The organism is Arthrobacter sp. Dra40 (genome assembly GCF_059091905.1).
Window position 1 is genome coordinate 1 of sequence record NZ_JBNHHB010000006.1, and the last position, 57,671, is coordinate 57,671.

The window sequence follows — 57,671 nt, forward strand, 5'->3', positions numbered from 1 at the left end:
ACCAACGTCCGGCACAGCAGCCAAAGCCATACCCGCCACTCCTGGGTAGCCAAGACACTACAACTGCCCTGCGAACTACCTGCGCAACAACATAAGGACAGCAGCCAAAAACCAAAAAACGCTTCTACAGCCCGAGTTCAGCGCGGCCCATCTCCCGTTTTGCGGGCAAACGAACATCTGGCACCATCGTCCGGGCCGGCTCCGCCAGGATTGGACAGTCACGAGAGGTTCAGGCCGGAGTGCGGCCCCACTGCCATCCTCAGTCTTGTTTATGATGATGAGCGCTACATCGCTGAGCACATTTCGCACTCGCAAATCTGGCGTTATGCGGGGTCTAGCGTGCTCGTGAGAGCTTCCTTTTTGTGCAAGCCACGCTGCGGACACAGATACGGGAAGCGACCAGCAGAGGCCGCTTCCCGTAGGTGGAATTGATTTGCTTGCTTCCTAACTGTCCCCAGGCTTGCGTGGGTTCAGTCCGAGGCTTATGGCCAACTCTTCTTCTATCGTCCCTTTGAGATCATCGGTCCACCGTGGACGTGGCCGAGGGTGACCGGGGCATCCTGGTCTGCGACACCGCCGAGAACCGGATCCGGCAGTACGGAGCAGGCGAGGCCATCCTCGACTGGCCAGGAAGCCTGTCATGCCGTCGATCAGGCTGACCACCGGGGCGGGCAGCACGGAGCGGACGCAGCAGGACGGGCACACGTTCCCCGTGGTGGCGTCCCAGCCCTTCCGGGCGGCCAGTCGCAAAGCGACCGACGGCGGGAAGCGGAAGGTCATCTGGGCCGCGGACGGGCATACGACGTCGGCCCCTCCGTCGCAGTAGACTGTGCGGAGGCGCTGATGGCCGTGGTTTTCCTTCCCGACTGAATGGTTTTGCCGGGCATTTTCGGGCTGAGCGTCCGCATCGTTCCCCTGCAGAATCAAATGTAGATCCGGCAGGGGCGCTCAAAATCGGCGGCGGCGGTTTTTAACCCACCCATCAACACGCTCTATGAAAAAGGCCACACGCACCGCGCGTAATCCATAAGCCTCGAATTCGATGCGCCCCGGTCAGCCGCCTACGGGACGTCCGCGCGGCACGTCATCCGGGTCGGAATCGTAGGGCTCGCCGTTGTTGTACTGGGCCTCCAGCCGGGCGCATTCCTTCTCCACCGCGGCACAAATGAACTCCGACAGGGTCCGGTACCGGGTCATCGGCCGGGTCGAGTTGTAGGTGGAGCGCATCCGGTCCCCCGCCTCCTTCGACTGAAAGAAACTGGCCTTCTTCGGCGCATCCTTCTTCGACTCAGCCTCCGACTGCTGCGGGGCGGCTTCGACCGGCGCAGCGACGGGTGCCGGTGCGTCCTGCAGGATTTGGGCAGGAATCTCCTGGACGGCAGGGATCGGTACCTGGTGGACGAACGGAGCCGGCTGCACCGGTTGTTGCATTGCCTGTTCAACAGGCTCTTGGACAGGCTGCTGCACGGGCTGTGGCGCCGACTGCTGGACCTGCTGCTGGACTGGCTGGGGTGCCGGCTGAGCCGGGGCCGGGGGCTGGCTCTCGGCCCGCTGCGCCAGTTCCGGTTCCTGCATAGGCGAGGACGCGCTCATGTCTTCGATGACGCTGCGGCTCGAGGCTTTGCCCAGGCGTCCGCGGCGCTTGATCTTGTCCAGGGCCGGGGTGCCGCCCCGCCCGGACACGGGATCTACACTCACGCTTCGCTTCCCTTCCAGATCGCACGCGCCAGCTGTTCCAGGTCGGCGCGAAGCACCTTGGCTTCAGAGCCGAAGGACTTCAACGGCTTGGCCGCCGCCTGCGCCTTGGCGAACAGCTCACGGTCCGGGAGCAGCGGATCCAGGACCAGTTCGCCGAAGTCGGCGCGGATCTTCTCGATCCAGACGTCCTGGTCCTTGCGTCCCTTGCGGACCTTGTTCACGACGACGCCGACGATGTCGATGTCCTCGTTGAGGTTTTCCTGCACCTCAGCGATGGTGGTGACGATTTCGGCCAGGCCTTCCACCGAGGCGACCCGCGGTTCGCTGACCAGCAGCGCGTGGGTGGCAGCGGTCAGTGCGTTGACAGTAAGCAGCCCCAGGGAAGGAGGGCAGTCGATGAGGACGATATCGTATTCCTCGGCCACACCCTTCAGGGCGACCCGCAGGCGGTGCTCGCGGGCCATCATTGAGTCGCGTTCGCGCGAGGCTAGGTTGCGTTCGGAGGCAATCAGTCCCAGCTCGGAGTGGTTGGGCGACTGCCAGTCCTCCCCCACTTCCAGAACGGCGTCTGCGGCCACCCCGGGGAAGATCTTCTGATTGTTCGATTCGTCGCCGTAGAGCACGTCGTTGAGCGTGAACTCCGGGCCCGACAGGCCGAGGGCCGATGTGGTGTTGTACTGCGGATCGGCGTCGATCACGAGGACCTTTTTGCCCATCATCTGGGTGTAGACCTCGGCCAACCCGGTGACAAGGGTGGTCTTGCCGACCCCGCCCTTCTGATTACAGACCGCTATGATTCTCGCCGGCATGGGAATCATTACCTCTCTCCTGGTGCAGCGTGCCGGGAGGAGACCCACGTGTGACAAAGAGTCAACCGGCCGGCACCGATCGATTCCCACACTATCGGCGCTCCCCCGCCGTCCACGGTAGCCACGCCCGTGCCTGTTACAGATTCTTAAATGGAACCTTTAGTACCGTTACCACCGTTGGCGGCGCTGGAGCTAATGGAACCTTTTGCGCAGTTGGAACCCTTACCGCCGATAGTGCCATTGGCTCCATTCGGACCGTTGGCACTTTTGCCACAGCTGGCGCAAAAGGATCCGTTTCCAGTCGCCAGGGGAACTAACGGCGGTAAGGGTTCCGATACCACCCTTTGCGTAGAGCCCTCCTCGGCGTCTCCCGGGCGCGACTGTTGAACCAATACCACTAATGGAACCATTTGCGCACTTCACCTCCATTTCCACCGATAGTGGCCTTACTGCTTTCGGAGGCGCAAGAACCGTCGGCAGCGTGCGCGGTCACCCTTGCCCTGATAATCCCGGGAACACAAGGGGATCCCATTGCTGCAGCGCCCTCTAATGGAACCTTTAGAGCCTTTGCCAGCATTGGATCCGAGGGAACCTATGCCTCCTATTGATCCCTTGGAACTCTGCCTCACCAAGTGGCTGGTCGCCGTTCCTGCCCATAATGGAACTTTTGGAACTATTCGAGCTATGAGAGGAAAAGGTTCCATTTCCTCTCTTTGAGGCTGTCTGCGAGGCAACCCTACGATGAGGCCACAACTTGTTCCCGACCAGGTTCCAACAGTTCCGTAGGTACTTACGGTTCCTTTACTGCCATTCATACCGATTGAACCGAAAGAGCAATAGGTTCCTTAAGTTCTATTCCTGCCCTCGGATCTAAAGGTGGCATTGGAGGCAATGGTTCCGATGCAACCACCGCGCCCTGGTTCCGCAACGACGCGGTGGTTGCCTGCCAGCGGTTCGGCCTGAGTGCAGCCGGGGCGGGGGAGAGGGTGCAAACGGAGCAAAAGGTACCGTTCCTCCCCACCGCAACTAAAGGAGGGCATTCCGCTCCATTTTGAGGGGAGCTCTCCGCGCGCCGGCCAGTCGCCGGGGGGACGTGCGGCGGCCGGTGGGGGAGTGGTGCAAAGAGAGGCAACGGCGCAAACGGCGCAAAAGGTACTGTTCCCCCTGATCGGAAGTAATGGAGACATTGGTACTGCAGGCGCCTCCCTGCTGGCCGGCGCAACCGTCAGGTGCCGACGGGGTGGGGGAGGAGTAGGAAAAGGAGCAAACGGAAGGAATGGTTCCATTACTGGTGTTACTTCCAACTGTGCCATCTCAGGCCGTCATTTTGAAGGCCATGTCGGCCAGCGTCCAGTCATCCGGCGGGCCCTCAAAGGTTTCCCAAGGGTAGTCGTCACCGGGGGAGGGAAGGACTGCTCCGGTGCTGAGCCGCTCGGAGAGCCACTGGCGCCACTGCGCCCGCTGCTGGTGGTACCGATCCAGCTGCCTGGCCACTTCATCGAGGACGCCGAACAGCTCAGCCAGTTGGCGCAGGGACGTGGCCGGAACCAGGCGCCAGGACAGGTCCCGGCCGGAGCGTTCGGCCAGGTTCCAGGCGGCGAGGATCTCCAGGGCCTCGGTGACGGCGGTGCGACTCAGTCCGGTGTGCCGGACCAGGTCGGAGGTGGATACCGGGCCGAGGGAGTGCTCCAGTGCTTCGTAGACGAAGGCGGCCGGCATCCCCAGCTCGCGGAATACCGGCCGCAGCGAGTGCAGCTTGCCCCTGTCCCAGGCCCGGTTTTCCGCGGCTTCCTGCAGGGATTCCGGGAGGTTCAGGCAGTAGAGGTCTCCGTGCGTACCCCGGCCTTGGCTGACAAGGACGACCAACGGATCGTTTTCTTCGCGCAGGGCACGCAGGTGGGCAGCCACGGTAGTGTGTTCAACTCCAGAGGCCACCGCCAGGGACCGGACGCCGAATTCGATGAACCGGCTGCCGGTCATGTGTGCCGCGGCCCCGAGAGCCCTGAGGATCATGCGCTGGGCCATCCCTGCGCGGGAACCGCGGTAGCGCTCTTCAGCCAGGAACAGGGCATTTCTCCAGGTGCGGATAAAACGGTGTTCGCTGTGCGGCGATTCAGGCAGACCCCCTAGAAGCTGCCCCCCCTGTGTATTTGGCAGGCTTGTGTTGGTTTTACGGGCATCTTCTCTCCCCTGGCTTTCGGAGATGAATTTGACCGCTTTCTCCCAGTCCCGGCGCAGCGCGGTGAAGCGCTGGTGAGCCCGGTAACGGGCGTAGAACTGGGCCAGTCCCGGCCAGATGCCTTGCTTCATCCGGCGTTCGACGTCGGTCAGGCTCATCCCGCAGCCGGCAGCTGCAGTCAGGACGGCCTGCCGGGCTTCCGAGGGGGTCGCATAGCGGGAGGTGTCGTAGAGTCCGTCCACGGCCGCGGCCAGCATCGTCCGGGACATCCCGCCGGTCCCGGCGGCGGCACCCGCCAGCTGGGCGGCGGGACCGGTCAGGGACATCTCCGGCTCCTCGAGGCGCAGCGCCCTGGCGGCGGCCATCTCGGGGGCCAGGTCGGCTGCCATCCGTTCCCACACGGCAGGGGAGTTGGGCCGGCGCACGATGTCGTAGGCCATGGTGAGGCTCATGGCCAGTTCCTGGTGGCCGCCGCTCTTGTGCGGGCTGCCGGGCGTGCGGATACAGCCGTGGCTGATGTTCTGGTGCGGGGACCGGTCCAGGCTGCGGTAGCGGCTGCCCAGGGCTTCGACGAACTCGCGGGCTTCGGTGAAGGTGACGCGGCGCTCCAGTGGGATGTAGACGTGGCGGCCGCCGTTGGGGGAGTGGTCCTCGATCCAGCGGGCACCGTGCTCGTGCAGCCAGGAGGTCACCCGGTAGACGTCGGCAGCCACTCGGTCGACCCCGTCGACGGAAGAGTCGAAGTCCAGGCAGATGGTCCGGCAGGTTCCGTCCTTGCCAAAGATGCGCACGGCCGCCGGTTGCGATGGCAACGCCGAGCTGAGGTCGCGTTCGTGACGCTGGGGGTAGCTGCGTCCGCCGTCCCGCGAGATCCGCACGCGGGGTTGGCCAGCCAGCTCGGGAGCCAGCGCCGCCCAGACGGTATCCGGGTTGTCCGCGGCAGGATGGTCTCGCGGCACGCCGAAGGCACGGTCTGGCAGCGCGCGAAGGCGCTGATGTACGATGGGGTTATTCCTCTCGTTGGGAGGGGGAAGAAAGCCCCTTGGGACTTTCGTGCGATTCCCGTGAGGGAACCGTTGGGCTCATCACCTGGTCGCCGGCAAGCTCTTAGGTGTTGAGTGTTGAGTTGTCATAGAAGGCCCGCCTCGTGCGGGCCTTCTTATGCTTTAAGAGACCATGCGGCCGATAGGCAGCTCCTCCTGGCCTGGATGCGCGAAGTCGGAAGGATCCATTGAAGCGAGTTCCTTCTTGATCGTGGCTTCGACGAATTCACTGACGGTGACGCCCCTGCCCTTGGCAGCCCTGACAAGCTGATCGGCAGATTTCACGTCTACGCGGGTGCCAACGAACCGACGCTCGCCCTTACTGCGACGCCCGCCTCCGCGGTTTCCTGTAGTAGCCATGGCTCTCAACTGTCCTTTGAATCTCGGGTCGATCTGTCCGCCTGTAGGTGGACGTCCCGGCCGCCTGGAAGGTTTGGGAACATTCCCGCCGGAACGGTAACCGGATCTGCCGGGGCTGATCCTTTAACTGTTTCCAACTACTACGAAATTACCATCGTGTAAGACGACATCCGGGCAACCTGTAAAAGTTTCCGTTTTGGTGATGCAGCTCCTGCACAGGGCCGGGCCGGCGGATGCCGGAATGATCATGGCACAGGCCGAAGGCAGGCTTGGAACAGGGGTTCCGTAGGTGCAAATGGTTCCAATTCCCGAAGCGCGAAAAAGGCCTCTGAAGGGGTGTTTTGGGCCACTTTTGGCCCGGTTTCCAATGGAAGAAAAGGAACCATTTCCCAAACTTTTTCTCTGCAGGTGCCTCCGGCGGTGTCCGGAGCCCGACGGCCGGCCGGAAACTGCGCATGGAAGGAGGTCAGGACCGGGCCAAAAATCCGCAAAAAAGAATTTTCTTCCGGCGTGTCGCAACCGCGGATACAGCACCCGGCGGGGGAGTGGGAGACCTCCGAAGGTGGCAAAGTCTCTAGCCCTTGCTTCCATGCGCCGAACCCTGGTTCGTGGTACGGCGAGAAGGGGTTGAACATACCCGAACACTATCAACGACGAATGGCCGCTCCGGGACCATATTGCGCGGCTGGGGTGTGAGACCATTCCGTAAAACTCGCCCCCCCCCCCCCCCCGCAAGGCTGCCGATACAGGGACCTTATCCGCGGCAGGCAAAAACGACCGTTTTAGACCCACCAAGTTTTGACACCCACCGCCGGGTTTAGGCCAAGGGTCACAGGCCAAGTGCGTAACTGGACCGCAAATTCTGTGAAGGCGAACGGGTTTTGACCCAATCGCCTTCCATCTGTGCCCTTAGCCCCGTGGCGCAGCGGTCGGATCAACTCCAGCAAGGCGAACCAAGCCAAGCCCGTCTACCGGGACGCGCGCGTAAAGGGTGTACGAGCGGCCTCCCCGGTTCGACTCTGCCCAGTCGATGACCTCCGGAATGTCTGCACCGGAGACCTCCCACTCATCCGAGTTTGTTCCGGCCCAGAAGTACACCCGGTACCGAGGGCGGTCTACCTCCCAGGTTTGGTCGCGGGGATCGACAGTCGTGGTGTCCATGTCCCGAGTATGCAGGAGGGACCAACCCGGCACTGTGGCTGCTGCTGCTCGCCGGTGGAGGTCCCTGCGATGAATGGGAACCACTAGTTGAATTCAAGGAGCGTCCAGGAGTCGTTGCCGGGTTCTCGCTGCCATGCCTGCCGCGGGCCCTCCCAATCGCGTGCGACGTCCGTGAGCCAAAGGTGCTGTCGGGGTCCCAGCCGGCGATGACTGATGCCGTGTCGGGGTCGAGGTGGAGTGCGCGTGTGGCGCTGCTGAGATAGCCCTGGACCGTGAGGTGCACTGCGTCCCACTGTTCCGCGACACGTTCCCAGTCCGGGATCACCCACCGGCCATCGCGTCCGGTGACGCGGAACCAGTCGTGTCGGCGGGACGCGGTGACTTCCAAGGGAAAGGCGCGGCACAACGAGAGCCAATCGTCCGGGATGCGGATCTCGAAAGTCCGGCCAGTGCCGCGAACCGGAATCACCGTCGCCTGCTCCCATCCGAGGGAATCCTCCACAAGGCTTAGCCCGGCCGGGATTTGTCCGACTGTGTGGACGAGTCCGTGCGGGAGCGACCACCACGTTCCGCCCCAGCTGGCGCGGGGATCGCGCGGGCGTTCGCGGGCAGCTTGGGCTTCCTCCGCTCGTTGCTTCCGCCCCCACTCCGCAAGCGTCCTCTGTGGATCCTTCGATAGAGGTGCTGGGTCGTCCGGTGACCGCCAGTCGATGGCCCATTGCTCGGTCTGGCGGGGCTGCCACCACCATTGGGTGGCCGGCGAGGCCGTCGCCTGCTCGGCCAGCGGAAGGAGGGCTGCCCGGATGGTGGGCATACTCGCCAGCACGTCTTCGCCGTCGGGTTCTTGCCAATACCTCGCGCTGTCGACCGACTGCTCAAGGGCCTCCTGTAGCAGCCAGCTATCGAGACGGGCCGTATCGAGGGAAGCGAGAGAGTCCGCCACCTGCTCCAACGAAGGGACAGGGATTTCGCGGCCATCACCATCGGAGCCGCCGAAGAGGGTCAGCGACTTCCCCTTCCCCGGATCCAGGTCGTACCCGAGCCAGAAAACCGCCGTCCTGATGTCAGGATCCAGTTCCATCGCGAGTTCAAGACACAGCCGACGACCCCGGGGCCCTTCCAGAAGCGATTCCGCAGCGTCCTCCATCCGCCCATCCTCGCAGATCAGCGCGGGCCTCGCCCTTCAACAGACTCGAGGCCCGCCGAGCCGGCCCCAAAGGCCGTCCCATCAAAGGACCCTTTGCCGCGACGGCGGTCGCTCTACCTTCCTTCCGGCGCCGCCCTGAATTTCCGGGGATGGATTGTCTCAGCAGTGCGTCGCACTAGGAGAATTCTCAACAGCGCGGAAAAGGACCTTTGATGAGAGTTTCGGCTCGTGAAGTCAGACCTCAGTTTCCTCGGGCCAGGGCCGGGACCAGATCAGCAAGGGAGGACACGCTGTAATCCGGTGCCTGGAAATAATCCGGGTACGGCCCACCTGTCCTGTTGATCCAGGCCGTAGCCAGACCCGCCCGGGACGCGCCATGAATGTCCCAAGCGTGAACGGCGACCAGGAGCATCTCCTCCGGCTTTGAGCCACAGGCGGAGGCCGCGTACTCATAGGACGCCCTGCCGGGCTTCCAGGCCGAGGCATCCTCCACCGAGAGAAGCAGCTCAAAACTGTTCCGAATACCAGCATCGGCGAAGAGTTGCTCTGCCACCTGTGTAGAACCGTTCGTCAGAGTTGCAAGGCGGTATCCGGCACCATGCAGAGCCTTGATGCCATCAGCAACATACGGGTGCAGCGCGAGACCGGAGAGCCCGGCCATGACGTGCTGCACCGCAGTCTCAATATCCCGGTTCAGTTCCATGCCAGTGAACAGGCCCCGCAGAACTTCGGCGCCGATCCCCGCAAAGCTTCCGTTGTCGCCGGCAGTGGTGAGGGCAAAGCCATCCCGCAACAAGGTAGCGAACCATAGCTTCGCCAGATGTGCCGGCGCGCCCACCTCGACAAACCGTTGACCCATAGGGGACATATTCGACAGGGTTTCGTTGACATCAAAAACAATGACTGAGGGTTTCATACAGGTTCTCCTTCATTAGTACTTGCCCAGTCGCGGCAGCCCGCGTCGCAGGATGGAGACTTGACCGGCAGTGATTGAGTCGTTGCTCGCTTACCTACTTCAGGCTCCTCGTTGGCGGCCCCCGTGCTCTTCCCGTTTTCCCCAAAGTGCGACGTAGCTAGCTAACTGTTTGTCCGATAGCTGCAGATCACCCTCGACGACAAGCAAAGTGGTGTCCCACGGCCGAACGTTATCTAGGCGTGGGGTGAGTAGGACTGCGATCGATCGAGCTCTAGTGATGTTTTCGGTCTGGGCGCGCTCACTATGGCGAAACGTCAGCCATGCCTTAAATGCATTCGCTGTCGACTCGTTGTAAACGGAGCAAACAACGAAGGAGACCTGATAACCGCTCGGCGTGGACGGCAGGAATGTCCGAGATCTCCATCGAACGCCGTCTGATTCGTGCTTTGTGTCGAGCTCGCCGTAGAGGAGGGTTCCGAGCTCTACTCGTGAAGCTACCGGAAGTGCATCGATAGCGGCGAGGACTTCGACCTCCATTTCGGGCGTGCCTTCGCCGCCGTCGATGCTGGCGATGTCCTCGCAAATGAGCCGGGTGAGCCCAAATTCGCTCGGGTACTGCGCTCCCGCTGGCTCCATCGGCAACAAGGGGTAGCTGAACCGTGTGCCTAGTGCTGCGTCCGCTGGATCAGAATCGGCTGAAACGGCGGCATCAAGTGACGCTAGATCGAAGTATCGATGAGGTTCCTCGCCTAGGTACTCAGTCGAGGTCTCAACTCGGATCAGGTAGCGAATGACAGCGCTCGTAGACTTGAGCTGCTCGAAAAGAAACTCCCAGTCACGCCGAACGAGCACGATGGTGGGGAGTGGGCTCTCGATCGTGGCGAGGGGATGTTGCATTGGAATTTGAGGGTGGTCAATGACGACGACGCCGACCCATTTCACTGCCCGGCCGTCGAGGCTTAGCAGGCGCCCGCGACCATTTTCAAGATCCACGGGTGACTGCTGGAGACGCCGATAAGTGCCTTGAACCTGCTTTAGCGCCTTCTCGACGTTCTTGTTGATCCACCGGCCTTCTTTCTCTGGCGCTGAAATTTCTGCGCTGCGACCCTTTACTTGAACGATTGCGCCAACGTCGCCAGCGATGAGGAGCCCGTCGCCGATTTCTCGCACGCCGGATCCTTTACGTTCCACCTGGGGCTTCATCACAAAATCTGGGAGTCCCCAGGTTGCAACGGCTTCATGCACTGCGCGTTCTGCTGCAATGCCGAGAGTGTGTGAGGCCCGGAGCTTTGTGGCATTGGGGATTCGCCGTTCAAATACTCCGTTTGCGGTGGGAATAAGCAGTACGAGCTCGCTAGGGTCTGGATCAATAGCGACAGCGACCCGAGCACCAGTTTCCGTTAGCTCCGCAAGCTCTGATTGCTGCCAACGGCGGGGAGAGGCCGCCGCATTGCTCCAAAGATTCTGCCGGTCGACAGCTTCGATGGGGAGCGCACGAGTACCGCTCACTTCGCCCGTAACTGCTGCGAAATGAGCATGGAGCAGGGCGATGACCTCAGTGACCTCTCTTAGCCGCGACTCGAACGTGTCATCTGTCCCGACTGGAACGAATCCTGCCGCAAACCCCAGGTCCAGCAATGTGCCTGGGCGGGCGTTCACCTGCATGCTTCGTTGGTAGGCAGGCACACGAAATGTCGCAACTACTCCGTCCGGGCTGCCGCCCAGATCGAATGAAGGGCTGGGTAGGCATTCAATTCCCTCACGGTGGGGTTCCGTGAAGATCATTGGGTCAGTGGGAGTGGCCCAAACGGTTATGTTTGAGCCGGCTTCCAATGCTTCAGACCAACTTAGAAGTTGTCTTAGACCAGCTCGTAATCGTCCTATCTGCTCGATATTTGAATCAGGAAGGAATGGCTGCGTACTGCGGACGATGTCCGCATGAGCACTCAGCACCCCATTTATGCAGGCTGTCTCCAGCAGCAGCCTGAGGTTCTTCTCGGAGTCCGCAACTGGCCAGTATCTTTCAACGTCCGGGTCCCGCGGGGTGCGCGAAGACGAGAAGAGCTGCACCGTCTCGATAATGAGAGCGTCCAGTGCCGACCATAACTCACTGACGCAACTCGAAAACTGTCGCGTTAGATCGCTCTGTAAGGTGCCGGGCCACTCCACAGAAGCGGTAATAGTCCCCGACCCATCGTCATTTACGATCACAGTCGCACCCATGAACTGCTCGTCAAAAGCCGCGCTCCAAGCCGCAGCCATCTCGGATACGTATCGTTGTGCGGAACGAAGGTGGGAGACAGCCTGCGGGTAGCTTTCCTCAATCACACTCGCACTGTAAGCGCTGGTACCGACTAATCAAGGGCAGGCGCGGTCGGAGCGTCCGTGAGCCGGTCGATGGAAGACGCGCCCCTCGTAGTCTCACCGACGTGACGGCGCTGATGCTGGGGAGTCCATATGCCCAGCCCGAACTATCGTCCAGTGAGAGTCCTCAATTGGCGCACGCACGTCCGTCTGTGCGCGATCGATGTTTGCCCATTGGTTAGGGAGTTCGTTGGACGATTCGGTAGACCGTGCTGCGGGCGACCTTGAACAGTTCGGCGATCTCGGCGGTGGTGTGTTGTCCTCCCTTATATAGGGAGACGAGGTGGGCTTCCTGGCTTTTGGAGAGTTTGGGCTGTTTGCCGCGGAGCCGGCCTTTGGCCTTGGCTACCTGCATGCCTTCGCGGGTGCGGGCGCGGATGAGGTCGGATTCGAATTCGGCGACCAAGGCCAGGACGTTAAAGAGGAGCCGGCCGACCGGGTCCGTTGGGTCGTGCACGGATCCCCCGATGCTGAGCTTTACTTTCTTCTTCGTCAGCTCTTCGACGATGTCCCGCGCATCAGGGACGGAGCGGGCGAGCCGGTCCAGTTTGGTGACGACCAGGGTGTCGCCGGCGCGGACCGCGGCGAGGGCTTCGCGCAGTCCCGGGCGGGCGCGGTTCGTTCCCGTCAGCCCGTGGTCGGTATAGATCCGATCTTCGGGTACACCGAGGGCAGCGAGTCCATTGCGCTGCGCCGTGAGGTCCTGCTGATTAGTTGAAACGCGGGCGTACCCGACGAGATGTGCAGTCACACGCCTGAGTGTAGCGGTTGAGGCACCCTCATCGGGCTTTTTTGCGGGCGGGGTATACGCGAATCAGTGAGGCCAGTGTTCATAAGGGATTTTCCTCGGCGGGAGAGTGGCGATCAGGTGTCGCGGTGAAGGACCGTTCTACGGGACGCCTCACCAATGCTGCTTGCTTCACGGAAGCAGGCTGCCGAGGAGCAGAACAAAATAGAGGGCTGCCAGGTACGCCAGGTCATGACCCAAAGGCGCAGGCAACCTTAGCTATCCTTGACGTGTGGCGAATCCAGCAAATAAACGGCCGATTGAGCCAAAAGTAGGGACACAGACGCTCTCGCGGGGCTTGAACGCGCTCTTGGCTGTGGTGGAATCGCCGAACGGATTGAGCATTCAAGAGGTGGCTGACATACTCGGTATCCATCGATCCATCGCATCCCGAACATTGCACACCCTTTTCGAGTACGGATTCCTGAGCAAGACTTCCGGAGGGATCTACCAATCCGGCGCTCGTCTTGCTTCCCTAGCGTCTACCTATCTTCCCGCCCTCCGCGACGTCGCGGTGCCATTGATGAGGTCCTTAGCCGACGAGCTGGGGACAACGGTCTCGCTGTTTGTCGCCGAAGGTGATGACGCCGTAGCAATTGAGATGATCGAACCGACAACCGTCATACATCACATCGCCTTTAAGCGGGGGATGCGCACCCCCATCGACCGAGGCGCAGCTGGACTTGCTTTGCTTTCTTGCAGGTCGGCAAGTCCGACCGACCCCGCCGCGGTAGTCAGCGCGCGGGAGCATGGGTACGCAAAGAGTAGCGGCGAAATCGTACCGGGTGCTTACGGGGTTGCGGCGCCAATCCCCGGTGTGGAACCGCACGCTTGCCTGAACATCATGACCTATAGCCGCGAACAAGCGGAGCTTTCGATTGAGAGAACTCGTCAGGAGGCTGTCGCGATCGCATCAAAATTAGGGAGTGCCCTTGATCGGGAGCTACTCCTGTAAGCGCATCAGTTGCAGCTGGGATCCTTGATCTCGCGTTGTTTGTTTCGAATCCAGTTCCGGGAAAGGCCCTTCAGCGTTCTCCGTTTTAGAGTCACATGGACCAGTCAAGCTCGCGGGTGGGGCCAGAGCGGCGCGCAACCGTGGCCGCGGCGGGCCATATCAGAATCCGGTCGGGGCAGATCAAGGCGTTGGTCCCATAGCATCCGCAGCCCGATCAGGCCGTTGAGAAATCGGGCAACTAGCACCGGCCTTCTCATCATTACTGCATTCTTCAGATCTAGCGCCGGCTTGACCAGCCGAACCGGGACGATTTGAACGAGATACCTCAGTGGAACATTCGATTGGCGGACAGTCCGACCAACCACTCCCTCAAGTCCTCTCACCCGGCTACGCCCACCAACATCTCGCTGAGCTGCCTATCGGGCGATCGGTGATTTGGATTTGACTCCGCACGTCGGTAGCGCCCGATCCTATCGAAAGGACGGACGCTACCGACGTGTCAGAGTTTCCTCGCCTTAGTGTTGGTGGGTCGTTAGGTCGTAGTCCTTGGACTCTCTGGTGAGCAGGATAAAGATAATGCTGACCAGTGCCATTCCCGCTAGGTACCAGACCACGGGGGCGATCGATTGCCCGGAGGATGCGTAGATTGTGGCGAGGATCGTTGGCGTGAAGCCCGCGCCGATGAGTGTCGCTAATTGGTATCCCAGGGAGGCCCCAGTGTAGCGAGAGGTCGTGCCGAACTGCTCGGAGACGAACGCCGCCAGGGGCCCGTAGATTACGGAGTGGCAGACAAGGCCGATGGTGAATGTCGCAAAGATGAGCAGCACGTTGCCGGTGGCCAGCCAGGAGAACATCGGGAAGATCAGGGCCACGAATAGCAGTGAACCGACCACCATGACCGGACGCCGACCGACTCGATCAGAGAGCCGGCCCATGCCCACCAGGGAGAAGATGCTGATGAGAGATGCCCCGGCGAAGGCATAGAGTACCGTCTGCCGGTCAGCGCCGTTCTCGACTGCGTAGGCGATCGCGAAGGTGGCTAGGAACACTTGGAGCCCGAACACTGAGGCCCCTGCAAGCATCGTATAGATAAGGGCACGCGGGCGACGTAGCACCTCGAGGATCGGGACCTTGCGCTTGGCCGGGGAGCCGCTGGCTGACTCCTTAGCCAAGGCGGCCTGGAAGATCGGGCTCTCCGAAATCCGGGAGCGGATGAAGATACCAACACCCAGCAGTACGAACGAGAAGAGGAACGGGACGCGCCAGCCCCAGGAGAGAAATTGCTCCTCCGGCATAGCTGCGAAGAAGCCCATTATGAGGGTTCCCAGGGCGGCGCCCGTCGGAGCGCCGGCGTTGGCGAATGATGCGGCAAAGCCGCGACTTCGCTGAGGGGAGTGCTCCAGGGCCATCAGGGCGGCCCCGCCCCACTCGCCGCCTACGGCAATGCCTTGGCAGACTCGTAGCAGAATCAGAATGACCGCACCCCAGGACCCGATCACGGCGGCGCTTGGAATCAGACCGATAAGGGTAGAGACGGTGCCCATAATAAGCATGGACATGATGAGCATCTTCTTCCGGCCCAGACGGTCGCCGAAGTGTCCGAAGACGGCCCCGCCGAGGGGGCGCGCGAGGTAGCCGGCGGCGAAGGTGCCGTAGGCGGCAACGGTCCCGGCAAGCGGGTCGAGGTTGGTGAAGAAAACGTGAGGGAAGACCAGGGCAGCGGCCGATGCGTAGAGCAGGAAGTCATAGAACTCGATCGTGGATCCGATGTAGCTCGAGAGGATGACCTTGCGCGATTCCTTAGCGCGAGAGCGGGCGTCCATCGACGCCAAGACGCTGTTGGGTGCTGATGACATGGTGGCTCCTTACTTGAAGAGGTGAAATGGGAGAGCGGGCTTGGGGCTAAACGCAAGCAAGGATCGTGCCGCATTCCCCCGAGGCAGCGCATTAGAAGTGGAATTCATTGACAGACCAGCGCGCATTCCCCAATTTGCGGAGAACTAACTTTTAGAATTGCCCCGGGATCGAGGTCGATTGGAGCGGTGACTCCACCGGTGAGTACAATCATCCCTTTTTCAAGCCGTCCTCCTTGGCGATGAAGTTCGCGAACCAAGTATGCGACCGCTTCCGCGGGAGAGCCCATTGCAGCGGAGCCACGGCCGAATTGCACATGCTCGGCCTTGGTGAAGCGGAGGGTCAGATCCTCTGGCGCGGACGAGATCGTCGTGAATGAACCCGTCACATATCCTGCAGCCGAGGAGCCGTCGGCTGTATTGTCGGCCCAAGTAAACTCGTAGCTTTCCCATCGAGGGTCTACAACCTCGATGGCCACGGCCCACAATCCGGAGCTGACGACGTCATGTGCTGTGATATCTGGTCCGGATAATTCTGCTTCGGCGCGGAAGGCAAACTCCGGCTCGGCCTTGGGATGGATGAATCGGTCCAGCTGGGCAGGTTGATCAAGAAGCATCCCATCCCACAAATAGCCAAAGTTTGGCTTCTCGATGCCGAGTGCATCGCGCATCGCTTTTGAAGTCCATCCGAGCTTGTATCCGGTTTGTTTTTCCCCGTTCCGATGACGCTCGGCATTCCGTTCAGCGGCTATGGCCCAGGCCTCGTCATCAGTCAAGCCAGGAGCCTGGCGTGAGAATGGTTCGATTCCCGTGACTCGTCGCTCAGCCTCTTCGAGCTTCATTGCTGCTTTAGTGGGGTCCACTTCTTGCTCCCTATCCCGGAGATAGCGCTAATCCTGATGGTGACTCAAGGTCTGGCACTGTGTTGCGTTATCCACAGCACGGCCTCTCGATTCTTGTTGATACGGGGCGACCTGAGCTCCCCGCCGTGATCTATAGTTGCACGCTGGTATTCAATAAGTGCTCAGGAAAATGTAACAGCGGTCACATTTCATGTCAAGTTTTTCCGTTGCAATTCCAGAGCTCGGGAAACGCTGCTTCAGTTGCGAAATGAAAGTGAGTATCTATGACGCAGACTGCAATGCAGGTTCACTCCGATCTGGGATTACTCGCCCCCTACGGATGCGTCCGACTGAAGCGCGAACATGATCGAAGCATCGCGCAGGCGATCTCAAAGTTTGTTGGTACTCGACCGATCGTAAAGGCAGCGGAAGACGAGTACCTCAGCGTGCTCAAGCCGGATCAGGCTGAACAACTGCGGCAGACTCATTGCCATCATGTGGCCGACGTTAAACGACTAGCAATACCATCAGCACTCGTGCCGTGTAGCCCGGATTCGGTGTTTGCGGAATCCGGGCTACACACCGTCCTTACGTGGCTTTTGCGAGTTGGATGGCGACGTCGACGATCATGTCTTCCTGGCCGCCGACGTAGCCGGCTTTGCCGATTTCCTCGAGGATCTTGTAAGCGGGAACGCCGTAGCGGGCTTCGGCGCGTTCGGCGTGAATGAGGAAGGAAGAGTAGACCCCGGCATAGCCCTGCACGATGGAGGCACGGTCCATGACCGGCATACGCGTGATGTAGGGCTTAACCACGTCTTCGGCGGCGGCCATCAAGGCCTGAACGTCGACACGGGTTTCGATGCCCAGCCGGTCGAAAGCGGCGGCGAGGACTTCCGTGGGAGAGTTTCCGGCCCCGGCTCCGAGGGCGACGAGCGTGCCGTCGATTTGCTTGGCTCCGGCACGGACTGCGTAGACGGAGTTCGCGACGCCGAAGCTGAGGTTCTGGTGTCCGTGGAAGCCCACCTCCGCCTCGTCGCCAAGTTCAGCCACGAGCGCGCTGACGCGATCGGAGACGTCCTCGAGAATTAGCGCGCCGGCGGAGTCCACGACATAGACACACTGGCAGCCCGCATCGGCCATAATGCGGGCCTGCTTCGCCAGCTCTTCCGGGCTGACACGGTGGGCGAGCATGAGGAAGCCGACGGTTTCCATGCCGAGCTTGCGGGCGTGCTGGAAGTGCTGGATCGAGACGTCCGCTTCGGTACAGTGGGTGGCGATGCGGGCCACAGACGCGCCGGCATCATGGGCTTGGTTCAGGTCGTCGATAGTACCCAGGCCCGGTAGCATGAGCACGGCGATCTTCGCTTGCCTGGCTTCGTCGACTGCTGCCCTGACGAGGTCCAGTTCCGGGGTAAGCGAAAAACCGTAGTTAAAAGACGAGCCGCCAAGACCGTCGCCGTGGGTTACCTCGATGACCTGCACGTTGGCGTCGTCCAGGGCGCGCACGGTGGAGCGGACGTGTTCTTCGGTGAACTTGTGGCTCATCGCGTGCGAGCCGTCGCGCAGGGTGGTGTCGGTCAGCCGGACGCTGTATCCGGGGGTGTTAAGGGTCGTCATGCCTGTGCTCCTACGGTGGCGGTGGTAGCGGCAGCGCCAGCGTCGATACGCTCGGCGAGCAGGTCCGCGGTGCGGGTGGCCGCGGCGGTTATGATGTCGAGATTACCGGCGTATTCGGGCAGGTAGTCGGCTGCGCCCTTGACCTGAACCCAGACCCCGACGCGGCCGAAGCCGTTCCAGTCCTCGCGGGCGCTGTCGAACTGCGGCTCGACGCGCAGCTCGTAGCCGGGCACGTAATCATGGATCGCAGTGACAGCCTCGCCAATGGCCGCGCGGATCTTCTCCTGCAGCTCACCGGGCTCGGCGGCTTCGGCAGGGACGGCGCAATAGATGGTGTTGCGCATAATCATCGGGGGTTCGACCGGGTTGATGATGATGATGGCCTTACCGCGCTTGGCGCCGCCGACCACTTCAAGGGCACGTGACGTGGTCTCGGTGAATTCATCCACGTTGGCGCGGGTGCCCGGGCCGGCAGACTTCGAGGCGATGGAGGCAACGATCTCCGCGTAGTCGACCGGGACCACGGAGGACACCGCGGCGACGATGGGCGTGGTGGCCTGACCGGCGCAGGTGATCATGTTGACGTTCATGACATCCGTGAGCGAGTCGAGGTTCACCACCGGGGCAAGGTAGGGGCCAACGGCGGCCGGAGTCAGATCGATCGCGTGGATACCGGCGGCCTTGTATTTCGGTGCGTTGGCCTCGTGTGCCTTGGCCGAGGTGCATTCGAACACAAAGTCCGGCAGCTCGTCCTGGGCCAACAGCCAGTCCACGCCCTCGGCCGAGACAGTCAGGCCCAGGCGCTCGGCACGGGCCAGGCCGTCGGAGGCGGGGTCCACGCCGATCATGTATTTGACCTCGATGTTGGTGGAGCGGCGCAAAAGTTTGAACATCAAATCCGTGCCGATGTTCCCGGAGCCGACAATCGCGGCGGTCTTTTTTGTGGAAGTCATGGAAGGGTCCCCTATATATAGGTGTGAAAGAGGTCAGGAATGCTCGGTGAAGTGGATGGTTAGGGACCCCAGGTCCCCGAAGTCGGCGGTCGCCGATTCACCTGCGACCACCGGCAGCGCCTTCGTGAATGAGCCCGGGAGCACCAGCTGCCCGGCTTCCAGCGCCACGCCCTGTTCGCCGAGTACATTGGCTAGCCAGGCCACCGGCGCGATCGGATCGCCCATGACGTCGGCGCCAGTGCCTTCCGCAACGGTCTCGCCGTCGACTATTAGGCTGCAGACAACGCCGGTCAGCTCCTCGACCGTGACGTCCAGTGGTGTGCTGCCGACGGCGATGGCGCCGCAGGATGCGTTGTCCGCCACTGTGTCGACCAGCTTGATGTTCCAGTCCGCAATCCGCGAGTCTACGATCTCGATCGCGGCATAAACCTCGCCGATGGCCGCACGTGCCTGCTCGACGGTGACGCCGGGGCCCTGCAGGGTTTCTTTGAGTACGAAGCCGAATTCAGGTTCCACTTTTGGGGAGATGAATTTCGATGCCGGGATACACGCGTCGTCGTGGTGGACCATGTCTTCAAAGAAAAACCCGAAGTCCGGTGAATTCACGCCCATCTGGGCCTGCATGGCCAGTGAGGTCAGTCCGACCTTGCGCCCGGCCAGCACCCGTCCGCCGGCGAGATAGTGCTGCAGCTGGGCGTTCTGGACCTCGTACGCGTCCTGGACGCTCATGTTCTCCAGCCGATCCCGTAACGGATCCACTGGTTGCTTGGTTTCGTAGGCAGCCAGCAGCTCTTCCGCGAAACCGGCCAGTACGCCCGACCGGTCCGTGGTGGTTGATTCGCTCTTCGTCATTACTTGATCACCGCCGTGGTCACGCCGAATCCGGCGATGTATTCCTTGATCGGTTTGTAGAACTCGAAGCTGACCTCGTACTCGCCGCAGGCACGCAGCGCGGAATAGGCCGCCACCCAGGTCCGCACCTCGTGAGAGGAGTGACCGGCGATGGCGTCCATCTCGTCGGCGTAGTAGGCGTCGAAGCCCTCAACGTTTCCGGACTTGCAGACTTCGAGGAAGGCCCGGTCCCACTCGGGATTCAGCTCCATAATGTCCGCTTCGCCCCGGGCGAATGCTTCGGCTGTGGCGATGGTGCGCGCCTGCCGGACGGCGCGGGCCTCCGGGGTGGGGTGGCGGCCGTTGGTGAGCATCCTGCGCTGCTCCTCGGTGGCGGTGGCGATCTGCGGCACCGGCGGATCATGCGAGAGGCCTCCGGAACCGATGAACAGCACCTTCTTTTCCGTATTCTTGAAGTACTCCCCGACGGCCTGACCGAACTTGCGCACCCTGGAAACCTTCGTGAACGGTCGGGCCACAGAGTTGACGAAGATCGGGATGACGGGGATTTTGTCCAAGCTGCCGAAGATGATCTCCATTGGCTGCACTGCACCGTGGTCGACCTCCATCTTCCGCGAGATTGAGGTATCGATGTCCCGGTCGATGACGAACTGAGCCAGTTCCTCGGCAATACCCGTCGGGACGTTCAGGGGCCCGGCCCAGGTGTCGTAGTCCCCGGTGCCATTTGCTTCGTAACCGATGCAGAACGGCGGCATCAGGTCGTAGAAGAAGCCGTTGTAGTGGTCGGGGCCGAAGTTCACCACCAGGTCTGGGTTGAAGTCCCGGGCGAATTGCCGGACCTGGTCGAAGGAGGCTTCGACAGCAGCTTTCACTTCTGCAGGTGGGTTCGTGTGCTCCAGCAAAGGGCTGTGGGACATGCATATAAGCGCCTGATTCATGACTTTGCTCCTTTATCTGCCGTTGGTCTATCGGGTTACGCCGCGGGCGGCCAGATACTGCCGGATGACGGCGTTGAATTCCTCGGCGCGCTCCACTTGGGACCAGTGACCGCACTGGTTGAAGATGTGCGCGTCGGCTGTCGGGATGACGTTTAGAAGTTCCCAGGTCCGCGATACGGGAATGACAATGTCCTGTACGCCGTGAATGAGCAGGACGGGGATGTCTAGCTTGCCTAGGACGTCGAAGTCCAGCGGGAGTGCGTCGCGGTCGCGGTCGCGGGCAGTGACGACCTCGATCAGGCGGTCGGAGGCGGTGTCATTCAGGGCTGACTGGTAGCGCAGGGTGACGAGTTCGTCGGTGACGAGGGACTTGTCGACGACGAACTGCTCCAAGGTGCGACGGATGCCGGCTTCGGAGAGTTCGGGCGTGGCGTGGCCGGACAGCGCGGCGGTCTTTTTGGCGCCGCCGGTGCCCATAGAGACAACGCCCAGCAGTCGCTCCGGGTAGTCGATGGCGAACTGGAAGGCGAGCCAGCCGCCGAGGGAGTTGCCCACGATCCAGGTCTTCTCGATGCCCAGCGCGTCCAGCACGCGCACGGCGTGGCGGACCCATTCCTTGATGCCGTACTCGGTGCCCTCCGCGACGACCGTTTGGCCGTAGCCGATGGAGTCGATGGCGATGCACCGGCCGAGTTCGGAAAGCTCGGGCAAGTTCAGCCACCAGTTGGCCGCAGCGGTGACGCCGGTACCGGAGCCATGCAGGAACAGGATCGGAGTGCCCTCGCCGAGTTCGTGGTAGTGGGTGATCTCGCCTTCGGCGGTCTCCAGCCACTTGTCCTCAAGGCCGAAGAACGTATCGGTGGTGTAGTCGGGGATCTGGAGGGTGGTCATGATGGTTCCTTCCGGAGAGTTCTGGGCGGGCGGCGCTAGCCGGCCAGCAGCCTAAGGTCGTTGGCGATGGCTTGGGTTGGTTTGGCGGGCTGTCCTGTGAAGGCCATGGAACGCAGGATCGCGTCTAAAGTGGCCGGGGCGTGTTGGGTCAGACAAGCACCGGCGACGAAGCGGTCCGGGCGCAGGAACACGATCGGCGTGGGGCGGTCATCGAACCACTTTTTCATCCGGCCTGTATGGTCACCGAGGACCAGCACCTCGTCGTCCATGTACTCTTCGGCCCATTCGCGTTGGGTCTCGGGCAGGATACAGACCAGGCGCGCGCCGAGGGCACGCAAGGTGTACAGCGAGTCCTCCGGCAGCACGTCTTTGGGGTTGTTGCCCCACACAATGACGGACCACCAGTTGCCGATCGCGTCATCCAACAGCACGTTGTCCCCGTCCTTGAAGTTCACACGTGGCTGTGGGAACTGCCGGCCGACGGGGGAGACTTTGCTGTTCGCCGTCCGGACCGGTATCAGCCGGCTGCTCAGGGTGGCCGCCGCGCTGCCGGCCTCCTGGGTGGTCGGATCGGCCAGCACGCCCTGAATGTAGCGGGGCATCGGCTTGAACCTCATGTCGGAGAAGTAGCTTTTGACCCCCGGGAACAGGTTCAGCACCGAGGATGCAGCGTCGCGGGCCGCGGCGCCGACGGGATTGGTGATCTTGATGAACTTCCCGAAGGTCAGGGACAGGTCCACCATGGCCTTGGCATGCTCCTTGCGCTCAGCGGTATAGGTGTCCAGCAGCTCGTCGCCGGCCTGCCCTGAAACCACGGCCGCGAGCTTCCAGCCGAGGTTGGTGGCATCGCGCATGCCGGAGTTCCAGCCCTGACCCATCCAGACGGGCATCAGGTGCGCGGCGTCGCCGGCGATCAGCTGCCGACCCTTTCGGAAGGAACCGGCGACCCGGGCATGGTGGGTAAAGACGCGACGGCGGATGAAGTCCAGTTTCGAGGGGTCTGGGACATGGTTCTTGAGCAGCTTGTCGACGTAGGCCGGGTCGGTAACCTGCTCCTCGGCCTCGTCATCGTGGAGCATGAATTCCCAGCGGCGGATAGCGTGCGGCAGGCCGATTGAGACGTAGGGCCGTTTGGGGTCAGCACCGACAAAGACGTTCGGGGTCCCCAACGGGTCGTTGTTCACGTCCACCACCAGCCAGCGTGTCGAGGGCGATTCGCCTTCGAAACTCACGCCCATCCTCTTGCGGGTCGGGGACTTGCCGCCCTCGCAGCCGACCAGGTACCGCGCACGGAAGCGGCGTTCCTCTACCTGCCCCTCCGGGCCGGTAACCAGAGCGATTGCGGTGACGCCGTCGGCGTCCTCCTGAACGTCCTCCACTCGGTGGTTGAAGAGCACCTGCACATTCTCGAAGCGGGTTAGCCCGTCGTAGAGCGCCTTGTCGACTTCGGGTTGGATGAAGCCGTGCTTACGGTCCCAGCCGAACTCGTCGGTCTGCGGGTTGTTGACCAAGATGAGCTTGCCGGCTGCATTGACCAGCCGCATGATGTGCTGCGGGTTGGTATGCGGGCGTACCGTCTCCACCAGCCCCACGGTCTGGATGGTGCGGAAGGACTCGTCGTCCAGGCCCACGCCGCGCGGGTAGTCGATGAGCCGGTCCATGGCCTCCAGCACGGTCACCTTCCGGCCGTACATGCCCAGGATGTTGGCGAGCATCAGGCCAGCCGGGCCGGCGCCGACCACCAAGACCTCGGTCTCCGCCTCGGTTTGGGTGCTCTGATGAGCGGCTGTGTTGTTCATGGCTGCTTTCTTCACGTTTGGCGCAGCGACCCCGAGCACTGGTGGCACGGGGTATAGCTAGCGGAATCGTCCGTGTATATAGTGCACGGATATATGCGGTATGTGCACTCATGATGGAAATCACACCACAAGGCAAAAGGTGTGTCAACCAACACACCAGCACCGGGGTGTAGTGGTCGTCGTCTGTCGTCGCCCTCGGTGCACGGAAATCCACGAGACCGGGTGGGGGGGGTGCCTCGGTTCCTTTTGCCGACGGGATGAGAGCTATCGGGCCATTGACAGTTCACCCGAATCGGGCGTCCGCTGACGCGGCCGGCTGTTGGGTCCAGTGCCTGCATCGCACGCTCCGACGGCCGTGGCCCTGCCCCACGTCTGCGACGATTTTTGGTTTCTGTCCTGCGGATTTTAGGCGTCCGCACCACCCGTCTAGCCCCTCCTTCGTCGGGGCCTGCGGCGGCGGGAAATGTCCCTCCGGCGCTCCTGCGTCTCTGATTTCCTCCAGGGATTTCCTTCCTCTTGCCCTGCGGGTAGACGGGCCAGCGTCGGCTGCCGAGCAAGCGAGCTCGCCAGCAACCAAAAAACAACGGGGGGAGAGAGGATGCTGGCCGGTCACCAAAGGCTGCCCCACCCACCCGGCTTCTCGGACAAGAAGGAGCAACACCATGAACGCAATCGCAACTGCGACCGTGACCACCCAGGACACCGGAGAAACCATCGACGGCGTGACAGTGCTGGGCGATTACCACATGAACGGCGGCTACGACTGGATGGAACTCATCGAAGCCGAAGGCTGGGCTGTCCTTTCCGGCTGGGGCTGTGACGGCTGGGACCTGGGCCAGGGCCCTATGTCATGGTCGCGGCCACGCGGACCGCTGACAGCATCGGGAACCTGTTCGGCGTCGCCACGTATTGCGAGGGAGATGTGAGCTGCAAGGCCCGGCAGTGGGAAGCGATCACGGAACAGGCGTTCTTCCACTGGAAGAACGGGCAGGCACATGGCCCGGAGGACCTGCCCGAGACGGTAGCGAAACTGCGATCCCGCTACTGCCAGCCCTACACGGTCAACGCCGCCTAACAGGCCTCACGGCCGGTGCTCCGCCGACAGTGGAAGGGGCAGCGGCCCCACCGAACCACCTAAAGGGGACAGCACTTAATGAGCACCTGCACCGCCCTGATCATCCCCGCCGATGGACACGAACCGGCGCGGGTCGAACCCATCGACGCATCGCTGGAGAACCTGCAAGCCCTGGTGGCCGGAAATATCAAAGCCGTGAGCGTCGGCGACCGGCACTTCTACCTGAACGAGGAAGGCAAAATCCTGAACCTCACCCCTAACCGCCACGCTGCTGGTGCTGGAAGAAACCGGAGCCCTGGCCGATGTCTATTGCGGCAACGCTGTGTTCCTGGGCGAGACGGACGACGGCGGCGAGGCCGGACCATCGCCACAACAAAGTGCCGCCGCTCCCGGTGGGCTAAGAGGCACACGCGGTGGACCCCGGGTGCCATGTTCTGTCGCTTTGGGGCTTCCGAGTTCGAGACAACATTCCGCTGCGTGCGGATCACGAATTTCCTTTGTCCGAGGAGCGGAAACGGGCCGGCCCTTTTCTGTTTGTCCGCGCGCCCTCAGCTGGGATGGAGGCCCCCGTCCCGCAGCAGGGCGTTTGATCCCGGCCGGTACCTGGAAAGGGTGCCGGCCTTCTTGGGTCCGCCGGCTTTAGTCGGTGTTGTCCACGGCTGAAAGGACCCGGCCCCGCATTGCCGGCGGCCGGGCGCGGGACGGATTGGACCGTGGGAAAGTCTGCCGCTGGCAACCGCCCCGAAGTGGAGGCTGTGCATGACCGCCGGGGTGCGGTGGTGAGTGTCGGCGTCAGGTGGCGGGACGGATCGACCGCGCTGTCGAGGGGCTGATGTAGGGAGATGATTCCGAACATTACCCGCGGCTCGAGAATGGCCGGGCTCCTGGTGTATCTGGCTTCGACCGATGCGGATAAGACGAAGAACGCGCACACGGATCCGCACCTGGTCGCGGGTGATGCCGCGATCATGGCGTGGTACGACGACGGGGTCCTGGACCACGCCGACGCGCTGGCGATCGCGAAGCATTTGGACCAGCCGCGCAGGGCCTACGGGGTCGAGGTCCGGCAGAAGGACTTCCGCTGGGACCAGGCGGTGAAGCGGCGGGTGGAGAACGGGTATAAGCAGGCCGACGTGTGGCACTGCTCGCTGAGCCTGCGCGCCGAAGAAGGCCCGCTGACCGACCAGCAGTGGGGCGACATCGCCAACGACTTCGTGGACGCGATGGGCTTCACCGGGGCCAGCGGCAAGGCGCAGTGCCGATGGGCTGCGATCAACCACGGAACCAGCGAAAACGGGAACCACCACATCCACATCGCGGTGTCCCTGGTCCGCGAGGACGGCACCAAAGCCTCCACCCACGGTGACTACAAGCGGGCACAGAAAACCTGCCGGGAGCTGGAGGCCAAGTACGGGCTGGAACAGCTCTCCACTGTGCACGCCGCCCGTGGTTACGATCGTGCCGAGAAGGCCACTGCAGTCAGGGATGAGCGCGAAATGCACCGGTGGTCGCTGGCACGGAAGGTGCGCGCCAGCGCAGGCGCGTCAGTATCCGAAGCGGAGTTCGTCCGCCGCGCCCGCGACACCGGAATACTGCTCCGGCCGCGCTACGCGAAGAACACCACGGACGTCATCGTTGGGTACTCCGTAGCCGAACGCCCCAGGCAAGGAGAGCGCCCTATTTGGTTCGGTGGCGGCACCCTCGCCTCCGACCTCAAGCTCACCGCCCTGCGGGAAGGATGGATGGACTCGCCACAGTTGGCGATGGAAGCTGCAGCCGAATGGAACGCAGCTGCACGCAATAAGCGCAAGGTGGCCAGGACCGGACCCGAGAAGACAATTCCGCCGGCAGAAATGTGGGTGGAGTACACCCGTAACGCAACGGCACTGGTCGAGCAGCTGCGGGTATTGCCGCGTGATGATCACGCCACGTGGGCGAAAGCTGCACGGGAAGTATCCGGTGCCTTTGCGGCATGGTCGCACCGCCTGGAACCGGTCCCCGGGCCGCTGGCGGCCACCGCTGCTGAACTGTCCCGCACAGCCCAACTCCGCGCACCCAAGGCACACGGAAAACCCGTCGCACTGCCGTCCATTGCCGGGACGGCGATGTTGTTCATGGCGGCCTCGGGCAAGAACAAAACGGCTGCCCAGTCAGCGCTCATGCTGCAGCTGGTCAACACTGCCTTCGCCATCCACGAAATGCACCAACAATCCGGGCGAACGCGGGAAGCGCAGCGCATCCGTGCCATCGTCACCGAGCAGCTAAAACCGTTCGCAGCGTCCATGCCCCGACCTGTCACGGCCGGCGCACCCGAGCAGGCAGCACCCGGGCAGAGGCCTGTACCGAAGTCGGTGGAGATCGGCCTTCGCGGCATGGCTCCCACCCGCCCAGGGTCGGCCGTGCCGACCACTCCAACCCCAGCAAGAACCCACCAACACACCGGCCGCGAGTCCGGACCTGTGCTCGACCGCTAAAGAACCACGCCAAGGGATAAGGGGAACACCATGAGCGACTCAGACGGAATGGACGATGTCCTGGACAACGGAATGCGGCAGGCCCTGCTGATGGCCTCACGCATTGCCGAAACACTTGCCCGGCACCGGCAGGAATCCCTGCGGCAGCAGGAACACCTGGACGCCCAGGCAGCACACGAAGCCGGGACACGCCTGGCGGCCGAGCGCAGTACCGCGCGCGCGGCACTGGCACCGGTGGAGAAAGACCAGTGGTGGGACAAAGCGCAGCCCCATGACATCGCCGCTGTTCATGCCGTCGCGGAGGGCTGGAAAGACCATGACCCCGCCGCCTTGGCAGCCTCGGAAAGAATCCGTCAGGAAGTCCTGACGCGCTACGCCATCGACACCCACGACGTCGGTGCGGACGGCGCCTATCTGGAGTCATATATCCAAACCATGACCACGGAAAAGGCCCGGCAGGACGCGCTGGCAGCCAGCCAGGACGAGACGCGCAAAGCGGCCGCCCAACAGCATGAGAAGGCCATGGCGCTGCTCGCAGCGGCCCGTGCCGAAGAACTCCGCGCCCAAGCCCAGAAACTGGCCCCGGAAATGGAACGCCACCAGGTACCCGTCGAGTACCTGGCCAACCCCGAGCTCGCCCAGGCCCTGCAACGGGCCCACAACGCGAAAACCCCCCAAGCCGTCGCCGCCGCCGAGACCGAGATCAAGGAACGCCTGTTCCTCATCGGCAAGGACGGGATCAACGGACCCGCCATTGACCAGCTGCGCCAAGAAACCACCGCCACCGTCAACGGTGCCGACGACTCACACTTCAAGGATCCCGCGTTCGTCAATGCCGCCAAAAAGATGCACGAAGCCAAGCTCCTGGCTGAAGGCGGCTTCACCGGCTCGCAGGACCAGCCGCTGGAGCAGCGCTACGAACGCGCCGAAACGGAACTGTTCGCCCGCATCGAAAGCCTGGGACGCGAACTGGAAAACCGCGTGAGAGGCGAGGACAGCCAAGGGCTTAAAGACCAGGGCGAGTCAGTTGAAACCATCTCAGCCATGGAGTACGGGTCCGCCGCCCACCACCAGGCCTTCGCGGCTTCCCTTGCCGGAACCGCCACAGAGAAACAGGTACAGGGACGCCTCGCCGCGGCCCGCAGCGAGGGCACACACCCGGCCACCGCCCTGACCCAAGGCAAAGGGGCGGTGACGGCACGTAAAACCCCCGCCGGAACCGGTATCGGCGCGGAACGGACCAAGAGCGGGCCCAGCCGCTGAACTACGTTCTGTTAGCTACTTCCTGTTGTTGCTTGTAGGTCGGATTCCATCTCGGGCCACGTCGGTTCCCGCCTACCTGCAGCAGATGGGCGACGGCAGCTGGAAGATCAAGTTCAGCGCGAACGGCGCGCTGGCGACGGTTTCATCGAGCGTCGCCGGCTGCCTCTCCGCGAACATAAGGTAGCCACATGAAGACATTCGCTTTCGGCCTCACCTACGCGATCGCGTGGGGCGTCCTCATCTGGGCCGTGCTCGCGATCTTCGACCTGCCCGGCGCAGTCGCCGTTGCCTTCGTCGTTCCGGCAGTCATGCTGCTCCGCCCGATCGGCCGCTGGACGGGAATCCACGTCCTAGGCGAAAGAGCACCCTAAACAGCAGCAGGGGCGAGGCCCATCGGACCTCGCCCCTGCTGCCCCGCCCTTCTTTATAGGCCCTAATGAGTAAGAATCAGGGTCAGTAGAGATGCATTCCCCCCTGCAACACGCCGGAGAGGGGTACAGAATCAAGGGCCATAGACGGCACAGGTCAGCCTGGGGTCCATGAGGATTCTGCTGCCGCAGGACGAGTCAGCCGGTGCAAGAATGATCTTCATGCCCAGGACGAGAAGCTCTAGCGGGAAGGCTGCCGGTCGATGAGAGAGCATCCCTATGCCGGTCCCAGCGACACGAACGACTTTGATGATCTGGACCCGGACGAGGCGTCCCGGATGCTGCGGGCCTACAAGCTCCTCGGGGATGCCTTCGAGGATGCAACGGATGACGAGATGCTCGGCCGCGGTTGGCTGCTGGAAGACCCACTGGAGTTGGTGCGGGACCGGGCGGCAAGGCTTCGCCAGGCCGTAAGGGAGCTGAATGCCGCCGTTGAGCTGGCCAAACACATGGGAGCCTCAGACCGCGACGTCGGGGACGCCGAGGGCCGGTCACCGGCCTGATACCGCCCCTACGAGCTCAGTTGTATTCGGCTGGGCCGCCCGCAGATTAAACGATGTCGGCCGGGTCATGTTCCAAAGCGGCGGTGATTGCAGCTGGCGAAGGCAGTGTTGCTTGTTCGTTAGCGGGGAGGGCTTCGTAGGTGTATGAGGTGACTGTGAGCGGCTGGGCGGAGCCATCGAGTGCGTAGCGAACGGTGCGCTCGTTCCGGGAACCGCAGACAAGTATGCCGACGGTGGGGGCCTGCCGCGGGAGGCGGAGCATGTCGTTTACCGCTGCGACATAGAAGTTCAGCTGTCCCAGGTGCTCGGGCTTGAATTTTCCAGCCTTAAGTTCGACCACAACGTAACGGTCTGACGGTACGTGGTACAGCAGAAGGTCGATAAAGAAGTCGTCACCGTCAACGTCGAGGTGATATTGCCGGCCGACAAAGGCGAATCCGGGGCCGAACTCGGCCAAGGTCTGGGCCATCCGCAAGGTCATGGCTTCTTCCATGGCGTGTTCTTGGGCTTCTTCGGTCAGGCCAAGGAAGTCGAGCACCAGGGGGTCTTTCGCCACGGCACGGGCCAGGTCTGTTCCTTCACCCGGGAGGCGTGCTTCGAGGTTGTTCGGAGCTGCGCCGGTCCGGGTGTGGAGGCCGGTGAGGATCTGGTGTTCAAGGGCGGCGACAGACCAGCCGTTCTGGACGGCTTTGGATGCGTACCAGCGCCGAAGTTTGTGGTCGTTGATCTTGTTGAGGAGCGTGACGTTGTGGCTCCAGCTCAATTGTCCAGAAGGTGTCTGGACTATTGGTTCAGGTCCGGTCCATGCGGCCGCGAAGGCGCGCATGTTGTAGACGTTCGTGCGGGAGAATCCCTTCATGTGCGGGAACTCCGCCCGCAGGTCACGTGCCAGCCTGTCCAGGACTTTGCTGCCCCAGGGCTCGTTCGCTTGCCGATCCAGGATCGTCTGTCCGATGTTCCAGTACAGCTCGATCATGGCACTGTTAACTACGCGCTGGGCCTTGAACTGTGCCTGCCGCACCAAGTCCTTGAGGGATGTGAGGGCGGCCGCGTAGTCATTCGGCAGGTCCGGCTCGATCTGGGTCACCATTCCACCCTAATGTGCACCGATGACACGCTGGCCCCAATTGTCCAGACACTGTCTGGACAATTGGCATCGGCCGTGGCTCGCAGAGGGCCGCGCCGTGCGGCGATCCTCGTCGGTGCGGCAGGAGGATCCGAGGCCGGTAGGACCAGCAAATTCGCCACAATGAACGACGTTCACGCATCTTATGGAAGCTCCGCTAGGAGACAGTCTGAACGTAGAACATTTCGTCCTGAAGGCACCCTTCGCGCCGGTCACCAATCTTTTTTCCAAATGCTCTAGCGCGAGGAACCCGCCGCCAAAGTCTTGCCTTCAACCTCAACAGTCAGCGGTTCACCGTCGCCGAACCGAGTCCCGGCGGGAAAGTTCAACCCCGCGCCGAGGCGGTGTGGACCGGCATGCCGCGAGCTTCACTGGCGATAGGGGAGACACGCCCTAGGCGGCTCACTCGCTACACGTTGCGGACCGGCATCGAGGCCGTGGCGAGTTTCCGCGCCATCACAGCGGTCAGGCCGGCGCCGCGACAACCAGGGCAGTGTTAGTCAGGGCGGTGCTCGTGACAAGGGCATCGGCCAGAACGCCCTGGCGTGCGACGACAGCTGTACTCATGTTTACTCCTTCTCGTTGCCGGAGAACATCGCCGGCACAACTTCCTTACTGGGCTAATTTCTCGTTTTCCCCGACATCCTGTACAAGAAGGGAACAGATCGTTCATCGGTCCATGCTTCATATGAACTTCTCTTTTCGAAAAGTCTTCTTTCGGACCCCGCGGGGTTCACCCAAAGAATGGACCCGTCCTCGGTCACCGCGTCCACAATGCCTGAACATACTGTTGTGCCATTCCGACGAACGTCTATTGAAACGCCCGGGAGTGCGGCCCAATCCTCTACTCGTATAGGTCTCATCGCAGTCAGTTGTGAAGTTTTTTCCATGAGGAACTGCTTCCTAATAGGTGCTCTCGGGGATTTGTATAAATTTTTGAAGATCCTTAGGTTGCATTTGCACCCGTTATCACTTTTCATTTCGCAGCGGGATGGTGGTAAGTGGCGGTGAGGCACCGTTATCGTGGCGGTAGGAATGACGATCCGGGTGATCGTCCGGTGCCCCACCGCAGTTGATGGCAGCTGTAACCGTCGTTAGGGCAGTTACAGCTGGGTGCCCTCTTTCACAGAGCGCTCCGCTCGGCCGTTGTATTCACTGAGAGGGCGGATCAGCGAGTTCGCTTCCAGCTGTTCCATGATGTGCGCGGTCCAGCCGGTGATCCGGCTGGCCACGAACAGCGGGGTGAACATTTCCGTGTCGAAGCCCATCAGGTGGTAGGTGGGGCCGGCGGGGTAGTCCAGGTTCGGTTTGATATCCTTCGCCTCGGCCATCGCGAGCTCCAGCCCGTCGTACAGTCCGAGGATTTCGGGGCGGCCGTAGTGGTCGATCATCTTGTCGAGGGCGGCCTTCATGGTCGGCACCCGGGAATCGCCGTGTTTGTAGACCCGGTGGCCGAAGCCCATCACTTTCTTCTTGTCGGCCAGGGCCTGCTCCATCCAGGTCCAGGCCCGGGCGGCGGCTTCCTCGCGGGATTCGTCGGTGCGTATGCCGATTTGCTCGAAGGTGTGCATGACCGCTTCGTTGGCGCCGCCGTGCAGCGGGCCCTTCAGCGTGCCGATGGCACCGGTGACGGCCGAGTGCAGGTCGGACAGCGTGGAGGTGATGACCCGGGCCGTGAAGGTGGAGGCGTTGAACGAGTGCTCGGCGTACAGGATCATGGAGACGTTGAACGCCTCCACCACCTCCGGGGCTGCCTCCTCGCCGAAGGACATCCAGAGAAAGTTCGCCGCGTAGCCCAGGTCGTCGCGCGGTTCCACCAGGTCCTGCCCGCGGCGCCGGCGCTGGTCGTAGGCCACGACGGCCGGGAACGCCGCAAACAAGTCCAGCGCCTTGGCCATGTTCGCCTCGGGTGAGGAATCCTCGGCCAGCCGGTGGCGGGCGCCGATCACGCTGGCCGCCGTCCGGCACACGTCCATGGGGTGGGCCTCCATCGGCAGTGAATCGATGACCGACTTCACCACCGGATCCAGTGCGCGGCCGCCGCGTTCGGCCGCGGTGAAGTCATGAAACTGGACCACGTCCGGCAGTTCTCCATTCCACAGCAGATACGCCACCTCTTCGAAGCTGCAGTGCGCGGCCAGGTCCTGGACGGGGTAACCGCGGTACAGCAGCGAGTTGGTACCCACGTTGACCTTGGAGATCTTCGTGGTGTCGACGACGACGCCGGCCAGTCCTTTGCGGATCTGCGGCGCTTCGGTCATTGCAACGGTGCTCATGGCGACTCCTATGTCTTGCGGTCATTCCGGCCGGTGTGTCGTGGTCAGTGATGGTCTGGCACTTGGAAATTGAATACAGAGGCGTTGAATTCGTTATACGCCTCGTAATCCACCAATTCGTCCAAGCGCGCATGCGCCAGCTGTTCGGGACCTGTGATTGCTGGAACTGGGTTATGCGAGCAGCAGGGCCGGTTCCTCCATGATTGCGGCGACGTCGGTCATGAACCGGGCGGAGAGGTCCCCGTCTACCACGCGGTGGTCGAAGGAGCCGCCGAGCGTGGTGATCCAGCGCGGGATGACTTGCCCGGAGACCACCCAGGGCTTCTGCCGGATGGTGCCAAAGGCGACGATCGCGACTTCGCCCGGGTTGATGATGGGGGTGCCGGTGTCGATGCCCAGAGCGCCGATGTTGGTGATCGTCAGCGTGCCGTTCTGCATGTCCGCCGGTCTGGTCCTGCCCTCGCGGGCGGTGGTCGCCAGTTGGTTGAGCGCGATGGCCAGTTCCCTCAGGGGCAGGTCCTGCGCGTTCTTCAGGTTCGGCACCAGTAGCCCGCGCGGGGTCGCAGCGGCAATGCCCAGGTTCATGAAGTGCTTGACGTGGATTTCCGGGCCGTTCTCCATTTCCACCCAGGTCGCGTTCACGCTTGGATTGCGCGCGGCCGCCCAGATGACCGCCTTGGCCAGGATCAGCAGCGGGGAGACCTTGATGCCCTCGAAGTCGCGGCTCTTCTTGAGCCGCTGCACGAACTCCATGGTGCGCGAGGCGTCCACGTCCACGAAGATGCTCACGTGCGGGGCGGAGAACGCGGATTCGACCATTGCCTTTGCGGTGGCCTTGCGCACCCCCTTGACCGGTTGGCGCTCGATCCGCCCCTCCTGCTCGCCGTGGAACCAGAACCTCGGTGCCGCGGTCCGCATTGGCCCTTTTCGGGGATGGGTGAACCTAGCGTCGTTGGCATAACGCTGGTCGTGGGCTGTCGTCGCGACCCTTTCGTCCACGGCGGTCATTGCTGCCTCCTTCTCTAATAAAACGGACTCGGGATCAGCACTTGTCCTGGCAGTGCTGCTGACTAAAGGAGCCGCTCTGGCCGGCCACGGTTTGGACATCATCGGCGAGGAGTAGTACGTGCTGGCCTCTGCTGTGATCGGTGATCCAAACAATCCAAGCGCGGCAGACATCTCATCGATGACGCCGCTGCAGCGTTGTCCCGTCTTTCGCCAGCCGTTCCTTCACGAATGCCGGTCAGCTCCCGCTCGGTGGCTTGGCGCCGGCCCGGACCGTCACTTACGCGACGGCGGTCTCGGCCGGACAGGCATCCGAGACACCAGCAACACGCTCCAGCCCGTGAGGGGCTTCAGGGGCGTCTGGACGCCTTAGGGTCGATTGCCTGCGGGGCCTCGTCAGACTGCGGCCGGAATCTCAGTTCTGCTGAGTTCGAAGCTGGGGTATCCGCCCGCCTGTTCGTCCGCGAGTAGGCGACGGTAGCGTACGGCGCCGCCTGTATAAATCATCTGCCGAGGCCGGTCGTCTCGATCGAGATTGATGTTGTGCCCGTTGAACCAGGATTTGGTCTTGGTCATCAACACCTTGTCGTTCACCTCAGCCACGTGGTCAAGCCATGCCTGTTCAGCCTCCTTGGTGGGCTCGACCCGGGTGATGCCATTTTCGATAAGGAACTCAGCGAAGTCGGTCATCCACCCGACGATGTCCTCAATGCCGCGGGGGAAGTTGGCTGCAGCCGAGCCTGACTGCGGTCCGACGCAGATGAGAAGGTTTGGGAAACCTGCAGTCTGCACGCCAAAAGTTGTGCTTGGTCCATTAGCCCATTTCTCCTTGAGCCGGACGCCACCGCTGCCGACGAAATCGATCCGGTCGAACGCGCCTGTCACGGCATCGAAGCCGGTTGCGAACACGATCACGTCGAGTTCGATGTCACGAGGTCCGTTCTCGGTCTGGATCCTGAGGCCCGTTTCAGTCACCTCTGTGATCGGATTCTTCCCGACACTGATGAGTTCGACGTTGTCCTGGTTGTAGACCTCGTAGTACCGGGTTTCGAGCGGGACGCGCTTGGTTCCGAAGCCGTGATCAGTGGGGATTAGCATGTCGGCGGTTCGCGGATCCGTGACGCGTTCGCGGATTTTCCCGGCGACGAACTCGGAGAGCTCAGCATTCGCCGCTGCATCCATCATCGTGTCCCGGTAGTTCCCCAGCCAGATCCCGAAACCAGGGGAGTCATAGAGCTCGTTCCACATGGCGAGTCGCTCCTCGCGGCTGACATCCGTAGTCTTCTCACGCAATGGACGGTGAATGAAGCCGTTGGGGGAGTTGAAGCAGGACTGGAAGATCTCGTCGTACTTCGAGCGGATGTCATCCATGTCCTGTTGGGACAGTGGACCGTTGTGCAACGGGGCGCACCAGTTTGGGTTCCGCTGGAAAACGGTCAGCGAGTCGACGTCCTTGGCGATGGTGGAAATCACCTGGACACCGGTGGAACCGGTTCCGATCACGCCGACCCGCTTGCCAGAAACATCGACGCCGTCCGTGGGCCAGTAGAACGTGTGGACCGTTTCGCCCTTGAACTTCTCCAGGTGGGGCAGTCGCGGCGCTGTCGGCACGGAGAGCATCCCCATGGCGGTGATAAGGAACCGGGTTGAAATGGTCCGACCATCCTCGGTTACGACGTCCCATGTTGATTGGTCGTCGTCGAAGCGGGCACTTGTGACCTTGGTGCTGAACTGGATGTCCTCACGCAGCGAGAACTTGTCCGCCACGTAGTTGACATAGCTCAACACTTCCGGTTGCGGAGCGAATCGTTCGGTCCAGTTCCACTCCGCGAGGAGCTCCTTAGAGAAGGAATAACCGTAGGTATAGCTCTCGGAGTCGAAACGGCAACCGGGATAGCGGTTGCGGTACCAGGTGCCGCCGACGTTTCCGTTCATCTCGAGGGCTGTCACCCGAACACCGAGCTGGCGGAGGCGGTACAGCTGGTACAGACCGCACATGCCGGCGCCAATGATCACGAAGTCGTAGTCCGTCTGGATCGCTTCAGTCGTCTGCATGCTCATCAACATATCTGTTGATGAGGTCTCAGTCAACACTTATGTTGACTGGTTTTATGTAACCGAGCATGGACGTGTTGCCGCCCTCTCCATCCCGCCCCACGTACACGTCGAACGCGACGGTATGCGGTTCCGTCCGCTCGTACATCGCGGCAACTAACTGGATATAGCGGTCGACGACGACCGATCGGCGCAGCTTCATGCTCCGTGTAAGTTCCCCGTCATCGACGGTAAGCGGCTTCGGCAGAATTCCCAGCAGGCTCACGCGTTGTGTGCTCGGCAAGGTCTTGTTCAGCTTCTCGATCTCGCCGGAGATGAGCGCGACGACATCCTCGTCGACGATGAGCTCAGAGTAGGATGCGTTGCGGCGGTGACTGTCATCGATGCGTCGGCGAACGGCTTCGTCGTTCACCTGAACGATCGCGCCGATACGGGAATCGTTGCCGTGCCCACCGATGAGAATGAAGTTGGAGAAGTATGGACTGCTCATCGCGCTGATTTCGATTGGCTGTGGGGCGAAGGATTCTCCATTGGGCAGACGCTGGATGTTGGTGATCCGGTCCAAAATGTGCAACGCTCCCTTGTCGATGACGCCGGCGTCTCCACTGCGCAGCCAGCCGTCCTCGGTGACGTCGAGCTCCTTACCGCCCCAGTAGCCCGCGCATCTCACCCCGCCATGCACCTGCACCTCCCCGTCTGGCGAGGTGCGGACCTGGATCGGCTCGACGCCATAGGCTGTCGGAAGCGCCGCCCCGACGCTCTCCGAGGGGTGCTCGTCACGCGTCGCGGTGAAGATGCCCATTTCGGCCAGACCGTAGACGTTTCGAATCGGCAGACCGAGGAGCTTGAAGAACTCCAGCACCTCTCCTGCAAGGGAGCCACCGGCTGTAATGCACCCCTTGACATGCTCGAGGCCCAATTCTTTGCGGATCGTATCGCGCCGGAGAATAATCTCCGCATCATTGGAGAGCAAATCGGCGGGAACCGTAGCGCGCAGTTCCTCCCATTGGCGGGGGCCGAGGTACTTCATGGACGCCTCAGAACTGATGAACTCCTCGGCTGCCTTATTGGGCGCCGAGCTGAACGCAACTTCCAGGGGAGCGGCGGCACCCAAAGTCAGCCCGTTGAACTGCTCCACGGAGAAAGCGGCCGGAAGGTAGCTAAGGTACTTCGCGAACGGTTGTGCGTCATAGATATACCGGTAGCGGGCTGCGTTATCGAGCATGTAGGCATTGGTCCCCAGTACGCCCTTAGAAATGCCGGTCGTCCCGGACGTCAGAATCACGCACGAAACATCATTGATGTCTCCCGCTTCGATCGACTCATCCACGGCGCTCGGGTTGACCGCGAGATACTCCACTCCGAGGCGACGAAGATCGCTCAGCGTCATGACTCTGGGGTCATCAAGCACGGGATCGCTGCCCCACTGGATGACGAGTTCCACCGACAGCGAATCCGATGCTTCCAGGATCCGGGCGGTTGCGCCGGCGGTTCCGCTGAAGGCCAGCGCTGCCGGGTAACTCGCCAGGGTCACGCGCATCTCAGCGGCGGTCATGGTCTCGAACAGCGGAAACGCGGTGAGGCCGGTCGTCTGGAGGGCATACTCGACGATGAAATGGTCGGGTGAGTTCTTGCCGATGGCGAAGCCAAACTGCGCCGGCTGATGACCTTTCAGGCGTGGCTGCAGGGCCAAGATGCCGGCGGAGATCTCGGTGACCGCATCATACACCTGGCCCCATGTTCGCGTCGTCCAGGCGCCACGCGGCGCCATGGTGCGATATGCGATTTTGTCGCCGTGCTCTTGGGCGTTGCGGCGCACAAGTTGAGGCAGGGTCGTCAGGACTCGACCGGACGCGTCGGTAAAGGGCGCGACCAGGGCAGGGGGGGCTTCAGTAACGGTGGCATTCGACATGGTGACTCCAGGGGTGGTGGACGTTACATTTTCTCCGATTGTGGCGTGCCGCAAACTGTTGCGTCAACATGTATGTTGATAAGTTGGTTTTATGAGGACTATTTGGTGTGCTGAGGGGTTGTTCGAGCCGTCGTCCGGACTGATTGCCTATCTTGAGCGCTGGCCAGCCACCGAGGCCGATCCCGTGCGCATTATGACCGGGGTGAGGCGCGCTCCGCTGCCCGAGGCGGTCACTGAGAATGAACACGTCAGGCTGGCCAGCGTCCTGCCAGGCCGAGGCTTGGGGCGCTTGCCCGTGGAGCACATCCGCAGCAGTTACTGGGAGGTCTGTGCGTCCATCAGGAACGGGAGCCTCCCCGTCGACGCCGTTGTCGTCTGCGCGACTTCGATGGGGTCCCACTTCGATCTCGGCGTAATTAACGGATATCTGCAGCTGTTGATTGATGCGGCGGAGGTGGTGGTGGTCGAGGAGGTTGTCGATCTTCCGCTGATGCGAGGGGCCGCAAAAGTGCATCGCGCCGATTGGGTGGTCACGGCTGGCGATGCGGGAGCGCACATTCCGTTGAGTGGAGAGCCCGATGCGATTAGCAGGGCGATCGCCAGGAATGCGTGCCAGGCGATCGGCGGGGAAGTTCGTTCCTTGGCGCTGGGTGTAGGGCGGGTGGCCGACGCTATTGCCGAAGTCCTTGATCCGTCGCGGGAACTTTCCGTCGTCACCGGCGCGATTACCGATAACACCCGGACGCTGGCGCAGCGCGGGGTACTTTCGAAGACCGCGCCAATCAGGGCAATGTCGGTCGTGGCCTCCCCGGACGCAACCAGCTGGGCGGCAACGGATCCCCGAATCAGGCTGCTTCCCTCGACGGTCGTCCACTCCCCGCGCTGGCTCGCCCAGCAGCACGGCTTCACCGTGGTGCTGGGAGGGCTCCAGATCGATCTTCGGGGAAACGTCAACGCTGAACGCATCGGCGAACGACAGGTCTCCGGCCTCGGTGGCGCGCCCGACTTCGCCGCGGGAGCACATGCCGCCCCAGAAGGTCGAGTCGTGATCGCCATGTCGGCGAGGTCGCCGACTGGAACTTCCAATCTGGTCGAGCGAATCAGTGCCACGACGGTGCAGGGTTCTTTTGTCGACGCCGTCGCCACCGAGTTCGGCATCGCGACACGTGATGGCAGTGACTCTCAGTGGCTCGACGATTTGCAACGAATCTTCCCGGCTACCACCGCGAGGCTGCTCCCTAAAGAGAGTGCTCGGGCTACGACGGCGCGGTGAGCGTCTGCGCGGTTGGGCTCGACAAGACTGAGCTGCCTCAGACGTTGCCGCCGAACCACTGAATCCAAGAGGCGGCGTGCAACTGGGCGAGGGGAGGCGAGCGGGGTCCCGGCTGACGTGTGGCGATCGCCGATACTGATCCAGTGTCCGTTGGCCGCGGTGCAGGGCCCCTGGTCTGAACAGCGCGACGAGACTGGAAACCGGTGGGTCGGCGGTCGTCGCGTTCGCGTCGGGCAGGGAGACGGCAATGGAGTGAGTGGGCCATGGGGACCCGTGTCCATGGACGACTGGAGGGTGTCGCTGCCGCTGCTCTTCCAGTCGGGTGTCCGCGCTTTCCGGATCCGGAACTCGTCTCCATTAGGCGGGGGTATGAGCTCAGTCAACGATAGTGTTGACAGCGGCCTTGGCTTGGCATACCGTCGAAAACGACGCTGGCGTAGAGGAATCGCTGCGACCGAAGAGACCTGGAGAAGCACGTGGAATTTACACCTTTCCCGCATCAGAGCACCAAGCCAGACCTGCGTGAGCTTGTTGCGAGCATTTGTGAGAAGTTCGACGAGAGCTACTGGGACAGCTGTGATCTGGACAAGCGATTCCCGGAGGAGTTCTTCGCCGCTTTTGCCGAAGCCGGTTTGCTTGGCATCACGATCCCTGAGGAGTACGGCGGCGGTGGTGGAACCCTTAGCGACCAGGTCGCGGTCCTTGAGGAACTCGCGGCAAGTGGCGGTGCGATAAACGCCTGCTCGTCCGTGCACATTCCGCTGCTATGCATTCCCGCGTTGCTGAAGTTCGGCACCGAGGAGCAGAAACGGTCTTACCTTCCGCGCATCGCTTCGGGCGATCTGTTTGTCACATTCGGCGTGACCGAGCCGGACGCGGGTACGGATACGACGAGCATCCAGACCCGCGCGACGAAGACCGAGGGCGGGTACCTCATATCGGGCACTAAGGTCTGGAATTCGGGAGCTTTGCGCGGGGACAAGGTTTTGCTGCTGGCCCGCACGTCCACCCCGACTGCAGAGGAGCGGAAGGCCTCCGGTCTGACGCTCTTCCTGACGGACCTTAATTCCCCGAACATCGACATCCGCGCGATCCCGAAGATCGGTCGCAACGCGGTAGCCTCCGCCGAGCTATTCCTGCAGGATCATTTCGTGCGTGATGAGGACATCATCGGGGAAGTAGGTCGGGGGTTCTACCATCTGCTGCACAGCCTCAATGGGGAACGTCTCTACCTCTCCGCCGAGGCGTTGGGTGTTGGGCGTTGGGCCATCAAAGCCGCCTCACAATACGGTCGTGAGCGGGTCGTCTTCGATCGGCCCATCGGGATGAATCAAGCCGTCCAGCATCCTCTGGCCCACAACTACCTCCAACTGCTGGCCGCGGGCCAGGTCGTGTACCAGGCTGTCGAGGACTATGAGCGACTCGGGGGCGCCGAAGTAGGGACCCTGGCTAACGCAGCGAAGTACCTCGCGACCGAGGCGGCTTTCAGTGCGACAGACTCCAGCATGCAAGTGTTTGGCGGCTATTCCTTCGCCAGGGAGTACCACATTGGTCGCCACTGGATCGAATCTCGACTGCAACGCATCGCCCCGGTCAACAACCAAATGATCCTCAACTTCATCGCAGAACGGTCGCTCGGGCTCCCCAGGAGCTACTGACGGGCGAATCCACACGGCCGCGGTGGCTTCCTTGCCGGGATCAGGATCCTCGAGGTCTCTGCACGAGCCGTGCTGACCCTGACCCGGTTCTTTTGACGCCTTGGGGTCGAGTTGAGGCGGTCTCATTCTTCAGCTCGACCCCCCGGTAACGGGGTGCCTCTATGGTTTTCGTCAAGCGGCGGAAGCGAGGCTGCGCAAGCCGGACCCGCCCACCGGCCACACCATCTGCGCTTCGCGTGGTGCAGCGAACCGCTACGAGCACGATCATCCAAGTGCCCAGCCGCCGCCAGGGGGGGGAGAGGATGGGTGCAGGAGTTCTGTGACGCAGGTGCGGGGTGCGCCGAAAGCCGGCGAGGCTGTTGGACATGCTCGAGGGTCGCTTCAAATAGGCTTCAAACAATGGCTGGCCGAGCGTGACCAGGGATGGCGGGACAACGTCGAGGGGGCCATGAATGGGTTCTCCGCGTTCAAGTCCGCCGTCACCGAGGAGATCCTCGAGGCGACCGCGGTGATGGATCCGTTCCACGTGGCCCGCCTGGTCGGCGATGTCTTGGAATGTGCTGGCGCCGAGTCCAGCATCAGGTCCACGGCCCTCGAGGCCGCAGGGTCGACCCGCTCTACAAAGCCAGGCCCGTCCTGTGCTGAAAGCCCGGCGCGTCCTGTGCTGACCGGGGCCGATCTGCTCACTGACAAGCAGTACTCACGCATTCAGGGCGTCTTCAATGACGACGGCCAGGTAGAGGTGGAAGCCACTTGTACGTACCTGGCTCGGCCGTAAGTTCCCATACGGCACTGGCGGAGCCGACCTCGCCGCCCAGCACAGTGACAGGTCGCGCTGGCTGTCCTGTCCGCGCCCATGGCTCTAGGCGCCGCGGCGGTGCTCCAACTCCATTGGTGGACCGTTCCTGTGGCCGTAGGCGTCGTCGCCACGACGACGTGGTTCTTCGAACGCGCCTCTCTGGCAGTGAATGCGGAACGTGGTGCCAGTCCGGATAGCCGTCCGCGGTCTCGGCTGGGGCGTGCGCCAAGAATGCGCGCCCGTGCCAGCTGGCCCCTGGTGGCCAGCTGGCACGGGTGGAGCGATATTTAGCAGCTCTGTTCGAAGGGCCATCGCACTTGCGATCGTAGTGGACCTCGTGGTGTGTTTTCCTCTCAGCGGTCGGCCGCCAAGCCTATCGTGGCGCTCCTCGGATGCCGTCCCGATGACCTTGCCTACGGTGCAGGTCTGTGGTGGGGCGCTCTACGCCGCCGAGACACACGATGCCTCCGCATTCGCTGGGTCGGATGGAACGGAATCTCCTCGCTAGGATCCGCAGACCCGATCATCGGAAGATGCGGATTAATGGCACTGGCGTCGGCCTGCCGTCGTGATTCAGCCACACTGCTGATTCCTCGTTTCAGTAGTCCCCCCGATGCTACGGGGGTCCGCTGTCCGAACTCTCCAGAGCAGGCAAATGGTCATCGCCTGCGGCCTGGCCAATGTCACCGTCCTGCAGCAGCTCTGCGGTGCTGGTAGATGCATGAATTGCCTTGTGGACTAATTGCGGAGGACCGGGACTCACGACCACCCTCACTTCGAGGGGCGGCCCGCTGAAATGCTTTAGTGTCGCCTTAGCGCGATCCGGGAGGGCACGCGGGCGGCCGGTCGAAACGTCGACGAGCACGACCGATGTCGAAGCAATCGCGCACTCGACTTCTCCGTCACGAACGCTGTAGGCGATATCGAAGCTCGATCTCCCCACCCGTGTCACCCACGCGGCTACATCGACGGTCGGAACATTCGGCCCGATCGGAGCGCGATATCTGATCTCCTGATAACCAATCACGATCCCCGCCCCTTCTCCCGCAAGGCTTTCCACCGAAGCTCCGAGCGAATCGTCCTGAAAAATCCGCATACGAGCGAGCTCCAGAAAGGAAAGGTAAACCGCGTTGTTGATGTGACCGAAGCGGTCGACGTCCGTAAACCGCACTTGCATGGGTACGACAATTTCCATGTGTCCTCCTATTCGTTACGAGCGCCCGGGACTGCTTGGCTCATGATTCTGCTCCTAAGGTGCCGGACGGGACGGGCTTTATGCGAGGACTTGAAGGGTTCCGCCCGCCTCGGCGGCCTGACGGCTTGGGGCGTGAGACTTCTCTGCACATCATGGAGTTACGCGGCTGGGCATCGGCTGACGGGTCTTTGGGTTCGCCCGGTGCTTCGGATTAGCCAGCGCCGTGACCAGAGACATGCCGAAGACTCCTTCTGCGTCATAGAGCATGGCACTACCCACGCTCACACCTTCGGATTCGATTCGGGACGATGCCGAGAGGCCCATACGTAGGTCTTCTGGTAGACGCGCCATTGTCAGCGTGACATCCGCATTAATGTGTGCGAGTCCGAAATTGCCCCAATTCGAAATGACGTTGGACACGTCCCCCATACAGGCCACGGTCTGAAATGCCGTTATTTTTTCCCCTTTGACAATCGGTATGGGGAAGTGCCACGACTGCCGGCGCACTGGTTCGTGAGCGGCGTCGACAGAGGTAACCCAGCCTCGCCCCTCCTCAAAGTAAATCCGATCATCGTTGTCCTCGGGGAGCAGTTCTGCGGGGGGAGGCTCAATCTGCGGAATTTGGCTCCACACCTGGCCGGCAGGAGTCTCAGACGGGCGAAGAAACAGGGTGGAGGAACGGGCTACCGTCTTGCCGGCTTGCTCAAAGAAGGCGTCGATTAACATCAGCCTCCGTCCCTTGCGGATTACCGCGGTGTGCACCACGGACGGGACGGAGTGCGGCGGGTGGAAAAGGTCAAGGGTGAAACGAGTGGGGCGCAGCTCACTGGCGCAGAGGCCGAGAAATGCTTGTTCCGTGCCACGGGCCAGCGCTCCGCTCACGGCCATCCCACGCAGCAGGTCATTCCCCCACCCGCTCTCGGCCGCCTGCGTCGGAATGAGCCTTTCTCCGTGCACGGATGCCTCAGTCGTGAAGAATGCGACTTTCACTTTGATGTCCTCAATTCACCGGGTCTTCGCTGGACGCAGTCAGACCGCGATGGCCTGGCACGCCGTTGTACAACGTGATGCGTCTCCCTGCTCAGGCGGGCGTCAAGCACTCGGGAGCCGACCGCATCAGTGAGTTCGAGGGGGTCGATGTCCGAGCAAGAGAGATCAGCCTCAGGAAGGGCCGGTCCGCGATGTAGCTCAGCCGTCCTCGTTTATCGGCGACTGTCCTGGTGTCTACCGTGGGGCGGGACCAGGTAAGCGTCATTTGCCCGCACCCATCAGCAGGTTCAAGTAGCCTCGTCAGACTGCGGCCGGAATCTCAGTTCTGCTGAGTTCGAAGCTGGGGTATCCGCCCGCCTGTTCGTCCGCGAGTAGGCGACGGTAGCGTACGGCGCCGCCTGTATAAATCATCTGCCGAGGCCGGTCGTCTCGATCGAGATTGATGTTGTGCCCGTTGAACCAGGATTTGGTCTTGGTCATCAACACCTTGTCGTTCACCTCAGCCACGTGGTCAAGCCATGCCTGTTCAGCCTCCTTGGTGGGCTCGACCCGGGTGATGCCATTTTCGATAAGGAACTCAGCGAAGTCGGTCATCCACCCGACGATGTCCTCAATGCCGCGGGGGAAGTTGGCTGCAGCCGAGCCTGACTGCGGTCCGACGCAGATGAGAAGGTTTGGGAAACCTGCAGTCTGCACGCCAAAAGTTGTGCTTGGTCCATTAGCCCATTTCTCCTTGAGCCGGACGCCACCGCTGCCGACGAAATCGATCCGGTCGAACGCGCCTGTCACGGCATCGAAGCCGGTTGCGAACACGATCACGTCGAGTTCGATGTCACGAGGTCCGTTCTCGGTCTGGATCCTGAGGCCCGTTTCAGTCACCTCTGTGATCGGATTCTTCCCGACACTGATGAGTTCGACGTTGTCCTGGTTGTAGACCTCGTAGTACCGGGTTTCGAGCGGGACGCGCTTGGTTCCGAAGCCGTGATCAGTGGGGATTAGCATGTCGGCGGTTCGCGGATCCGTGACGCGTTCGCGGATTTTCCCGGCGACGAACTCGGAGAGCTCAGCATTCGCCGCTGCATCCATCATCGTGTCCCGGTAGTTCCCCAGCCAGATCCCGAAACCAGGGGAGTCATAGAGCTCGTTCCACATGGCGAGTCGCTCCTCGCGGCTGACATCCGTAGTCTTCTCACGCAATGGACGGTGAATGAAGCCGTTGGGGGAGTTGAAGCAGGACTGGAAGATCTCGTCGTACTTCGAGCGGATGTCATCCATGTCCTGTTGGGACAGTGGACCGTTGTGCAACGGGGCGCACCAGTTTGGGTTCCGCTGGAAAACGGTCAGCGAGTCGACGTCCTTGGCGATGGTGGAAATCACCTGGACACCGGTGGAACCGGTTCCGATCACGCCGACCCGCTTGCCAGAAACATCGACGCCGTCCGTGGGCCAGTAGAACGTGTGGACCGTTTCGCCCTTGAACTTCTCCAGGTGGGGCAGTCGCGGCGCTGTCGGCACGGAGAGCATCCCCATGGCGGTGATAAGGAACCGGGTTGAAATGGTCCGACCATCCTCGGTTACGACGTCCCATGTTGATTGGTCGTCGTCGAAGCGGGCACTTGTGACCTTGGTGCTGAACTGGATGTCCTCACGCAGCGAGAACTTGTCCGCCACGTAGTTGACATAGCTCAACACTTCCGGTTGCGGAGCGAATCGTTCGGTCCAGTTCCACTCCGCGAGGAGCTCCTTAGAGAAGGAATAACCGTAGGTATAGCTCTCGGAGTCGAAACGGCAACCGGGATAGCGGTTGCGGTACCAGGTGCCGCCGACGTTTCCGTTCATCTCGAGGGCTGTCACCCGAACACCGAGCTGGCGGAGGCGGTACAGCTGGTACAGACCGCACATGCCGGCGCCAATGATCACGAAGTCGTAGTCCGTCTGGATCGCTTCAGTCGTCTGCATGCTCATCAACATATCTGTTGATGAGGTCTCAGTCAACACTTATGTTGACTGGTTTTTATGTAACCGAGCATGGACGTGTTGCCGCCCTCTGCAATCCCGCCCCACGTACACGTCGAACGCCCCTAACTGCCGGATCACCCCGACGGCGATGCAATGCCGGGTCAGTCCACGCCGGCCTCACCCGTCGCTGTTGCGGTCTTGGGCGTGCCCGCGAGGTTCCGGCGCGCTCTGTCGTGGTGTGGCAGTTCGGCCGGAGACTGTCGTGGCTTAGAGTCCGGTCTCCAATTTAGGTTTAGGCAGGGTGCAGCCCCTGTCTGTCCGGGACGTGGTCAGACCACACCGTCCTGCCGGTGCAAGGTCGATGCGGCCGAAGCGACTTCTGGACGATGCCTCGGTGGATGAGACCTGGTGTAAGCCGTCCGGTCTCCGGGTGGTAGAAAGTGTAGGAGGGGCGGGCTTCGTGGGGAGTCCCTGCTGGGTGAGGCAGGGATCGTTCACCCGCAGGCCGATCCGGCACCGGCGCCGCTGGCTCGTAAAGGCGGATCGCCAAGCAGCCCCACCCGAAGCGGCTGTCGACCGTGGCGTGGACGAAGGGCAAAGCCGCTCCCGCGCCCGGGGACGTGCTCGCGGTGGCCAGGGGTGCACCACCTCACGGTAGGAGATCCGGGCGGGCTCTTCCACGTCGATGTGCCCCGCCGAACTCGGACGGGCCGGCTGGTGAGCAGTTCACACTGCAACGGTGGCGCCGAGGCCGCCCTGGCGATGAAAGACCACATCGCAGGCGTAGCCGACGATGAACCGCGGTGAATTAATGCCTGACAGGCGGGACGCCCGGCCCAGCATTCCCGACCTGACCATCCAATGCTGGCGCGGAATTTGAGAGGCTCCGGGTTCGGGCTGAGGGCTAGACAGCCCAGCTCGAACCCGGAGCCTCTCAAATTCCTCGAAGGGATCCGCGCCGGTGGCGTCAAGCGTTGAGGAAGCTCCCGCCGCTTGGCAGCAACATCTGCTTGATATCCGTGAACTCCAGAATGCCTTCGAGCCCGCATTCGCGACCCCAGCCCGACTGCTTCACACCGCCAAAGGCGTGATTCAGCGACATGCCGGCCTGGTTAATGGCAACCGTCCCAGAGCGGATCCGACGACCGATGTCCGCCGCCTCCGCGGCATCGCTGGCGTAAACGGCCGCCGACAACCCAAAGATTGTGTCGTTGGCGATGCGGACCGCGTCATCAATGTCGTCGTAGGGGATCAGAGTAGTGATCGGACCGAAGACCTCTTCCTGGGCAATACGCATCCGATTGTCCACGTCGGTGAAGAGGGTCGGCTCGAAGTAATATCCGTGCTTCAGGTGAGCGGGACGCTTGCCGCCGTAGGCCAATGTCGCGCCATCCCGGAGTGCCACTTGGACGTAGTCCTCGGTGCGCGTGCGCGCACGCTCGACGGACAACGGGCCTAGATGCGTCTCGGGAGAGAGAGGATCGCCTAGGCGCCGACTCGACAGGAAGTCCATGAACGCGTCCTGGACTTCGCGGTAGCGGGAGCGTGGAGCCAGGATGCGCGAGAGCAACACGCAGACCTGACCCGTGCCGGCAGTGGCCCCATCGCCCAACGTCGACATCACCATGTCGAGATCGGCGTCTTCAGTGATGATCGCGGGAGACTTTCCCCCAAGTTCCAGTACAGTTCGAGCTAACCGGTCCGACGTGCGCCGGATGACATCCTTCGCGATTGCCTGACTGCCGGTGACCGTGACCATGTCGATTCCGGGATGGGAGACGAGATGCTGTGTCACCTCCGTGGTCGTGGGCAAGAAGCTGATGACACCCTCCGGGAAGCCCGCCTCTGCGGCAGCCTCAGCAATGAGGTGGGCACTGAGCTGGGACTCAGGGGCATGCTTAACAATCACCGGGCACCCAGCGAGCAAGGCCGGGACGACCTTCATTCCGACGAGAGACACCGGCCCGTTGTAGGTGAGAACGGCGAGAACGGTGCCAACAGGTTCTCGACGCAGGATCACGCCCCCGTCCGTGGATTCCCACGCGAGGTTGCGCGCTGCCTCGAGGGACGCGTTCCAAGCCGCAGGAGCCGCGCCACCACCGAGCGCCTGCGAATAACCGATGGTCACGCCGGACTCTAGGACGACGGCCGGGACGATGCGCTCCAAGCGGCTTTCGATTGCTTGACAGAATCGCTCCACAACAGCGATTCGTTCGGTTGCCGACATTCGCGGCCACGGTCCTTCGTCGAAGGCAAGACGTGCCGCAGCCACAGCCTGGTCGGCGTGCTCGATGGTAGGGGCTGACACTGTAATCAGCGTCTGCTCAGTGGCAGGGTCGACGACATCAATCGTCGGGCCGGCGCCTGGGACCCAGTGCCCCCCGATAAACACTCCGTCAGGGTGGGAAAGGTCAAACGCAATCTCATGGCTAAACGTTTCCGGCTCCGACTTGGTATCAAACATGGGGCTCCTTTGCTTCGAACGACTAGATGGGCGGCGATGATGTCTCTGGCGCGCAGAAGCGGGCGGGTCGCCGTGACTTGCGTCACGCTCCGATCGTAGACATGCAGAATTGGTTCGTCAACACACGCGTTGATTAAATGTTTAGCGAACTTCCGCTTTCGCCGTTGGCGATAAGCCGTGCAGAAGGATGCCGACGAAACCCTTGGCCACGTCATTCGCCGGGGTCGGTCCGTCCGGGCGGAACCAGCGATGGCTCCAGCTGGTCATGCCGATCACGCCATGGGCGATCACACCGGCTGTCAGGCCGGAGCTGAGCGTTCCATCCCCGAGTCCCTGAGTGACGATGTCGCGCACGGCTTCGTAGTAAAGATCGCCGAGCGCCGAAAGCTCCTGCCGCCATTCCTGCGAAACCGCTTTAGAGCTGCGGCCTTGACGCGTCGTGGGGCCGCGGCGACCGAAGTCCTCGGCGACGAAGATGTATAAGTGGGGGTAGTTCTCCGCGTAACTGTGCATGAGCAAGGTCACTGCTTTGGCAAGCTTCTCGGCACCGGTACCCTCGCTGTCACGAACGGCAAGAACCTCGTCGACATTCTTGCGCACCACCTCCTCTACGACTTGGCGGTACAACTCCTCCTTGGACGCCACGTAGTAGTAGAGGCTGGCCCGGTCCAAGCCTGCGCGTTTGGCGATTTCGTTGAGTGAGGACCCGTCGAGTCCTTGTTCTCGAAAAGTCTCAGCCGCCGCCCTGAATAGCGCGGCCTTGCGGTCCTGGTAGACCGAACTCTGATCCTCCGCTGCGGTCTTGCGTCGCCTGCTGATGTCACTGGCCAACATGGCCTCCTTTTCTGCCCCGGCACCTTATAGTGCATCACGTTATCGGAGTGAGGATGTGACGGACGCGCCATTCGTCAACATTACTGTTGACAGATGGCATGTTCGAGAGCCACCATGTGGTCAGAGGCGTGCCACCAGGCCCGCGATCACAACAGGCTAAGCGAGGAGCTATTCACATGCCGACAAGACTGGCGGAAACCTCCGGGCGTGGGGCTCTGGCGTATATCGACGAAGCGGCCATCCAACGCGCGATGGCTACTGTCAAGCGATTCGAAACGCTAAGCCTTGGCCTGCCTATCCGCCACGGCATGGGGCCGGTCGGCCCTCGTCGCCAGGCGCCGCAGCACTTTATGGTACGGGACGGGGGCGATGCTGCGATCGCGCCGGACGCCATGAGTGCGCATGGGTTCTCCTTCAGTGATGATGTCCTGCTGATTCCGACGCACGGAACAACACATCTGGACGCGCTGTGCCATGTCTGGCAGGACGGCAAGATGTACGGGGATCTTCCGATGGAGCTCGTCACGAGCCGAGGTGCGAAACGGTTGGGTATCGAGGAAGCCGGCCCGGTGCTCACCAGGGTCTTAATCGTGGACGCGGTGCCGCGAGACCGGAAATGGCTCGACGTATCTGAGCCGGTTGACTTGCGCTTCGTGCGGCAGCAGCTTTCCGACGCCGGCCTTACACCCGAACGCGGCGATGCGCTCTTCGTGAGAACCGGCTGGGTTGACGCTTGGACCGAGGGTGTTCAGGACCAGCACGGTTGGGGTGGCTTAGACGTTGACGCCATCGAATGGGTCCTTGAGTGCGGCTTTTCCATCATTGGCGCCGACAACATCGGAGTTGAGTTGTCCCCGGCTACCGACCCGACCTGTGCTGTCCCTTTGCACGTTGGCCTGTTGCGCGATCACGGCGTCTACTTCGCCGAGCTGCTCGATCTCGAGCATTTTCGGGGCGGCCCTGCGGTTGCCGGAATGCTGATGATCGCTCCTCTGAACATCGTTGGTGCGACGGCCAGCCCCGTGGCGCCCATGGTGGTGATCTGAGTGACGGCTGACGTTGTCATCTCCGGCGTGGGCGAGGTGCACCCCGTTAGGGCATCCGGGCGGCGGGTCCACAGTTTGCTCCTGGAAGCGATCGACGCGGCGCTGGCCGACGCGGGCATTGATGCGGCACAGGTCGATGGGGTCGTGACCGAATCCAAACTCACTCCCGCGGCCTTGGCTGCGGACACCCTGTTGCCGACGATGGGGATGACGAACGTTCGATATCAGGGGCTCAGCAGTCCGGTCGGCGCCGGAATCCTCTTGGCCGTCGCTCAAGCACATGAGGTCGTCCGGTCAGGTCTGGCTGACCATGTCCTGACCTACTTCGGCGTGGACTGGGGATCCTTCGGTTCAGGCCCTACCGGGCTCCACGGCGCGATGGACGCCAAACGGGAGGTGGAATACCCCGTCGGCTTCGGCGGCCCACAGCTCTACTTTGCGACCATGGCGACGAAATACGCCGACGATTACGGGCTGGATCGCACTGAACTGTCGACGATGCTCGGCGAGGTGGCTTGCTCGGCACGCCGCAACGCCATGGCCCATCCCTACGCCCAGTTGCGGCGGGAGATAGAGCTGGGGGATTTCCTGGCCGAGGACTATTTCGCGGAGCCGTTGCGCCGTTCGGATATCTCCTTGCTGAGCGACGGTGCCGTCGCGTTCGTCGTGTCTCGTGCGGGCGCCGTTGCACCTGAAAAGCGTACGGTGAGCCTTCAGGACTGGGCTCACCGGGTTCAGTCAATCCCGGACGAGGCCTTTTACACCCAAAGCCCGGACTTGCCGAAGTTCCCTGCGGCGACGGCGGTCGCTGACGCGGTCGAACATGCGGTTGGTGCCCCATTGGCGGACGTGGACGTCCTCGAACTGTACGACTGCTTCACCGTCGCGACAGTGGTTCAACTTGAAGCACTGGGAATCGTGGACTTCGGCAAGGCCGCTGAACTCGTGTCTGGTGGAGGGCTCGACGTGACGGGGAACCGGCCAACCAATACACATGGTGGTCTTTTGGCACATGGATATACGCTGGGAGCCTCCCATCTGGCAGAGGCAGTGGCGCAACTGCGCCATGACGCCCGGGGCCGCCAGGTGCCGGATGCCTCGACAGCGTTCGTCGGCGCCGGACCCGGTCGTCAGTACACAGGGCTCTACCTCCGGAGGAACGATGCTTGATAACGAGGACATTTACGCGGGATGGCGTAACGGTCTGGCGGCCGGACGAATCCGCGTCACCCGTTGCTCCTCGTGTGCTGCGGTGCAGTGGTATCCGTTGTTCCGGTGCCCGAAGTGTCGGGGTGAGGTGTGGGAATGGGCTGACATGGACCCCGACGGGCGCGTCCACTCATGGTGCCGCGTGCATCGGGCAACCGTCGGAATCGACGGTCTAACGGCGCCCTACGTGCTGGCCCTCGTCGAGCTGTCCCAAGCGCCCGGAGTCAGGATCGTGGCCGTCGCACAAGATCCGGAGAACACGCCCTCGGTCGGAGATCGGGTACGCCTGACGATGCGTGACGTGGCCGGCGCCCCGAGACCACATTTCGCCGCGGTAGCCCGCTAGCATAGTCTCAGCCCGTGTTGCGAAGCGGCCGTTGGGTTGCTGGGGTCGATGGGGTGAGCGTGGCTCTATGGCAGGTTCTTCCCGCCCCCGTATCCCTCGGAGCTGATCGGCGAACAGTGCGAGCTGGTCGCGCCCTTAGTGGCGGTCATGACCGGCGGCCGCCCGCCCGTTCATCCGGGCGGGCGGATCGTGGAGGAGATCCTGCACGTGGACCGGAGCGGGTGCTCGTGGCGGATGCTACCGCACGTCTTCCCGCCCTGGGACACCGTGTACCGGTGCTTCCAGCGCCGGAACGCGGCAGGCACCATCGAGGTGATCGACGACGCGTTGCGTTCTGCCGCTCGGGCTGCTGCCCGGCGGGACCCCGGAGGCCACGGCTCAGGATCGTGGACTCCCAATCGGGTCAATGGCGCCGACACAGTGGGGGCGCATGTTTCTTCGCCGACGGCGGCTACGCCGGCCGACAGGTGGGGCCGACCGTGACCTGCTCGGGGCCGCCCCGCAGATCGTGGCCAAATGCGCCGGCCAACACACCTTCGAGGTCCTGCCCCAGCGCTGCCAGTGCCTGTCCTAGGACTACGAACGGCTCCCCGAAACACGCAGAGGCCATGGTCAGGTGGGCCATGATCGGGTTAATCGCCCAGGGACTTGCACCCGCACCGGGCAGAGGGTCTTGGCAATCCGGCAGGGCGCCTGACCCGCTTCCCCAACACGTTCTCTCAGGGGGAACCATCGCGGAGGACAACGAAGAGCCCCTCGGCTTCCGCGGTGATCGTGCCGTCCGGTCCGACCAGCCGAGCAGACAGGAACCGCTTGCGGCCCTCCTCCCGGTCGACGGTCGCGTCGACGACGTAGTCGACGCGGGGCAGTGTCACGCTACGGTAATCGGTGCGGAGATAGGCCGTCCTGGCGGGGGACTCCCGGTTCGTGTTTGAGAGCCGTCCGAGGATCTCGTCGAAAAGCAGCGGGATGATCCCGCCGTGAACGGCACCGCGTCCTCCGAAGTGGGCGGCGGTGAAGGTGACGTTCGCACGGATCGCATAGGTGGTCCACATGGTGATGTGCGAGGGCACCAAGGATGGGTGGCCACGCCCAGGGAGGTCATGGCGTTGGCCGCTGTACCCCTGGCCAAGGGGAACACGGGCCGGTTCCAGGGCTTCGGCTACTTCCCTCAGCTTGCGGGCCGCGCCCGCAAGGGTAGCGGCATCGGCCCTGGACGTCGCCGTGATCTCCTGGACCTTGCGCAGCTCAACGAGTAACTGGGCATATTCGCCACCACCGCCCTCAAAGGTGAGGTCGGGATACCACGGATCGATGCGGATGTTCTGGCCCGAGTCTGGCGCGAGACCGAGGAATCGGTCGATGTCTGCCGGGCTGGCCGTCACGTTTTCGAGCACGTCATACAACTTCGCGCAGATCTACCAGGAGGCGGTCGCCATCGATCGCCGGGACAAACTCGAAGCCACACCGGACTCGAAGGGCCTGGCTTACGTCATCGAGGATCGTGTTCCACTCGCCAGGTTCGGTGCCCTCGACCTGTAGCATGAGGTCGTCACGGCCAGTCGTGCGGGTGACGATCAACTGGTACCGCGCGCTGAAATTGTGGCGGGCGAACACTGTCTTGACCGAGCCTGGGACGACGAACATGCCCTTAACCTTGGTGATGTCGCCAACCCGGCCAACGATGCGACCGATCCGCGGAGATGTTCGTCCGCAACCGCACTCGTCGAGGTTCAGCGTGTCGATCAGATCCCCGGTGCGGAGCCGGACGATCGGCAGAGCCCGCCGTTCGGGGTCCGTGACGACTAGCTCGGCCGGCCGGTCTGGAGACGCCTCAGAGGTGGGTTGTCCGGTGTGGGGGTCGATCAACTCGACGTAGACATCGTCGCGAATATGCATGCCCGGTTCGACGCCACATTCGACGGCCACTGGCCCGACGTCACCGGTCCCGTAGAACTCGCGCACTGTGACGCCGTATTCGTGCAGGATTCGCTCCTTCTCACGAGGATCATGAAGCTCGCCCATGACGATGGCCCGCTTGAGGGGCAACTGGCGACCTTGATCCCGGGCTGTGTCGAGGAGATGAACGAGGAAGGTCGGGAACGCGAGGATCGCGGTGACGCCGAGTTGCTCGATGATCTCGATGTGGCGCTGCGTGTCGCCCGAACCGCCCGGTACGACGGTAGCACCAATCTTCTCCAAGCCTTTGCTAAGGATTGAGCCGGCGATGACCCAGTTGTAGAGCGTCGTCTGGTCGACGACATCGGAAGAGGTGAATCCTCCGGTCCGCATCGTATCGGCATATCGCTCGGCGATGGCGTCAATGTCCTGACTAGTGAGAGGAACGAACATCGGTCCGGGGGCAACGAAGCACCAAGCGATCTCTTCCTTCTCGACGGCTAACCGGTCCCCGTAAGGGCGGCCCGGTTCGACTGCTTCAATCAGGATCTCCTTGCTAAGCAAGGGGACCGATGCCCACGTGTCAGCGGTGATCTCGACGCCTGCAAACTCGCGTTTATACGCCGGAACATTCTGGGCCAACGTCGCCACCTCGAACGCTCCTTTGGGGGAACGCTGGTTGAGAAACTGGGGGTTCTTGCTCATCGATTCGCCGCTCTTTCAAGAGGAGTTGAGGGTTTGTCTCATAGCCTGCCATTCTTGCAGACGCTCCGTCAACGGTAGTGTTGAAAATCGTTTTCCCGCGGCCTCCTACTCGTCCTTGTACTCTCTGCTTTCATAGGCCACCATCGCTCAGCATCCTCCGGAGGCGTACACATGGGCCCGGCCCAGTCTGGTTGCGGCAAGGTCCCGTCCCGCTCGCCATTCAAGGCTGAAATCGTCCGTTGCTTCTATTCCTCCACCAGCCCCTGTTGTGCACTGGCGCTCTCGATGTCCTTCAAGGGCGCGGGGCAAGCGGCTGCATTCGAAACCTTCCCTGGCACAGTGCTAGACGTTTTCATGCCTGCCGCACACGCTCTCGAAGGGTCCTGTGTCGAACCCATCAACTAAAGTGTTGACAAACGCAGCGGTGGGGGCCTAGGTTCGTGGCATGACCGTTACTAAGGATTCCGCGACCGTGGATGTGCCGCTGTACCGCATCGCTCAAGGGCGCTCCGGCGACAAGGGCGACACGTCGGACATCACGGTGTTTTTCACGAGCCGCGAACTATACGACCTAGTGGGCCCACAGCTGACCGAATCCGTGGTGCAGGAATTTCTTGCACCGCTCGTTCATGGAGGGGTGCAGCGATACCAGCTGCCAAAGCTGTTCGCCCTGAAGTTCGTTTGTCACAAGGCGCTCGGCGGCGGTGGTTCCAGCAGCCTGCGCAGTGACAATCTCGGCAAGTCGATGGCCTCTGCGCTGCTGCGCTGGGTTGCCCGTGACGTGCCGGCCGACCTCGCGACGGCGAGCCCCTTGTTTGACGGCCCGACCGCAAACCACGATGAACAGGAGCAACGATGAGTTCCCAGGTGCGACTTGCAGCCGGGCAGGCCTTCTATGGAGATGCGTCCAGGCCTGCGCATCGAACTTTGCAGTCGACCGAGGTCGACTTCATGGCCTTCGATGCGCTTGCCGAGCTGACACTGGCGATCCTGTCCAAAGACAGGAGCCGAAACCCCGAGTCTGGCTTCGCCCGCGACCTGCCGCCGCTGTTCAGTTCCCTGTTGCCTCTGGCACGAAAGTCGGGTACGACCCTGCTGAGCAATGGCGGAGGCCTCAACCCTCTGGCTGCTGCGCGGGCCGTCGTTGACCGCTGTGCCGCCGAAGGGTATGGAGACGTGGTCGTCAATGCGCTGACGGGTGACGACGTCCTCGATAAGCTGAATGAGTGGCATGCGGCCGGCGTGGAGCTGTCGGACCGCGACAGTGGCCAACGGTACGAAGACCTGCCCGCCAAACCGATGTTCGCCAACGTTTATCTCGGCGCCGAATCCGTCAACCTGGCCCTGCAGGAACCGGCCGACTTCGTGGTCACGGGCCGTGTCACGGACACCTCCCTCTACCTGGCGCCGCTGATTTCGCGTGGGATCATCGATCCCTGCGATCCGACCCAAGTGGCCCGGGGCATCCTGGTGGGCCACCTCCTTGAATGCGGCGGCCAAGCATCCGGTGGGAACTTCAGTGGTGACTGGTGGAATGTTCCGCGCCTCGAGGACATCGGCTATCCCATGGCCGAGGTCGACGCTCAGAAGATCGTTGTCACTAAGCCACCGACGACAGGTGGCCGGGTTAGCAGAGCGACCCTGCAAGAGCAGCTGTACTACGAGATCCATGACCCCACGACCTACCTGACTCCGGATGTGACGGCTGACTTCTCCGAAGTAGACCTTATCGACGTCGGCCAGGATCGCGTTGAGGTCATCGGAGTAAAGGGGCGGCCCGCCCCGGACACACTCAAGATGACGGCAGGGCTCGCTGATGGTTACCTCGCGACCGTGTCGTTGCCGTTCGCGTTCCCCTACGCCCTGTCGAAGGCGGAGCGGGCTGCGGACATCCTGCTCAAACAGGCCAAAATTGAGCAGATTCCGGTGCGCGAAAGCCATGTGGAGTTCGTTGGCGTGAACTCCCTGCACGGCGGCATGGCCACAGCCCCCTCGGCAGACCAGAATGAGGTCATCATGCGGGTATCAATCCGCACCGATTCGCGCGAGGCCGCCACAGCGTTCACCAAGCTCCTGCCTCCGCTGGCGATCAACACCTACCCGTTCGTCGGCGGCCTGCGCGGCGGTTCCGTCGTGAGCCAGGTGTTGCGCGAGTGGAGCGTCCTGGTCCCGCGAGACCTCGTCTTGCCGGATGTTCGAGTCACGCGGGTGATCCATGAGTGAGCAGGTACCGCTCGTCCTTGCGGAAAAAAATGGCCACACGGTCGTTCTGACTCTGAACCAGCCGAATCGTAAAAACCCGCTCAGCGATGAAGCGATCCGAGCGCTTACGACCGAACTGCAGTCCGAAGGCGTGCGGTCGGCGGGCCTTGTGGTGCTGAGAGGAGCCGGCGGCGCCTTCAGCGCCGGTGGTGACATTGCGCAGTTCCACGACTCCTTGACCGACGTCGCCTCCGAGCAATTCCACGGCACCACCGAGTTCCGGGACATGCTGGCGGCACTCGAAGCTGTGGAGGCAATTACGATCGCCGCCGTCGAGGGTCTGGCCCTCGGTGGCGGCTGTGGCCTGACTGCCGCCTGCGACTTCGCCTTCGCGGCCGATTCGGCGAAATTTGGGTGTCCGGAGATCAAGCTGGGCGCCTTTCCGATGCTGATCGCGCCAGCATTAGTCCGGGCCATCGGACCACGTGCCACTCTGGCCCTTTCGGTCATGGGGGACCCCATCGGCGCTGCAGAGGCTCAAGCCATTGGCTTGGTGCAGAACGTGGTGCCGTCCGTCGAGTTCGAAGACTTCATCACCGGGTTCCTTGAGTCGGCCAACGCTGTTCCGGCTGATGTGTTGCGGTGGGGCAAGATGGCGATTCGCTCAGCGATGACCTCCGATTATCGCGGTGGCCTCGAAACGGGCTCGTCGCTTCGCGCACTGCTCTTCGCTTCCCCGGCCTTTCATGGAGGAGTCACGAACTTCATCAATCGCAAACAGGGGTGAACCGGTGCACACGTTCGAGTCAGTAGAAGAGCTTATTCGGCGTGGCCCTCCAGGGCGTGCCGTGGTCGTTGAGCCGTATGCCCGCGAGGCGGTCGAGGCCATCGTTGACGAAGTCCGCGAGTTCGGAAGCTCGGCTTACCTTGTTGGCGATGAATCCCGCATTCGAAGCGAATTGAACGCGCTTCACGCAGCGAGCCTGGATATTGAGGTTATCGCCTCAAGGAATTCAGCGCATGCGGTGGCCACAGCCGTGGAGTTGGTTAAGGAGGGCCGCGCAGACTTCGTCGTCAAGGGTTCCCTCGCCACTGCCACGCTCCTGCAGGGGATGCTCGGGCGCGATCGACTGGGTACCGGGCGGGTCGCCAGTCACCTCTATGTGATTGAAGCGCCCGCCTACCGTGGTCGGATGATCGCGATCACCGACGCCGGCGTCAACATCCATCCTGACCTAGCGACGAAAGCCGACATCATTCGGAACTCGATCGATGCACTGCGCCTTCTGGGCATCGACATTCCGAAGGTTGCCGTCCTTAGCGCGGTTGAACTGGTGAAGCCTGAACTGCCGAGTGCCACTGACGCTGCTCTCTTGGCAGTTATGGGGCGTCGCGGGCAGCTTGGTCGGCTCGAGATTGACGGTCCGTTGTCGATCGATGCGGCGATGTTGCCCGCGGCCGCACGGGATAAGTCACTGACCGGGGCCGTGGCCGGACGGGCCGACCTTCTGGTCGCACCGGAAATCAATGCCGCGAACATGACCAGTAAGGCTCTCATCGGCGAGACAGGACGTGCCATGGGCGTCGTCCTGGGTACGCAGGTCCCTATTGCCTTACCGAGCCGAGGGGATTCACTCGAGACCCGCAGGCTTAGCCTAGGTCTGGTCTCGTATTTGGCCCTGCAGTCTGCGGAGCGGATACCGATGGACGCAGGCGTGCGCTAGTTCTGGCTCCGAGAAATCATCGGTGGCCCTGATTTCCTAGCGGAATCCGATGTGTTAACGCCAACCGAAAATTAGGGCTATCTCTGC

Annotated in this window: 46 protein-coding genes and 2 pseudogenes; 19 read left to right on the forward strand and 29 right to left on the reverse strand. The window is 62.2% G+C overall.

The window, feature by feature from the left end:
* Positions 1-640 precede the first annotated feature (640 nt).
* On the forward strand, positions 641-826 hold the full coding sequence (locus tag AC5RWT_RS04635) for a hypothetical protein (RefSeq protein ID WP_494079333.1): 186 nt from the start codon (positions 641-643) through the stop codon (positions 824-826).
* A 227-nt stretch (positions 827-1,053) separates the two neighbouring features.
* On the opposite strand, the gene AC5RWT_RS04640 is transcribed toward AC5RWT_RS04635, so the two are convergent.
* The 8 genes from AC5RWT_RS04640 to AC5RWT_RS04675 form a co-directional block, all read right to left on the reverse strand.
* Positions 1,054-1,698: a ParB family protein gene (locus AC5RWT_RS04640; protein WP_494079334.1), complete on the reverse strand. Its 645-nt coding sequence runs from the start codon at positions 1,696-1,698 to the stop codon at positions 1,054-1,056.
* Positions 1,695-2,507 carry a ParA family protein gene (locus tag AC5RWT_RS04645; protein WP_494079335.1) on the reverse strand — a complete coding sequence of 271 codons (813 nt, stop codon included), beginning with the start codon at positions 2,505-2,507 and terminating at the stop codon, positions 1,695-1,697. Before AC5RWT_RS04645 ends, AC5RWT_RS04640 begins: the two co-directional genes overlap by 4 nt.
* A gap of 1,314 nt (positions 2,508-3,821) precedes the next feature.
* Entirely contained in the window at positions 3,822-5,645 is a 1,824-nt protein-coding gene (locus AC5RWT_RS04650) for a MarR family transcriptional regulator (protein ID WP_494079336.1), read from the reverse strand.
* A 207-nt stretch (positions 5,646-5,852) separates the two neighbouring features.
* The gene (locus AC5RWT_RS04655) at positions 5,853-6,089 is read right to left on the reverse strand and encodes a hypothetical protein (protein ID WP_136787409.1); all 237 of its coding nucleotides are present in this window, start codon (positions 6,087-6,089) and stop codon (positions 5,853-5,855) included.
* 909 nt (positions 6,090-6,998) lie between these two features.
* Positions 6,999-7,250, reverse strand: a complete 252-nt coding sequence (locus AC5RWT_RS04660) for a hypothetical protein (protein ID WP_494079337.1) — start codon at positions 7,248-7,250, stop codon at positions 6,999-7,001.
* Between the two features lie 1,388 nt (positions 7,251-8,638).
* A complete protein-coding gene (locus tag AC5RWT_RS04665) occupies positions 8,639-9,313 on the reverse strand; it encodes a haloacid dehalogenase type II (protein WP_494079338.1) in 675 nt (224 codons plus the stop codon).
* Positions 9,314-9,412: 99 nt separating this feature from the next.
* Positions 9,413-10,978, reverse strand: coding sequence for a hypothetical protein (locus AC5RWT_RS04670; RefSeq protein WP_494079339.1), 1,566 nt, complete (start codon positions 10,976-10,978; stop codon positions 9,413-9,415).
* Positions 10,979-11,855: 877 nt separating this feature from the next.
* Entirely contained in the window at positions 11,856-12,428 is a 573-nt protein-coding gene (locus AC5RWT_RS04675) for a recombinase family protein (RefSeq protein WP_494079340.1), read from the reverse strand.
* A gap of 268 nt (positions 12,429-12,696) precedes the next feature.
* Here AC5RWT_RS04675 and AC5RWT_RS04680 point away from each other — a divergent pair, with 268 nt between their 5' ends.
* Complete coding sequence (locus tag AC5RWT_RS04680) at positions 12,697-13,419, forward strand: IclR family transcriptional regulator (RefSeq protein WP_494079341.1); 723 nt, start codon at positions 12,697-12,699, stop codon at positions 13,417-13,419.
* A 515-nt stretch (positions 13,420-13,934) separates the two neighbouring features.
* On the opposite strand, the gene AC5RWT_RS04685 is transcribed toward AC5RWT_RS04680, so the two are convergent.
* From AC5RWT_RS04685 to mhpA, 8 genes are all read right to left on the reverse strand, one after another.
* Positions 13,935-15,275 carry an MFS transporter gene (locus tag AC5RWT_RS04685; protein WP_494079342.1) on the reverse strand — a complete coding sequence of 447 codons (1,341 nt, stop codon included), beginning with the start codon at positions 15,273-15,275 and terminating at the stop codon, positions 13,935-13,937.
* 104 nt (positions 15,276-15,379) lie between these two features.
* Positions 15,380-16,135, reverse strand: coding sequence for a 2-keto-4-pentenoate hydratase (locus AC5RWT_RS04690; RefSeq protein WP_494079343.1), 756 nt, complete (start codon positions 16,133-16,135; stop codon positions 15,380-15,382).
* Between the two features lie 567 nt (positions 16,136-16,702).
* Positions 16,703-17,731: a 4-hydroxy-2-oxovalerate aldolase gene (gene dmpG / locus AC5RWT_RS04695; protein ID WP_494079344.1), complete on the reverse strand. Its 1,029-nt coding sequence runs from the start codon at positions 17,729-17,731 to the stop codon at positions 16,703-16,705.
* Positions 17,728-18,684 (reverse strand): acetaldehyde dehydrogenase (acetylating), encoded by a 957-nt coding sequence (locus AC5RWT_RS04700; RefSeq protein ID WP_494079345.1) that lies wholly within the window; start codon positions 18,682-18,684, stop codon positions 17,728-17,730. The genes dmpG and AC5RWT_RS04700 overlap by 4 nt, the downstream gene beginning before the upstream one ends.
* A gap of 33 nt (positions 18,685-18,717) precedes the next feature.
* Positions 18,718-19,536, reverse strand: coding sequence for a 2-keto-4-pentenoate hydratase (locus AC5RWT_RS04705; protein ID WP_494079346.1), 819 nt, complete (start codon positions 19,534-19,536; stop codon positions 18,718-18,720).
* Positions 19,536-20,474, reverse strand: a complete 939-nt coding sequence (locus AC5RWT_RS04710) for a 3-carboxyethylcatechol 2,3-dioxygenase (protein WP_494079347.1) — start codon at positions 20,472-20,474, stop codon at positions 19,536-19,538. The genes AC5RWT_RS04705 and AC5RWT_RS04710 overlap by 1 nt, the downstream gene beginning before the upstream one ends.
* A gap of 27 nt (positions 20,475-20,501) precedes the next feature.
* Positions 20,502-21,365 (reverse strand): alpha/beta fold hydrolase, encoded by an 864-nt coding sequence (locus AC5RWT_RS04715; protein WP_494079348.1) that lies wholly within the window; start codon positions 21,363-21,365, stop codon positions 20,502-20,504.
* Positions 21,366-21,400: 35 nt separating this feature from the next.
* Complete coding sequence (mhpA, locus tag AC5RWT_RS04720) at positions 21,401-23,164, reverse strand: bifunctional 3-(3-hydroxy-phenyl)propionate/3-hydroxycinnamic acid hydroxylase MhpA (RefSeq protein WP_494079349.1); 1,764 nt, start codon at positions 23,162-23,164, stop codon at positions 21,401-21,403.
* A gap of 662 nt (positions 23,165-23,826) precedes the next feature.
* On the opposite strand from mhpA, the pseudogene AC5RWT_RS04725 reads away from it, so the two are divergent.
* The 6 genes and pseudogenes from AC5RWT_RS04725 (at position 23,827) to AC5RWT_RS04750 (ending at position 28,907) form a co-directional block, all read left to right on the forward strand.
* Positions 23,827-24,239, forward strand: a pseudogene (locus AC5RWT_RS04725) (hypothetical protein).
* Positions 24,240-24,317: 78 nt separating this feature from the next.
* Positions 24,318-24,902, forward strand: coding sequence for a DUF3846 domain-containing protein (locus tag AC5RWT_RS04730; protein ID WP_494079350.1), 585 nt, complete (start codon positions 24,318-24,320; stop codon positions 24,900-24,902).
* Positions 24,903-25,081: 179 nt separating this feature from the next.
* Positions 25,082-26,713 (forward strand): relaxase/mobilization nuclease domain-containing protein, encoded by a 1,632-nt coding sequence (locus tag AC5RWT_RS04735; RefSeq protein WP_494079351.1) that lies wholly within the window; start codon positions 25,082-25,084, stop codon positions 26,711-26,713.
* A 30-nt stretch (positions 26,714-26,743) separates the two neighbouring features.
* Positions 26,744-27,976, forward strand: a complete 1,233-nt coding sequence (locus tag AC5RWT_RS04740) for a hypothetical protein (RefSeq protein WP_494079352.1) — start codon at positions 26,744-26,746, stop codon at positions 27,974-27,976.
* Positions 27,977-28,164: 188 nt separating this feature from the next.
* Positions 28,165-28,347 (forward strand): hypothetical protein, encoded by a 183-nt coding sequence (locus tag AC5RWT_RS04745; protein WP_494043975.1) that lies wholly within the window; start codon positions 28,165-28,167, stop codon positions 28,345-28,347.
* A 260-nt stretch (positions 28,348-28,607) separates the two neighbouring features.
* Positions 28,608-28,907: a hypothetical protein gene (locus tag AC5RWT_RS04750; RefSeq protein ID WP_452034416.1), complete on the forward strand. Its 300-nt coding sequence runs from the start codon at positions 28,608-28,610 to the stop codon at positions 28,905-28,907.
* A gap of 46 nt (positions 28,908-28,953) precedes the next feature.
* Here the strand turns inward: AC5RWT_RS04750 and AC5RWT_RS04755 are convergent, their stop codons facing one another.
* The 5 genes and pseudogenes from AC5RWT_RS04755 to AC5RWT_RS04775 form a co-directional block, all read right to left on the reverse strand.
* Entirely contained in the window at positions 28,954-29,994 is a 1,041-nt protein-coding gene (locus AC5RWT_RS04755) for a PDDEXK nuclease domain-containing protein (RefSeq protein ID WP_494079353.1), read from the reverse strand.
* A 1,142-nt stretch (positions 29,995-31,136) separates the two neighbouring features.
* On the reverse strand, positions 31,137-32,309 hold the full coding sequence (locus AC5RWT_RS04760) for a bifunctional 2-methylcitrate synthase/citrate synthase (protein ID WP_494079354.1): 1,173 nt from the start codon (positions 32,307-32,309) through the stop codon (positions 31,137-31,139).
* A gap of 171 nt (positions 32,310-32,480) precedes the next feature.
* Positions 32,481-33,188: pseudogene (locus AC5RWT_RS04765) on the reverse strand (dihydrolipoamide acetyltransferase family protein); the annotation flags it as partial.
* Between the two features lie 522 nt (positions 33,189-33,710).
* Complete coding sequence (locus tag AC5RWT_RS04770; protein WP_494079355.1) at positions 33,711-35,369, reverse strand: flavin-containing monooxygenase; 1,659 nt, start codon at positions 35,367-35,369, stop codon at positions 33,711-33,713.
* A gap of 28 nt (positions 35,370-35,397) precedes the next feature.
* The gene (locus AC5RWT_RS04775; protein WP_494079356.1) at positions 35,398-37,281 is read right to left on the reverse strand and encodes an AMP-binding protein; all 1,884 of its coding nucleotides are present in this window, start codon (positions 37,279-37,281) and stop codon (positions 35,398-35,400) included.
* 91 nt (positions 37,282-37,372) lie between these two features.
* Between AC5RWT_RS04775 and AC5RWT_RS04780 the strand changes: the two genes are divergently transcribed.
* The 3 genes from AC5RWT_RS04780 (at position 37,373) to AC5RWT_RS04790 (ending at position 40,990) form a co-directional block, all read left to right on the forward strand.
* A complete protein-coding gene (locus tag AC5RWT_RS04780; RefSeq protein WP_494079357.1) occupies positions 37,373-38,554 on the forward strand; it encodes an acetyl-CoA hydrolase/transferase C-terminal domain-containing protein in 1,182 nt (393 codons plus the stop codon).
* 476 nt (positions 38,555-39,030) lie between these two features.
* Positions 39,031-40,212: an acyl-CoA dehydrogenase family protein gene (locus AC5RWT_RS04785; protein ID WP_494079358.1), complete on the forward strand. Its 1,182-nt coding sequence runs from the start codon at positions 39,031-39,033 to the stop codon at positions 40,210-40,212.
* A gap of 448 nt (positions 40,213-40,660) precedes the next feature.
* Positions 40,661-40,990, forward strand: coding sequence for a transposase (locus AC5RWT_RS04790; RefSeq protein ID WP_494079359.1), 330 nt, complete (start codon positions 40,661-40,663; stop codon positions 40,988-40,990).
* A gap of 637 nt (positions 40,991-41,627) precedes the next feature.
* On the opposite strand, the gene AC5RWT_RS04795 is transcribed toward AC5RWT_RS04790, so the two are convergent.
* The 5 genes from AC5RWT_RS04795 to AC5RWT_RS04815 all read right to left on the reverse strand — a co-directional run bounded on the left by AC5RWT_RS04795 (position 41,628) and on the right by AC5RWT_RS04815 (position 48,450).
* Positions 41,628-42,206: an acyl-CoA thioesterase gene (locus AC5RWT_RS04795; protein WP_494079360.1), complete on the reverse strand. Its 579-nt coding sequence runs from the start codon at positions 42,204-42,206 to the stop codon at positions 41,628-41,630.
* 150 nt (positions 42,207-42,356) lie between these two features.
* Complete coding sequence (locus tag AC5RWT_RS04800) at positions 42,357-43,196, reverse strand: thioesterase family protein (protein ID WP_494079361.1); 840 nt, start codon at positions 43,194-43,196, stop codon at positions 42,357-42,359.
* A gap of 300 nt (positions 43,197-43,496) precedes the next feature.
* A complete protein-coding gene (locus tag AC5RWT_RS04805) occupies positions 43,497-45,155 on the reverse strand; it encodes a flavin-containing monooxygenase (protein WP_494079355.1) in 1,659 nt (552 codons plus the stop codon).
* Between the two features lie 967 nt (positions 45,156-46,122).
* Positions 46,123-47,619 carry an aldehyde dehydrogenase family protein gene (locus AC5RWT_RS04810; RefSeq protein ID WP_494079362.1) on the reverse strand — a complete coding sequence of 499 codons (1,497 nt, stop codon included), beginning with the start codon at positions 47,617-47,619 and terminating at the stop codon, positions 46,123-46,125.
* 141 nt (positions 47,620-47,760) lie between these two features.
* Positions 47,761-48,450 carry a TetR-type transcription factor C-terminal domain-containing protein gene (locus AC5RWT_RS04815; RefSeq protein WP_494079363.1) on the reverse strand — a complete coding sequence of 230 codons (690 nt, stop codon included), beginning with the start codon at positions 48,448-48,450 and terminating at the stop codon, positions 47,761-47,763.
* A gap of 179 nt (positions 48,451-48,629) precedes the next feature.
* On the opposite strand from AC5RWT_RS04815, the gene AC5RWT_RS04820 reads away from it, so the two are divergent.
* The 4 genes from AC5RWT_RS04820 (at position 48,630) to AC5RWT_RS04835 (ending at position 51,537) form a co-directional block, all read left to right on the forward strand.
* The gene (locus tag AC5RWT_RS04820) at positions 48,630-49,499 is read left to right on the forward strand and encodes a cyclase family protein (RefSeq protein WP_494079364.1); all 870 of its coding nucleotides are present in this window, start codon (positions 48,630-48,632) and stop codon (positions 49,497-49,499) included.
* Positions 49,500-49,526: 27 nt separating this feature from the next.
* Positions 49,527-50,669 (forward strand): thiolase family protein, encoded by a 1,143-nt coding sequence (locus tag AC5RWT_RS04825; protein ID WP_494079365.1) that lies wholly within the window; start codon positions 49,527-49,529, stop codon positions 50,667-50,669.
* The gene (locus AC5RWT_RS04830; RefSeq protein WP_494079366.1) at positions 50,662-51,054 is read left to right on the forward strand and encodes a Zn-ribbon domain-containing OB-fold protein; all 393 of its coding nucleotides are present in this window, start codon (positions 50,662-50,664) and stop codon (positions 51,052-51,054) included. The genes AC5RWT_RS04825 and AC5RWT_RS04830 overlap by 8 nt, the downstream gene beginning before the upstream one ends.
* A 123-nt stretch (positions 51,055-51,177) precedes the next feature.
* A complete protein-coding gene (locus AC5RWT_RS04835) occupies positions 51,178-51,537 on the forward strand; it encodes a transposase (protein WP_494079453.1) in 360 nt (119 codons plus the stop codon).
* Here the strand turns inward: AC5RWT_RS04835 and AC5RWT_RS04840 are convergent.
* The 3 genes from AC5RWT_RS04840 to AC5RWT_RS04850 all read right to left on the reverse strand — a co-directional run bounded on the left by AC5RWT_RS04840 (position 51,506) and on the right by AC5RWT_RS04850 (position 53,658).
* Positions 51,506-51,679, reverse strand: a complete 174-nt coding sequence (locus tag AC5RWT_RS04840) for a hypothetical protein (RefSeq protein WP_494079367.1) — start codon at positions 51,677-51,679, stop codon at positions 51,506-51,508. The two genes, AC5RWT_RS04835 and AC5RWT_RS04840, sit on opposite strands and share 32 nt — an antisense overlap.
* A gap of 94 nt (positions 51,680-51,773) precedes the next feature.
* Positions 51,774-52,451, reverse strand: a complete 678-nt coding sequence (locus tag AC5RWT_RS04845; protein WP_494079368.1) for a PaaI family thioesterase — start codon at positions 52,449-52,451, stop codon at positions 51,774-51,776.
* A gap of 1 nt (position 52,452) precedes the next feature.
* A complete protein-coding gene (locus AC5RWT_RS04850) occupies positions 52,453-53,658 on the reverse strand; it encodes a phenylacetate--CoA ligase family protein (protein WP_494079369.1) in 1,206 nt (401 codons plus the stop codon).
* A 445-nt stretch (positions 53,659-54,103) separates the two neighbouring features.
* Between AC5RWT_RS04850 and AC5RWT_RS04855 the strand changes: the two genes are divergently transcribed.
* The 4 genes from AC5RWT_RS04855 (at position 54,104) to AC5RWT_RS04870 (ending at position 57,584) form a co-directional block, all read left to right on the forward strand.
* Positions 54,104-54,517, forward strand: a complete 414-nt coding sequence (locus tag AC5RWT_RS04855) for an AtuA-related protein (protein ID WP_494079370.1) — start codon at positions 54,104-54,106, stop codon at positions 54,515-54,517.
* Positions 54,514-55,881 carry an acyclic terpene utilization AtuA family protein gene (locus AC5RWT_RS04860; protein WP_494079371.1) on the forward strand — a complete coding sequence of 456 codons (1,368 nt, stop codon included), beginning with the start codon at positions 54,514-54,516 and terminating at the stop codon, positions 55,879-55,881. Before AC5RWT_RS04855 ends, AC5RWT_RS04860 begins: the two co-directional genes overlap by 4 nt.
* On the forward strand, positions 55,874-56,647 hold the full coding sequence (locus tag AC5RWT_RS04865) for an enoyl-CoA hydratase/isomerase family protein (RefSeq protein WP_494079372.1): 774 nt from the start codon (positions 55,874-55,876) through the stop codon (positions 56,645-56,647). The genes AC5RWT_RS04860 and AC5RWT_RS04865 overlap by 8 nt, the downstream gene beginning before the upstream one ends.
* 61 nt (positions 56,648-56,708) lie before the next feature.
* Entirely contained in the window at positions 56,709-57,584 is an 876-nt protein-coding gene (locus AC5RWT_RS04870; protein ID WP_494079373.1) for a phosphate acyltransferase, read from the forward strand.
* Positions 57,585-57,671 lie beyond the last annotated feature (87 nt).

Coding starts and splice junctions, on each gene's coding strand:
- AC5RWT_RS04635 (WP_494079333.1), top strand. CDS start 641: ATGCCGTCGATCAGGCTGACCACCGGGGCGGGCAGCACGGAGCGGACG.
- AC5RWT_RS04645 (WP_494079335.1), bottom strand. CDS start 2,507: ATGCCGGCGAGAATCATAGCGGTCTGTAATCAGAAGGGCGGGGTCGGC.
- AC5RWT_RS04655 (WP_136787409.1), bottom strand. CDS start 6,089: ATGGCTACTACAGGAAACCGCGGAGGCGGGCGTCGCAGTAAGGGCGAG.
- AC5RWT_RS04660 (WP_494079337.1), bottom strand. CDS start 7,250: ATGGACACCACGACTGTCGATCCCCGCGACCAAACCTGGGAGGTAGAC.
- AC5RWT_RS04665 (WP_494079338.1), bottom strand. CDS start 9,313: ATGAAACCCTCAGTCATTGTTTTTGATGTCAACGAAACCCTGTCGAAT.
- AC5RWT_RS04670 (WP_494079339.1), bottom strand. CDS start 10,978: ATGCAGGTGAACGCCCGCCCAGGCACATTGCTGGACCTGGGGTTTGCG.
- AC5RWT_RS04685 (WP_494079342.1), bottom strand. CDS start 15,275: ATGTCATCAGCACCCAACAGCGTCTTGGCGTCGATGGACGCCCGCTCT.
- dmpG (WP_494079344.1), bottom strand. CDS start 17,731: ATGACGACCCTTAACACCCCCGGATACAGCGTCCGGCTGACCGACACC.
- AC5RWT_RS04700 (WP_494079345.1), bottom strand. CDS start 18,684: ATGACTTCCACAAAAAAGACCGCCGCGATTGTCGGCTCCGGGAACATC.
- AC5RWT_RS04705 (WP_494079346.1), bottom strand. CDS start 19,536: ATGACGAAGAGCGAATCAACCACCACGGACCGGTCGGGCGTACTGGCC.
- AC5RWT_RS04710 (WP_494079347.1), bottom strand. CDS start 20,474: ATGAATCAGGCGCTTATATGCATGTCCCACAGCCCTTTGCTGGAGCAC.
- AC5RWT_RS04715 (WP_494079348.1), bottom strand. CDS start 21,365: ATGACCACCCTCCAGATCCCCGACTACACCACCGATACGTTCTTCGGC.
- mhpA (WP_494079349.1), bottom strand. CDS start 23,164: ATGAACAACACAGCCGCTCATCAGAGCACCCAAACCGAGGCGGAGACC.
- AC5RWT_RS04730 (WP_494079350.1), top strand. CDS start 24,318: ATGAGCACCTGCACCGCCCTGATCATCCCCGCCGATGGACACGAACCG.
- AC5RWT_RS04735 (WP_494079351.1), top strand. CDS start 25,082: ATGATTCCGAACATTACCCGCGGCTCGAGAATGGCCGGGCTCCTGGTG.
- AC5RWT_RS04740 (WP_494079352.1), top strand. CDS start 26,744: ATGAGCGACTCAGACGGAATGGACGATGTCCTGGACAACGGAATGCGG.
- AC5RWT_RS04745 (WP_494043975.1), top strand. CDS start 28,165: ATGAAGACATTCGCTTTCGGCCTCACCTACGCGATCGCGTGGGGCGTC.
- AC5RWT_RS04750 (WP_452034416.1), top strand. CDS start 28,608: ATGAGAGAGCATCCCTATGCCGGTCCCAGCGACACGAACGACTTTGAT.
- AC5RWT_RS04760 (WP_494079354.1), bottom strand. CDS start 32,309: ATGAGCACCGTTGCAATGACCGAAGCGCCGCAGATCCGCAAAGGACTG.
- AC5RWT_RS04770 (WP_494079355.1), bottom strand. CDS start 35,369: ATGCAGACGACTGAAGCGATCCAGACGGACTACGACTTCGTGATCATT.
- AC5RWT_RS04775 (WP_494079356.1), bottom strand. CDS start 37,281: ATGTCGAATGCCACCGTTACTGAAGCCCCCCCTGCCCTGGTCGCGCCC.
- AC5RWT_RS04780 (WP_494079357.1), top strand. CDS start 37,373: ATGAGGACTATTTGGTGTGCTGAGGGGTTGTTCGAGCCGTCGTCCGGA.
- AC5RWT_RS04790 (WP_494079359.1), top strand. CDS start 40,661: ATGAATGGGTTCTCCGCGTTCAAGTCCGCCGTCACCGAGGAGATCCTC.
- AC5RWT_RS04795 (WP_494079360.1), bottom strand. CDS start 42,206: ATGGAAATTGTCGTACCCATGCAAGTGCGGTTTACGGACGTCGACCGC.
- AC5RWT_RS04805 (WP_494079355.1), bottom strand. CDS start 45,155: ATGCAGACGACTGAAGCGATCCAGACGGACTACGACTTCGTGATCATT.
- AC5RWT_RS04810 (WP_494079362.1), bottom strand. CDS start 47,619: ATGTTTGATACCAAGTCGGAGCCGGAAACGTTTAGCCATGAGATTGCG.
- AC5RWT_RS04820 (WP_494079364.1), top strand. CDS start 48,630: ATGCCGACAAGACTGGCGGAAACCTCCGGGCGTGGGGCTCTGGCGTAT.
- AC5RWT_RS04830 (WP_494079366.1), top strand. CDS start 50,662: ATGCTTGATAACGAGGACATTTACGCGGGATGGCGTAACGGTCTGGCG.
- AC5RWT_RS04840 (WP_494079367.1), bottom strand. CDS start 51,679: ATGGCCCACCTGACCATGGCCTCTGCGTGTTTCGGGGAGCCGTTCGTA.
- AC5RWT_RS04850 (WP_494079369.1), bottom strand. CDS start 53,658: ATGAGCAAGAACCCCCAGTTTCTCAACCAGCGTTCCCCCAAAGGAGCG.
- AC5RWT_RS04855 (WP_494079370.1), top strand. CDS start 54,104: ATGACCGTTACTAAGGATTCCGCGACCGTGGATGTGCCGCTGTACCGC.
- AC5RWT_RS04860 (WP_494079371.1), top strand. CDS start 54,514: ATGAGTTCCCAGGTGCGACTTGCAGCCGGGCAGGCCTTCTATGGAGAT.
- AC5RWT_RS04865 (WP_494079372.1), top strand. CDS start 55,874: ATGAGTGAGCAGGTACCGCTCGTCCTTGCGGAAAAAAATGGCCACACG.